The sequence below is a fragment of the Nocardioides marmoraquaticus genome, assembly GCF_054777915.1.
In genome coordinates this window covers 1-54960 of the sequence record NZ_BAAHAA010000001.1, presented here as the reverse complement: position 1 = coordinate 54960, position 54960 = coordinate 1, and the positions used below count along the sequence as shown (strand labels likewise).

The window sequence follows — 54960 nt, the reverse complement described above, 5'->3', positions numbered from 1 at the left end:
GGGTCGAGGTCGTCGCCATCCCCGCGCGGCTGACCTCGCTCGGTGCCTGCATGGGTGCGGCGAGCGACCTGCACGAGGTGGCCAAGGAGGAGGCCGCCGCGCAGACCTCCGCCCACGACGCCCGGGAGAAGACCGAGCTCGACCGCGCCTACGGCGTGGTCGAGCGGGGCCGGCGGCCGCGCGAGTACGCCCCCGCCCTGCGCGCGATGGAGGCCTCGCAGAAGACCCGCGCCAAGCGGCGGGTGCTCGACGTGGTCGACCGCAGCCTGATGGACCTCGTCTCGGTCTACCGCGACGTGCTCACCCTCCAGCTCGGCACCTCGACCGAGCTGGTCAACGCCGAGATCCGGCCCGACCTCGACGCGGTCGTCCGGGTCTCCACGCCCGAGCAGACCCTGCGGCGCATCGACGCGGTGTTCGAGGCGCGCGAGCAGATGCTGGAGTTCAACGTGCCGCCGCTGCTGGCGCTGGAGTCGATGGTGGTCGCGCTGCGCCTGCGCGACTGAGCCCATGTCCCGTCGGCCCGGGCGAGCAAGGTCGGACCTCTGCGCCGCGCAGGTGCTCGACACCATGGTGCTCGACGCCGCCGTCGACACCGGAGGCACCATCGAGCCCGGCCTGTCGCCCCGGGCGTGGGCTGAGCAAGCCCGCCTGTGGAGCATCGGCTCCTCAGGTGGGGTCCGCTCCGTACCCTCGGGGCATGTCGACCGCCCCGCCCCCCGGCCCCCCGCCGCAGGACCCACCCGCCGGCGCCGGTGGCCCCGGACCGTGGGGCCCGCCGCCCGGTCAGAGCGGCTGGGGTGCTCCCGGCGGTCCGTCCGGTCCCGGCTGGGGTGCGCCCGGCTCGTGGCAGCCGCCGCCCCCGCCGCCCCGGCGCAGCCGCACCGGCCTGTACGTCGGCATCGCGGTCGTCGTCGTCCTCGCCCTGGTGCTCGCCGCCGCCCTCGGCACGAGGACGTTGCTCGCCAGGGGCGAGCAGAGCGAGGCCGGTCCGGCGTCGCAGGCGCCCAGCCCGCCCGAGCCGACCGGGTCGCTGCCGGCCGCGCCCGACGGGCTCGAGGCGTTCTACGACCAGGAGCTCGACTGGAGCGACTGCGCCGGCGGTGAGTGCGCCACGCTCACCGCGCCGCTCGACTACGCCGAGCCCGACGGCGAGACCATCGACGTCGCCGTCATCCGGGTGCCGGCACGCGACCGGGAGAACCGCATCGGCCAGCTGGTGCTCAACCCTGGCGGTCCGGGCGCCTCCGGCATCGACTACGCGCGCGCCGGTGCGCTCGCCACCGGGCCCGACATCGCTCGCGTCTACGACCTGGTCGGCTTCGACCCCCGCGGCGTCGGCTCCAGCACCGCCGTCACCTGCGGTCCGACCGAGCTGCTCGACGCCTACATCGCGGCCGATCCCGACCCGGAGTCCGACGCGGAGGAGGCCGAGGTCGACGCGGTCGGCAAGCGCTTCGCCGACTCCTGCGCCCGCGAGTCGGGCGCCCTGCTCGAGCACGTGTCGACGGCCGAGGCCGCGCGCGACATGGACGTGCTGCGCGCCGCCCTCGGCGAGCCCGAGCTCGACTACCTCGGCACCTCCTACGGCACCACCCTGGGGGCGACGTACGCCGAGTTGTTCCCGACGAACGTCGGCCGCATGGTGCTGGACGCCGCGGTGACGCCCGACCCCGATCCGGTGGCCAACGCGCGTGACCAGCTCGGGGGCTTCCAGATCGCCCTCACGGCCTACCTCGAGAGCTGCGTGGAGCAGGGTGACTGCCCGGTCGGCGACAGCGTCGACGACGCCGAGCAGGGGATCGCCGACCTGCTCGACGAGCTCGACGCGGAGCCGCTCCCGACGGCCGACGGCCGCGACCTCACCGAGGGGCGGGCGGTCTACGGCATGTTCCTCCCGCTCTACGTGCCGTCGCTGTGGCCGACGCTGACCCAGGCGCTGACCGCCGCGCAGCAGGGTGACGGCAGCGCGCTCGGCATTCTCTCCGACCAGTACGTCAGCCGCGGGCCCGACGGTTACCAGGGCAACCTGTACGAGGCGCTCCCGGCGGTCAACTGCCTCGACGTCGACCCCGACGCGCCCGAGCCCGACCTCGCGGACTACCGCGACGAGTTCGAGCAGATCAGCCCCGCCTTCGGCAGCATCTTCTCCGCCGGCAGCGGCTGCGAGGACTGGCCGGCGAAGCCGACGCAGGCCCCGCCGACCATCGAGGCGGAGGGTGCGGCGCCGATCGTCGTCGTCGGCACCACCCGCGACCCGGCCACGCCGTACAAGTGGGCCCAGGCGCTCGCCGACGCCCTCGTCTCCGGCGTGCTCGTCAGCCGCGACGGCGACGGCCACGCCGGCTTCCAGCAGGGCAACGCCTGCGTCGACGACGCCGTCAACGGCTTCATGATCGACGGCACCGTGCCGGACGACGGGCTGCGCTGCTGAGCCACTGCCCGGTTTGGTGGGGCACCCCGACCGGCCGCTATGCTCGCCCACGCGTGTCCGGCTGACCGGCCGGTCACTGCGCCGCCTTAGCTCAGTCGGCAGAGCGTCTCACTCGTAATGAGAAGGTCGTCGGTTCGATTCCGACAGGCGGCTCCACGACACCGCAGGTCAGCGACCTGCAGCAGCACCAGACCCCCTCTGCCGGAGCCTCAGAAGGGCGGTGTGGTTGCAATTGCGCGCAGCGCGGTGCAGTTACGACGAGTCCGGTGTACGACAAGCTCGATCTACCTGGGGACGTGCGCTCTGGGCTCTGGGCTGCGGTCGCGGTCCAAGGGCCGGCTGAGCGGTATCGAGATCGTTAAGTGAGCGCGCGGTGTCATGCAGTCGCGCCGGGCTCCTATCGTTGAGATGGGATGCCGGTTGGCAATCGATGCCCGGCCCCGGGCTGCCCCGAGTGGTTGTGACGGGCGGTCTTGGAATGGTCAAGGATGAGACGAAACCGCCAGTGGTGAGACAACGGGCGCGGCCAATCGCGCGGGATGGCCGCGTGACGCCGACTCGCGCGCTCCGAGCATGTACGTTGCGTCTTCAGCTTGGCTGAGGTTGTCATGGCCCCACTTGGCGAGCGCGGAACCGAAATGCGCGAGCCGAGCGGCGCGCACGGCAAGGCACTTCTGGGTTGACCAAGAGCGAGGGGCTGACTCCGAAGGAGCCGTCGAGTGGTCCGGCACCACGCCCTCAACGCGTGAGGCACCCAGAAGCCCCGAGTGGATTGGACTCCTTGACAGCCCCGGTGCCCGGGCGCACGCTCGTTTGTGAATCGGGCGGCCTTGGATGCACCCGACCGCCCACTGGAGTACCTATGCCGGACCCTAACCTCGAACCCGCTCGGCAAGCGCCCGAGGCTCCGCTCGAGCCCGGGACCTTGCGAGGCGGAGCACCGTTTGCGCCGTCGCCGGTCGATGCAGCGGCAACCGACCCGAGCGACCCCTCGCCGGCAAGTTCCTCGACGACCCCGGCACCGCCGTCGGCAGCCGAGGACACCTCAGGCCGGGGAGCCCGGCTGGTTCGTCGCGTCAAGGCACGCAGTGCCGAATTCCTGCTCGACGAGCGCACTCGCAAGGTGGCCCAGCAGGGCGTGCAGCTCGCCGCACTCGCGACGGCCGCAGTCGTTACCCACAGGAGGCAAGCAAGTAGCCAACGCGCAGCACGAGAGGCGATACCGGACACGCCCGCTTGGGCCGCCGAGTGGGCAGCGGCTGAGGCCGCACTCAGGTCCCCGAAGCCTCCAGAGACTTCAGGGAGGCACGGCAACGCGCGGACAGCACCGCCGGCAGCCGCCGCACGACAGAAGCCGTGGCTCGATGCGCTCGACAACGTCGCCGCCCCCGAGGCAGATGAGGACACCGCCGACCAGCCGGACGACGCGTGGCGCGCTCTCACCCCGTCACCGCAAGCTGTACGAAGAGAACTGGCTGCGACCAAGCAGCGCAGCGACGCGGTCATGAACAACCTGCGCGCCTAACCGGTTCCCTGAGAACGGGTTTCTGGGAGGGGGCGTGGGGCGCGACGAAGACGACCGCCTGGCGAGGGAGCGGCTTGACCGGAGCCTCGAGGACGCCCGCTGGCGTCGGAACTTGTGCCCGTGCGGCCTCATGCAGTCGCAGGGTGGGATATGCCCGATGCGGTGCGGGAAGTCCCAAGACACCGGTGCCGACGCCGCCTCAGGAACCCCGGGGGACTACGGCGACACGGCAAGTGCCGGCGCGTGGGGCAACCCTAGCTCCGGGGCTTTTGGCGAGCAGGCGACGGCCCGGTATGAGCCTCCACCCGACCCGCAGGACTGGGCGGATGACATCGCCACCGCGCGCGACTTGCTCTCGGAGTCATCGGCGCTCGAGGTGCTGTGGGAGCGCGCGGTCGCCGGCGTCGAGGACGAGCAGCAGCAGCAACGGCGCTACTGGATGCTCATCAACGAAGACCAAAGCGCCACCGCTGCTGCGGCCCGCGAGCTGCTGGTGCGAGCCGGCTACGAACTGGGGCGGAGCAGCGAACCCGGCCGAATGCGTGACGATCTGCCCGAACCCGACGGTCGCCCCGATCCCACCGAGGCAGCGAACCCGGATCTCGAGTTCCAGCCAGGCTGTGTCTGCGGCGTCTACCTCACCATCGTCGGAGGCCTCTGCCTGACCTGTGCCCGCCTAGCTGCCGCGGGCTTTGAGCCCAACGCCGACCGCACCGCTGGGCGCGCCGCCGAAGACGCCACCGAGCGTTTCGAAACCCAACGCCTGGCTACCGAGGTGGAGGACAACCGGCTCCGAGCTCGAGAGGCCAGCAACCTCTGCATGAACCTCGACGGACCCTCCGTGGTCGGCAGGCTCTGTTCGAACTGCGCCGCCCAGCTGCGCAACGAGGAACGCCAATTGGAGCGTTACCAACGAGCCTTCACCGAGCCCCTTGCGGCGACCGAGGAACTGGCGAGCCTGTGGCGGCGGGCTACCCAGAGCGCGGGGCCGACACCGACCTACGACTCAGCCCGCGACGAGTTCTGGCGCCTTGCCAGCACCGCGCCCGAATCAGAAGCACGGTTCGTCCGTGGCATGCTCCAGGCAGCTGGGTTCGACATGTCCCCAGGCCATTCGCCAGTCCTGCGTCTCGACACCGAAGATCGCAGGGAAGGGCGCAACCGAGCCGACCGGCTGCTGACACTGGAACACATGAGCCCGCAGTCAGCGGACAAGGCGCGCGTCGAGGCAGGGCTAGCCCCACTCGCACTAGACCCGGGCAACCTCCGCTACATGCTGGGCTGGGACAACTCGGTGCGCGGGGACGGATGGACGGTAACGGACGAGCCGGTCAGCGGGTGGCCCGCCTTCTGGCAGCGCCAGTCGCGGCGGCGCCGGCGCCGCGGTAAGCGCTGAACAACTGGAGCTTCTCGCTCCGGGCACGACGGCCAAGCCAGGGACACAGCCGTGGGGGCTGCTGCACGAGCGGGTCGAGGCTCACGGCCCCCGCAGCAGCTCGGCCACCGCGGCCGGGCGCTCCAGGGCGGTGAGGTGACCGGTCGCCGGCAGCACGTTCAGGTGGGTCGGTGCCGGGTTGCCGGCTCGCACCGCTCGCATCTGCTCGCCACGGGCCGGCGGGGTCGCCTCGTCCTCGGCCCCGAAGAGCAGGCGCACCGGCCCGGGGAACCCGGCCAGGGTCTCCTCGCGGTCGGAGCGGGCGGCGATGGCCTCGGCCATCCAGGTCACGCCGTCGGGGTCGGTACGTGCGATGAGGTCGCGCAACGCGGCTTCGAGCTCGGACTGCTCGCGGCGCGCCGTCGCCCCGAGACCTTCCCGGGCGCTGTCGGCCACCGGCTCGGTCGAGCGCTGCGCGCGCACCGACCCGGCGGTGCGGCGGCGCTCGGCCGGTTCGTCCGGGGCGACCAGCCACGGTGTGGTGCTGCCCAGGACCAGCGCAGCGGTGCGGGCGGGGTGGCGGTGGGCGAGCTCGAGCGCGGCGTACCCGCCGGTCGAGATGCCGAAGGGCTCGCACTGCTCGAGCCCGTGGTGGTCCATCACCTCGACGACGGCGTCGGCCACCGCGGACATCCTCACGGGTGTGTCGGACCCAGGGACCGGGCTCGCGCCCAGGCCGGGCAGGTCGACGGTCAGCGCCGGTCGCTCGAGGAGCGGCACGAGCCGGTGCCACATCCACGACGACAGCGGGAAGGCGTGCAGCAGCAGGAGCGGCAGGCCGGCTCGGTCCTGGCCGTGCAGCCGGTGGGCCAGCACCGTCAGAGGGTGGCGACCGAACCGGAGTCGACCCGGTACTCGGCGCCGTTGACGAAGCTGGCGCGCTCGGAGCACAGGAAGGTGACCACCGAGGCGACCTCCTCCGGCTCGCCGCGCCGCTTGAGCTCCATGAAGGGGCGCTCCTCGTCGAGGAAGCCCTCGATCGCCTCGTCGAAGGAGACGCCGAGCTCCTCGGACCGCTTCTCCATCATCGCGTCGGTCATGGGGGTGTGGATGAAGGCCGGGGACACGCAGTTGACCAGCAGGCCCTCGGTGGCATAGCTGCGGGAGAGACCCTTGGCGAACGACAGCACGCCCGCCTTGGCCGCGCAGTAGGGCAGCTCGTCGTCGTAGGGCTGGGTGGCGTCCTCGGAGGTGAGGAAGACCAGGCGACCCCAGCCACGGCGCAGGTCGTCGATGAACGTGCGCGTCAACCGGACCGGGCCCAGCAGGTCGATCTCCAGCGTGTCGACCCACCCCTGGTCGTCGATCTCGTGGAAGAGCCCCTGGGCGCCGGTCACGCCGGAGGCCTGCACCAGGATGTCGATCGGACCGGCCAGCTCGTGCAACCGCTCGCGCAACGTCTCGAGGTCGCTGAGGGAGGTCACGTCGGCGGCGACGTGGTGCAGTCGCCCCTCGGGCGCCGCCAGTCGCTGTGCGGCCCGCTCCAGCTCGTCGGCGTCCTTGTCGGAGATGACGACCGTCGCGCCCTCGGCGAGCAGCATCCGTGCCGTCTCCCAGCCGATCCCGGAGTCACCCCCGGTGACCAGTGCCGTCCTGCCCTCGATGCCCAGATCCACGTTCGTCTCCTGTCGTCGTCGGCCGACCCGCCGTCCCGTCGGGTGCGCCGGCCGGTCCTGCAGCCGTACCCCTGCCGGGGACGGCCAGTCGAGGGGCGACGGCACGGCCGAGGTCAGGTCGACAGACCCGAGGCGGCGAGGACACTCTGGACGAGCGGCGTGTCCTCGTCGAGGTCGTAGCGGTGCCGCAGCACCGCGACGACGACCGCGCGGAGGTCCCGGTCACCGAGCGCCTCGGTCTGCTCCGCACGGAGGTCGGCGACCATGAGTCGCATCGGCAGGGGACCGCCGTGGTGGGGAGGGGCGTACTCCCGGACCGGGGTCAGGGCGACTCCGAGCCGCTCGTAGAAGACGATCCGGCGCTCCCGGACCGTCCGTTCGGCGTCCTCGATCCCGGGCTCGTCGGGGTCGTCGACGTCGAGCACGATCCGGGTGTGGTCGGGGTGCGCGGCACGGAGGAGCTGCCAGAACCGCTGTCCGAGACCGTGTCCGCGCACGCCGACCGCGAAGTAGCGGAGGAAGGTCCAACCGGTGTCCGCCAGGTCGCGCAGCACCGCGAGGCCCACGGGGACGCGCCCGTCGACCAGGACGAGGACGCGGTCGGCCAGCAGCTCCTGGAAGTCGGAGCGCGACGCCGGCGGGAAGGCGTCCTCGTAGAGGTCTCGCACGGTCGCGAGCTGCTCGGGCCCGAGCCGGTCGGGCCGCTCGAGCCTCACCGGAACTCACCGCCGACCATCGTGCGGAGCACCTCGATGTCCGCGATCGTGGTGGGGTCGACGCTCGCGGGGCTGGCCGAGAGCACGACGAGGTCGGCCAGCTTGCCGACGCTGAGCGTGCCGAGCCGGTCCTCGCGGTGGGAGGCGTGCGCCGAGCCGACGGTGAACGCACGAAGGGCGTCGAGACCGGAGACCGCCTCGTCGGGGTTGAAGGCGTGACCGGCAGACGTGCGCTGGTTGACCAGCGCGTGCATGCCCAGCAGCGGGGCACCCTGCACGACCGGTCGGTCGGAGCTGCCGGGCACCACGATGCCGGCGTCGAGCAGCGAGCGGTGCCGGTAGGCCCACGGCACCCGCTCGGGGCCGAGGGCGCGCAGCATGCCGTCGCCGATCTCCTCGACGAAGCGCCCCTGCGGCACCGGGACGACCCCGAGGGCGGCCGCGCGCGCGACCTGGTCGGGACGGGCGACGCCGAAGTGCTCGATCCGGTGCCGCGGGTCGGGACGCGGGTGGTCGCGCTGCGCCCGCTCGTAGGCGTCGAGGACCAGGTCGATCGCCGCGTCGCCGATGGCGTGGGTCGCGACCCGCCACCCGCCCTGGTGGGCGCGGAGGATCGTCTCGGTGAGGGCCTCCGCCGAGCCCTGGAGGTAGCCGCGCTCGCCCGGCCGGTCGGCGAAGTCGTGACACATCGCAGCCGTGTGACCGATCAGCGAGCCGTCCGAGAACACCTTGACCGGTCCGATGCGGAGCCAGTCGTCACCGAAGCCGGTCCGCAGCCCCAGATCGAGCCCCAGGCCGAGCTCGTGGACCTCGCGCAGGGCGTCGGCGGCCACCATCAGCTCGACCCGGACGTGGAGCCGGCCCTGCTCGCGGGCGCGCTGGTAGGCCTCCAGCTCGACCGGGCTCTTGCCGATCCACCCACCCGCGATGCCGGCCTCGGTGCAGCTCGTGACGCCCTCGCGCAGGTAGTGCAGCCCGGCCCGGTCGATCGCATCGACGAGGGTGTCGACGGGGTAGGGGAGCACGAGAGGAGCCACCAGCTGCTGCGCCTGCTCCTGCAGCAGCCCGGTCGGACGGCCGTCGGCGTCGGTGGCGACCCGCCCACCGTCGACGTCGACCGCCCGGTGGGAGAGGCCGAGCTCGTCGAGCACGGCGCTGCTCACCACGCACATGTGCCCCGAGGTGTGCTTGATCCAGACCTTGCGCCCGCCGGAGGCGCGGTCGAGCCCGTCCCGGTCGGGGTGCCCGCCGCACTTGTTGTCGTCGTAGCCGGAGCCGACGACCCACTCGCCGTCGGGTGCCGCGGCGACAGCGGCGTACAGCGCGTCGAGGCTGTCGACCCGGCAGTCGACCTCGGTCAGGGAGAGCCCGAACCAGGCCATGTGGTTGTGGGCGTCGTGGAAGCCGGGGACGACGACCGCTCCGCCGAGGTCGACGACCTCGCGGGCGGGGACCTCCTCGAGGGCGACGATCCTGTCGCCGAGCACGGCGAGCGCGGTGGCCGGGCGGTCGAGGGTGACGAACTCGGCGTTCGTGAGCAGCAGGTCGGCGGTGATCACGACTGCGACCCCTGCAGCTCGGAGAACGCCTGGCGGTACCACTCGCTCCACGGCGCCGGGCGGCCGGTGGAGGGATCGACCTTGACGATGACGCGGTGACCCGTCGCGTGGTCCCCGCAGCGGAAGCCGTAGCGGGCGCTCGTGGTGCCGAGGTGCTCGGCGAGGATGGTCACCGGGAGCAGGCCCGGTGCCGTGAGCGGCCGGAGGAACTCGACGTGCAGCTCCTTGACGACGTAGTGCAGGTCGGGGTCGCGCTCGGCGTACGTCGCCCAGCCCCGGCCGAGCTCCTCGAAGAGCGCCGACTGGGCGCGCTCGACGTGCACGGCGAACCGGGCGTTGTGCAGCGTGCCGTTGAGGTCGAGCTCGTCGAAGAACACGGGAGACTGCCAGGTGAAGCTCACCGCAGGCCCGCCTTGACGACGCGCTCGGAGGCGGTGCGGGGCAGGTCGTCGCGGAACTCCCAGAACCGCGGGACCTTGAACGAGGCGAGCCGCTCCGCGCACCACGTCGCGAGCTCGGCCTCGCCGACGTCGCCCACGACGAAAGCCTTGACCTCCTCGCCGCGGATCTCGTCGGGCACCCCCACGACGGCCGCCAGGCGTACGCCGGGGTGGCTGGTCAGCACGTCCTCGACCTCGTGCGCCGCGATGTTCTCACCGCTGCGCCGGATCATGTCCTTGGTGCGGCCGCGGTGGTAGAACCGGCCCTCGGCGTCGACCTCGGCGAGGTCGCCGGTCGCGAACCACCCGTCGACGAACGGGTCGGGCTCGCCGAGGTAGCCGTCCATCATGCCGGGACCACGCAGCAACAGCTGGCCGTCGACGACCTTCGCCTCGCGGTGCCCGGCCGGGCGGCCCAGGCAGCCCGTGCCGACGAGCGCGTCGTGGTCGGCCTCGGTCACCCGCAGGTCGGCGCCGGTCTCGGTCATCCCGAACGCCTCGTACCACCCGACGCCCCACCGCTCCTCGAGCTGGGCGTGCAGGGCCGGCGGGATGGCGGAGGCCTGCACGACGCGGACCCGGTGGGTGCGGTCGCCGGGGTCGGCGGGCATCCGCAGCAGCAGGGTGGGCATGGCACCGAGGCAGTAGAAGTAGGTGACGTCGTGGTGGCGGACCTGCTGCCAGAAGGTCGAGGGGTGGAAGCCGTCGAGCACGACGAGCCGGGCGCCCGCGAGCAGCGCAGCGACGACGTTCCACTGGGGGTCGATGTAGTGGAACGGCTGGGCGGTGAGCATCACGTCGTCGGCGGAGAGGCGAGGGAACTCGTCGACCAGGCTCCGGCCCAGCCTCAGCCAGTACTCCTGCGAGAGCACGCACCCCTTGGGGCGACCGGTCGTGCCCGAGGTGAACTGGATGTTGGCGGGGGCGGTCGGCGTGCTGACGCGCGGCGCAGCCGTCGGGTCGGGCTCGAGCTCCTCCACGAGGAGGACGCCGGGAGCGCCGGCCAGCAGCTCGGTGAACTCTCCGGTGCTGACGACCGCCGCCACGGAGGCGGTCTCGAGGACGTGAGCGAGGTCGACCGACCGGTACTTCACGTTCAACGGCACCATCGTGGCGCCGAGCCTCATCAGGGCGAACCACACGAGCGGGAACTCGGGCTGGTTGCGGAGCAGCACGCCGACCCGGTCGCCGGGCCGGACGCCCCGTCGGTGCAGTGCCCCGGCGAAGCCGACGGTCAGCTCGTCGACCTCGGCGAAGGTGAACGACCGGCCGGGGTCGAACACCCAGGCCGTGCGGTCGGGCCATCGGTGGGCCGCGGTCTCGAGCGCGGCGACCAGGCCTGCGGCGTGCTCACTCACCGGCGAAGGCCTCCCGGGGCGCGTCGCCCTCGCCGGACAGGCTGGTGCGCACGGCCTGCTCACGCTCGAGCACCAGCGCGGTCTCCATGTCGGTGCCGAGGCCCGCGTCGACGACCTGCTTGGCGATCGCGGCCGCGACCGTCGGGCGCCCGGCGACGCGGGCGGCGAGCTCTGCCGCCACTGCCTCGTGCTCGCCGGGGGGTACGACGCGGTTGACCAGCCCCAGCTCGAGTGCGCGTGCGGCAGTGACGTGCTCGCCCAGCAGCAGCAGCTCCTTGGCGCGCGCTGGGCCGACGATCCGGGGCAGCAGGTGGGAGATCCCCCCGGTCACGCTGAGACCGACGCCGACCTCGGGGAAACCGAACCGTGCCGTCTGGTCGGCCACGACGAGGTCGCAGGACAGGGCGATCTCGCAGCCGGCGCCGAGTGCGTGCCCCTGCACGGCGGCGACCACGATCCCGGGAAAGGCCCGCACCCGGCGGGTGATCTCCTGGAGCCGGTCGACGCGGGCCGCGGTCTGCTCCGGCGTCTCGACCGGCACCGGCACCTTCAGGTCGTGACCGGCACAGAACGACCGTCCGCGGCCGGCGAGCACGATGCACCGCGCCTGGTCCGCGGTCGCGCGGTCGAGAGCTGCGAGCAGGTCCTCGACGAGCGTGGTCGTCACGGCGTTGAGCCGCTGCGGGCGGTCGAGGTGGATCCGGGCGGTCCGGTCGTCAAGGGCGTAGGTGACGGTCACCACGCCATCCTCTCGCACGGTCGGCGCGGCGAGATCCGCTCGGTACAGCGTGCCGCCCCCGCCGCGCAGCATGCGGCGGGGGCGGCGTGTCGCGAGAGGTCAGCTGGCAGCGACGGCGATCTCGTTGGGCGTCACGTCGAGCTCGGCCGAGGTGACGATGCTGCCGTCGTTCAGGTCGACCGCGTGCACGGTGTCGGCCGCCGGCTCGGTGACGTAGGCGATGTCGCCCTCGACCTTGATGGCCGGGTGCGGGTCCTGCCACTCGGCCGGGCCCTCCCACGCGTCGACGACCGGTAAGCTGTCGGTGAACTCGCGGGTCTCGGGGTCGAGCACGTGGATGGCGCCGTCGTCGGCCAGGACGTAGGCGTTGCCGTCGGGGCCGCGGGCGATGTCGCGGAAGGTGTAGCCGGCGCCACCAGGGGTGTCGACGACGTCGTAGGTGCGCTCCTCGGTGTCCACGACGGCGACCTGGTCGAGCAGGTAGCCCTCGGCGTCCTGGTCGGTGTTGTAGTCGCCGACCACGAGGGGGCTGCCCTCGGAGACGAACATGTTGCCGGAGCGGGCGTAGCCGTCGTCGGGTGCGGCGACCTTGACGAACTCGCCGCCCTCGTAGAGCAGCGCGCCGTCCTCGCAGCCGAAGATGACCGTCTCGTCGGAGAGGGTCGCCTCGCCGTGGATGCCGGGGCACTCGTCGGTGGACGCGATCTCAGAGCCGCCCTCGTCCGTCGCCACCGCGCCGCTGCGCGTCTCGCTGTCGCCGACGGTGGTGATGAAGGTGCCGTCCTCCAGGACGATCGAGACACCGTGGTGGGCCTCGGTGCCCTCGACGACCTCGGTCTCGGGCAGCTCGTCGCCGGCATTGGCGAGGTCAGCGGTCGAGATGATGGTGGTGTCGCTGGTGCCGTCGGCGTAGAGCACGGTCTTGCCGGCGTGGGACACGACGTGGCCGGCAGTGTCGGCCTCGAAGACCATGTCGGTCAGCTCGGGCTCGGCGTCGGAACCCGCCGCCGTGTCGAGCACCTGGAAGCCCTCGGTGGTGGTGAGCATGACGTGGCGGCCGTCGCCGGCCGGGTTGACGCGGGTGAACTCCTCGGTGTCGAAGTCGGAGACCGGCTCCAGGGTCTCGGCGTCGAGGACCATCACGCCGCCCTCGTAGGTGACGGCGAGGCGGGGGCCAGCGTTGGCGGCCGTGGTCTCCTCGCCCGAGTCGCCGGCGCTGCCGGTGCTCCCGGAGTCGCTCGAGCCGCAGGCGGCCAGGCTGAGCAGGGTGGTGGCAGCCGCGGCGGCCAGCATCCCGCGTCGGCGGTGGGGGGTGCGCATCGGGTTCTTTCCTCTCGGTGGGGGTGGTGCTCGGTGGGTGCGACGGACCGGCTCAGGCCAGTCCGTCCGCGATGCGCTCGGTGTTGACGCGCATCATCGTCAGGTAGTCGTCGGCGCCGCCGCCGGGCTCGGTGAGCGACTCGCTGTAGAGCTCGACGACGTCGACGTCGACGTCGAGGTCGGTCTCGGCGGCCAGCGCCTGCACGAGCCGGTCGGGCGAGGACGACTCGGCGAAGACGGCGCGGACCCCGGTCTCCACGATGGCGCCGACGAGGTCGGCGAGGTCGGAGGCGCTCGGTGAGGCGAGCGTCGTGCCGCCGGGGATGACCGCGCCGACGATCTCGAAGTCGAAGCGGTCGGCGAGGTAGCCGAAGACGTGGTGGTTGGTGACCAGCGCTCGTCGGTCGTCGGGGATCGCGGCGAAGGCCTCGCTCATCTCGGTCTCGAGCGTCTCGAGGTCGCCGAGGTAGGCGTCGGCCTGTCGCCGCAGCACGGTCTCGTCGACCCCCGGCAGCTCGGCGGCCTGCACGGCGAGGGCCTCGACGACGTCGGTCGTGCGGCCGGGGTCGGTCCACCAGTGCGGGTCGGCCGAGCCGGCGGCGTCGCCCTCGGCGTAGTCGAGGACGTCGAGCTCGTCGCCGGCGACGAAGGAGTCGACGCCGTCGGCGACCGCGGCGTCGACCTGCCGCTGCAGGCCCTCCTCGAGACCGAGCCCGTTGGAGACGAGCAGGTCGGCCGACCGCATCCGGCCCGCCTCCTGCGCGGAGATCTCGAAGGAGTGCGGGTCGGCGTTCGGCTTCATCAGCGTCACGACCTGCGCCTGTTCGCCGAGCACCTCCTGCACGACGTCGCCGAGGATGTTGGTGGTGACGACCACGGTCGGGCGGTCGTCACCGCTCGCGGTGCACCCCGTCGTGCCGAGCAGCGCGAGCGCGAGCCCGGCCGCGACCCGGCGGCGTACGGCGCTCATCGGCCGGTCCCCGCGGTGAACGCCGGCTCGCTGTCGGTGGTGAAGGTGCGCGAGACGCGGGCGTCGTCGGCGAAGTCGATCTCGAACAAGCGCTGCTCGGCCGGCCCGCTCAGGTAGGCGCGCTGCTGGTCGAGCACCAGGGTCGGCCGGCCGACGCGCTCGCGCACCGACTGGCGCACGAGCGGCCTCGTCGTGGCCAGCAGGTCGCCGCTCGCGCCGTCGAGCACGGCGACCGCACCGTCGGGGGTCAGGCCCAGCACGTGCTCCTCGTCGTCGTCCACGGCCGAGACCTGCACCAGGGGGACGGGGGAGCGTCGCAGCTGCCACGACTGCTCGCGGGTGTCGAGCAGCCAGTAGCGGCGGGGTCCGGCGAGCGCTGCCACCGTCGGTCGACCCTCGCGGTTCGCGAAGGCGGTCGCCGGGGGAGCGTCGGTGCCGTCGGGGTAGGGGATCCGCGTGACGGTCGGGCCGTCGTCGCCGGAGGTGGCGAGCAGCGCGCCGTCGGCGCACCCGATGACGGCGCCGACGCGGGTCGTGATGGTGCCCCGCGCGTCCGGGCAGTCGTACGACGCCCCGTCGAGCGGCTCGCCCCCGGCGTCGACGGCCACGACCTCGTCGGCCCGGTTCGCGTCGTCCGCGCGGGTCACGAGCGCGTGGTCGCCGATCGGCACGACCATGCCGTCGTGGGGCTCGCCCGCGACCCGGAAGCGCTCGCTGACCTCGCCGTCGGCCAGGGCGCCGGTGTCGAGGAGCACGGCGTCGCCGGACCCGGCGAAGAAGACGCCGGTGCTGCCCGCGTGGGAGAGGTTGGTGGTCGCCACCGTGGCGGGGCCGTCGCCCTCGACGGTGCCGACCGCCCGGGGCTCGCCGCGGTAGTAGTGGAAGTGGTCGACGTGGTCCCAGGTCCAGACCGCGCTGTCGAGCACCTGCACGCCGTCGTCGGTGGTGGCGAAGAGGTAGCGCCCGTCGGTGTGCAGGGCGGAGGGGGCGTCGAGGACCGACAGCTCCTGCACGCTCTCGTCGGCGAGGTCGAGGTGCTGGACGCGGCCTTCTGCATCGACCGTGGTCAGGCCGAGCGCGGGCTCGGCGAGCTCCTGGGCGCCCTCCATCTCGCCGTGGTCGTCGTCGGTCGCGGCGCTGTCGTCCGACGAGGTGGACGCGGCGGGCTCCTCGCCCGCGGCGCCGCCGCAGCCCGTGAGCAGGAGCAGCAGGGCGAGGGTGCTCGCGGCGACCGGGACGGCCGGTGTGCGGCGGGGCATGGAGGGTCCTTCCGAGGGTGGGGTCGAGGTCAGCCGGCGAGCGCGACGGGCACGGGCTCGGGCGCGTCGGAGTCGGCGGGAGGAGCCGACCGGGTCCGGGTCGGGCGGGTGGCGTCGACGACGGCACGCAGCAGCCAGGAGGTCGCGGCGAGCGCGATCGCGGCCATGGCCATCGACGACCCCGCGGCCGTCGCGGCGTACCAGGAGACGAAGAGGCCGGCGGTCACGGCGACGACGCCGAGCACGGCGGCCAGCGCCATGGTCGTGGGGATGCGTCGGGTCCACTGCGAGGCGGCGACCGCGGGTGCGAGCAGCAGGCCGAGCACGAGCAGGGAGCCGACGGCGCGGTAGGAGACGACCACGGTCACCGTGACCAGCCCGACGAGCACGGCCTGGGCCAGCTGGGGACGCAGGCCGAGCACGGCTGCGACCCGCTGGTCCATGGCCAGCGCGACGAGCGAGCGGTGCGCCAGCCAGGCGACCACGACGCCGACGACGGCCGCCGCCGCCAGGGTGACGAGCTCGGCGGTGGTGATGGCCAGCACGTCGCCGAACAGGATCGCCGTGGCGTCGGTGGCGAAGCTGCCGGAGTAGGAGATGACGATGATCCCGAGCGCCAGCATCGCGACGAAGAGCAGCCCGATGCTGGTGTCGTAGCCCAGCCGCCCCCGGCGCTGCAGCAGGCTCAGGCCGACGGTCATCGCGGTGGCGCTCACGGCCGCGCCGAGGAGCACGGGCAGGCCGAGCACGGTGGCGAACGCGACCCCCGGCAGCATGCCGTGGCCCAGGGCCTCGCCGAGGAACGCCATGCCCCGGACGACGACCCAGGTGCCGACGACCCCGCACAGGACCGCGACCAGTGCGCCGCCGAGCAGGGCGCGCCGGAAGAAGTCGAGCGCGAGGGGATCGGTCAGCCAGGTCACGCGCCGAGACGGTAGACAAGAATGAGAATGATTACCAATCGCGAAACGGCTAGGGTGGCGACGTGACTCCCACAGCCGCCCGTGCACGCGACGTCGTGGTCTCCTACCCCGGCCGCACCGCCCTCGACGGCGTCAGCCTCGACGTGCGACGCGGACGGATGCTCGCGCTGACCGGTCACAACGGCGCGGGGAAGTCGACGCTCGTGGAGGTGCTCGCGGGCGTGCGCGACCCGACCTCGGGCGCGGTCCACCGCAGCACCGACGCCGTCGCCTTCGTGCCGCAACGGGCCGACGTGGCGCCGCGGCTCCCGGTGACGGTGCGCGACGTGGTCACGACCGGCCTCCACGGCCGCACCGGCCCGTGGCGACGCCTGGGTCGCGACGGCCGGCGTCGACGGGACGAGGCCATCGAGCTCGTGGACCTGGCCGAGCACGCCGACCGGCCGTTGTCGGAGCTGTCGGGCGGCCAGCGCCAGCGCGCGCTGCTGGCCATGGGACTGGCCGCGGGAGCCGACCTGCTGCTGCTCGACGAGCCGACGACGGGCCTCGACGCGGCGACGACCGAGCGGATCCTCGCCGTCCTCGCCCGGGTCGTCGACGGTGGGGGAGCCGTGGTCTGCGCCAGTCACGACCCGACGCTGGTCGAGCGAGCCGACGAGGTCGCGCTTCTCGAGGACGGGCGGCTCGTCGACCCGGCGTAACCGGTCGACGCTCCTCGCGTACGGGTCGACCTGCGACGCCTGATGTGCGACCTCTGACGAGCCGTGCAGCTCAGGTCGTCAGGCCCCGCACCACCGGTGCGCCCGAGGTCGGCGTCCCGGGCAGGACGACGTAGACGGCGGAGCCGATGGTGGTGACCCAGGCGTTGAGCCGGTCGAGGTCGGCGAGGCGCTGCTGCACGGGTACGAACTGGCGCTGGGCGTCAGCGGCGTACGCGATGAAGACGAGGCCGGAGTCCTCGCCGAGCGGCTGGCCGGTGTCGGGGACGGTGTAGTTGTAGGCGCGGCGCAGGAACCGCTCGGTCGGGTCGTCGCTGCGAGCGCGACGGATGTGGCTGGCGGCGTCGATGACGGGGAAGCCGAGGTCGTCCTCGGCCTCGAAGTCGGGCTCGGTCTTCTCGCTGCCGCCGGTGAGCGGGGCGCCGTCGGCGAGCCGGCGGCCGACGGCGAGCTCCTTGCCGGCCCGGTCGACCTTGTCCCACCCGGCCATGTCGGCGCGGATGCGGCGCACGACCATGGTCGTCGAGTGCGCGCCCAGGGGGCCGTCCCAGACGAGGGGCTCGAGATCGGCGCGTTCGCGCACGTTGACGGTGCCGTCGACCTGGCCCATGACGTTGCGCATCGTCGCCCCGACGGCCTCGCTGCCGCGGGCGCGGCGGTAGCCGTCCTGCACCCACCTCGTCGTGGTGTACGCCGCCGCGTCCTTGAGCAGGACGCGTCGGGTGTGGGCGAGGGTGAGCGGGTCCTCGGCGCAGACTTGCACCACGAGGTCGGTCTGGCCCCAGGCGGGGTCGAGCCGGTCGCCGGGGAAGTCGGGCAGCGGCTCGAGGGTGGCGCCCGCCCACGCTGCCGCCCGCGGACCGAGGCCGAAGGTGACCGTGAGCCGGGACGGCACGGTGGCGAGCTCGGGCTCGGTGTCGGCGAGGGCCGGCTCCCCGGCGCTCAGCCGGGCGGCGTCGTCGCCGAGAAGTCCGAGCAGCAACGCCAGCTCCTGCGCGCCGGCTCCGTCACGCAGGTCGAGTCCGACCAGGGAGAGGTGGGCCTGGGGCGGAGTCTCGACCCCGGCCTGCCGCTGCCCGTGGAACGGCTCGACGAGCCCGCCGTGCAGCCGTTCGACGTCGGAGCCGGGCCCGCTGGGGCGGGACAGGTGCGCGCCGGCGAGGCCCGCACCCGTCCCGACCCCGACCCCGGCTGTCACGAGGGCGCCGTTGCGCAGCACCGACCGGCGTGACCAGCCGGGGGCGGTCACGAGCCGTGCCCGGGGGCGTACTTCTCGTCGGCGCCGGAGAAGTCCTTCACGACGGCGGAGAACTCCTGGGTGCCGCCGCCCTCGAGGTCGAGCGTGAAGGTGACCTCCTCGCCGGGGCGCAGGGGCTGGCTGACGTCCATGAGCATGAGGTGGTTGCCGCCGGGGGTGAGCTCGAGCTCGCCGCCCGCGGGGACGGTGAAGCCGCCCTGCTTCTCCTGCATCTGCATGGCTCCACCGTCGCCGGCGACGGTCTCGTGCAGCTCCATGGTGGGGGAGGCCTCGCTGGTGACGCCGGTGACGACGACGTCCTGGTCACCGTCGTTGGTGAGGGTGCCGAACGCGGCGGTCATGCCGGAGTCGGCCGACTTGACCCAGGGGTCGCTGACCCCGAGCGCGGTGGTGTCGGCGGAGGCAGGCGCGGCGTCCGAACCGGTGTCCGAGCCGGTGTCCGACGTGGATCCGCAGGCGGACAGGGACAGCGCGAGCGCCGCGCTGATCGCGGCGACGGTGCCCACCCGGCGGAGACGGGCGGGGCGCGCCGGAGCGCGCAGGGGTGTGGTGTGCATGCAGGTTCCTTCGCAGCAGTGAGGGACGCGTGGGCGTGTGCCCGGGCGCGTGAGAGCTGCTCGGCGGAGGTGCGGCGTGGGACGCGTGCAGGTCAGCCGAGCGCGGCTGCGAAGGGCGGGGCGCGCAGCGGACGCGCGGGGTCGTGGACGTCGTCGTCAGGCACCCGGGCCAGGGCGGCGTACGCCGGCGCGGCACGGTGGGGTGTCGGCGGCCGCAGCGCGGTGACGGGTCGGGGCAGCAGGATGCCGGCCAGCCAGTCGGCGGCCCGGGCGAAGCAGCGTTCGTAGCCGACAGCCACGACGGTGCCGAGGCCTGCGGCCAGCAGGTGGTGCGCGGCCATCGTGGTGGTGTCGACGTGGTGCGACATGTGGGCCATCGCGGCGGGGGCGCTCAGCACGAACCCGGCGTGCCAGACGACCTGGGCGACGAGGCACAGCGCGAGGGTGCGCGCGGGGTCGATGGCGCGGTCGAGCAGCAGCGGTGCCAGGCCGACCGAGGTCAGCAGCGTCAGTGCCGCGGCGACCGTCGTGACCTCGCCACCGGCCGTGACGTGGGCTGCGACGGCGGCCGTCGCGCAGACGGCGCCGGCGAGGCCGGCGCGCACGCGGGGCTGCCCGGTCGTCGCCACCTCGCCATCGTACGGAGGCCCCGCGGGGCGTTGGTCCGGACGGGCTCTGGTCGAAGCACGGAGGTGGGAGTACCTTGCTCGCAGCCAGCCTTCGTCCGAGGAACCCGGTGAGAGTCCGGGGCGGTCGCGCCACTGTGAGCGGGTCATCCGCGAGCCAGGAACTCGGGGCTGGAGCAGATCGGGACGCGTCATCCCGGGAAGGTGCGGTGCTGTGCACATCGCTGAAGGATTTCTGCCGCCTGTCCATGCAGCGGCCTGGACGGTCGTCGCCGCCCCGTTCGTGGTCCACGGTGCCCGCGAGATCAGGAAGACGGTGCGCGACCACCCGCAGGCCAAGCTGCTGCTGAGCGCGGTCGGCGCCTACACCTTCGTGCTGTCGGCCATCAAGCTGCCGTCGGTCACGGGCAGCTCGAGCCACCCCACGGGCACCGGGGAGGGGGCGGTGATCTTCAAACCGCCCGTGATGGCCGTGCTGGGCACGATCGTGCTGATCTTCCAGGCCCTGCTGCTCGCTCACGGTGGCATCACCACCCTCGGCGCCAACGTCGTGTCGATGGCGGTGGTCGGGCCGTGGGCGGCGTACGCCGTCTACAAGCTGCTCGGCTTCGCTCCCTTCAGCTTCGCCGTGTTCGCCGCGGTCTTCACCGCCGACCTGGCGACCTACGTCACCACCGCCACCCAGCTCGCGCTGGCGTTCCCGGACCCCTCCGTCGGCTTCCTCGGCGCGTGGGGCCGGTTCCTCGGCCTCTTCGCCGTCACCCAGGTGCCGCTGGCCGTCGTCGAGGGTCTCATCGGCGTGGTGCTGATGAACGCCCTGCGGGCCTGGGCCGGACCCGAGCTCGCCCGCCTCGGCCTGCGGACCGACCGCAAGCGTTCAAGCGCCGCCGCGACCACCGACGAGACGACCGACGCTATCGACGAGCAGACCGGAGCCAACCGTGCGTAGGACCTGGACCAACGTGCTGCTGGTCGCAGCCGCCGTCGCGATCTTCGCGCTGACCCTGGCCATCGGCGGCTCGCGCGGCGACTTCACCGGGACCGACGCCGCGGCGACCGACGAGATCACCGCGGTGGACCCGGACTACGAGCCGTGGTTCACCCCGTTGTGGACGCAGCCGGGCGGCGAGGTCGAGTCCGGGCTCTTCGCCCTCCAGGCGGCTCTCGGTGCCGGGGTGCTCGGGTTCGCGCTCGGCTCCCTGCGCGAGCGTCGTCGTGCGCGGCTGACCTCTGGCGCCGATGTCGTGGCCAGGGCCGACGTGCCGCCGACCTCCTGACGGGTGGCGCGCTTCCAGCTCGACGACGCCGCCTGGGCGAGTCGGTGGCGCCACCGGCCGGTGGTCGAGAAGGCGGTCCTGTCGCTCGGGCTGCTCGCGGTGGGTCTCACGTCGGCCGGGCCTCTCGTGTCGGTCCTGGTGCTGGTCGCCGCGGCGGGGGTCGCCGTCGGCCCGGCCGGGGTGGGCGCCCGCACCTACCTGAGGGCACTGCTCGCTCCGGCGGTCTTCGTGGCGGTCGGCCTGGTCGGCATCGTGGTCACCTTCGACGCCACCGCCCCGTGGTCGTGGGGGCCGCTCGGCGTCTCGCCGGCGTCGCTGCGGCTGGCGGCCGAGGTCGGGGCGCGCTCGCTCGCGTGCGCTGCAGCCGTGATGCTGCTCGCGACCACGACACCCATGAGCGACCTGCTCCAGGCGTCGCGGGCGGCGGGGGTGCCGGCGGTCCTGGTCGAGGTCGGGGGCCTGGTCTACCGCATGGTCTTCTCGCTGCTGGACGCCCAGGCCGAGATGCGTGAGGCGCAGGCAGCCCGCCTCGGCTACGCCGACAGGCGTACGGCGCTGCGCAGCCTGGGCAGTCTCGCGGCCGCGACCTTCGCGCGGGCCTGGACGACCGCCTCCCAGCTCGAGGAGGGCCTCGCCGGTCGCGGCTACACCGGTGTCCTGCCGCACCTTCCCCGCGAGCGGCAGGCGTCGGTGACGTTCGTCGGGCTGAGCCTCGTCCTGCTCGGCTGTCTCGCCGGCGCGTCGGTGGCGGTGCACCTCTCGTGAGCGAGCCGCCCGTGCTGCGCGCGGAGGGGATCGCGGCGGGTCACGCCGACGGGCCCGACGTGCTGGTGGGGGCGCACATCGAGGTCGCCCGCGGCGAGCGGCTGGCCCTGCTCGGGGCCAACGGCTCGGGGAAGACGACGCTGCTGCGGGTGCTCTCGGGCTCGATGCGTCCGCGAGCCGGCACCGTGAGCGTCTGCGACGTCGCCCTGGCCCACTCGCGACGCGGTCTCGACGCGCACCGGCGCCGGGTGCAGCTGGTCCTGCAGGACCCTGCCGCCCAGCTCTTCTCGGCCGACGTGCGGCAGGACGTCGCCTTCGGGCCGCTCAACCTCGGGCTCCCGCTCGACGAGGTCCGCGAGCGGGTGGACGAGACGCTCGCGATGCTGTCGATCACCGACCTCGCGGAGCGGCCGGTGCACCAGCTCTCGCTGGGCCAGCAGAAGCGGGTCGCCCTCGCGGGCGCTGTCGCCATGCGACCCGAGGTGCTGCTCCTCGACGAGCCCACCGCGGGGCTCGACCCGGCAGGCACCGCCGAGCTGCTCGCGAGCCTCGACGTGCTCGAACGCACCGGCACGACCGTGGTGGTGGCGACCCACGACGTCGCCCTGGCGTGGTCCTGGGCCGACGTGGTGGCCGTGGTCGACCGAGGCGCCGTACGACAGGAGCCGACGTCGGTGATGCTGACCGACACGCCAGCACTGCGGGCGGCCCGGCTCGAGCCCCCCTGGCAGGTGGCGCTGCTCCGAGACCTCGACCTCGCTCCAGGAACCGAGCCCCGGGCCCGCACGGCGGGCGAGGTGGCGCAGGTGGTCAGGCGGTCGCGGGGAAGCGATCCGGGCGGGGGCTGAGACGACGCTGTCGGCACGGACCCCGTGCGAGGCGGCTGGTCGGGGGACGGCTCAGCGCGGGAGACGGTTCAGCGTGCGGATCCGGGCGTCGAGGACCGACGCCGGCGCGAGCCTCCGGGCGAGAGCGACCTGGCCGGCGAGACGTCCAGCGGTGTAGCGGACCCGGGGGTTGCTCGCTCGGGCGGCGCGGACGACGACCCTCGCCACCACGGCGGGGTGGTCGCCCTGGGCGAGGTTCCCGGCCATCACCTCGTCGGCCACGCGACGGCGCGCGGCGTACGCCGGGAGGGGGTTCTCGGGGCGGGCCTGGTTCTGCTCGAAGCCGGTGAGGGTGTAGGCCGGCTCGACCAGGACCACGCGGACGCCGTGCTCGCGCACCTCGTGGTCGAGCGACTCCGACCAGCCCTCGACGGCTTGCTTGGCAGCGGCGTACGTCGCCGAGAACGGCGCCGGCAGGAAGCCGAGCACGGACGAGAGGTTGACGATGCGGCCCCGGCCCTGAGCCCTCATGTGGGGCAGCGCGGCCTTGGTGGTGCGGACCACCCCCCACACGTTGACGTCGAAGACCCGCTGCGCCTCTATCACGGTCAGCTCCTCGACCGCCCCCAGGGTGCCGCTCCCGGCGTTGTTGACGAGCAGGTCGAGGTGGCCGCGGCTGTCCACGACGCCATCGACCACGGACCGCACGGCCTCGTCGTCGAGGACGTCGAGGTCGACCAGGCGCACCCCACGCGGAGGCGTCAGGCCGGAGGTCCGGCGGCCGGTGCCGACGACGTCGTAGCCGGCGTCGACGAGGGCCGTGGAGGTGGCGGCGCCGATGCCACTGGTGGCACCGGTGACGAGCGCGACGGGCTTGGTCATGGGGTCTCCTGGGTCGGGGATGGATCAGTGCTGGAGGGTCGGGCGGGAGTCGAGCCAGCGGCGCACGGCGTGGTCGACGACGACGCCGGAGGGCTCCTCGGAGAAGTTGTGGGCGACGGGGAGCTCCTCGTGGTCGGCGCCGAGCCGCGCGGCGAGACGCCTCACCGTGGTCGACGGCACGAGCCCGTCGTCGCGGCCGCCGATGACCAGCGTGGGCGCCCCGGTCGGGCGCACCGGGCGCCGCGACCCGACGACGAGCTGGGCGAGCACGGTGAGGGACTCGTCGGCACGGTGTCGAGAGGCCGCGCGCAGGACCTCCGGCGTGACGTCGGCGGCGTACAACCCGCGCGGCGCCGAGCGCAGCCACCCGGAGCGCACGGGGAGCGTCGAGACCGCCAACGCCGCGAAGGTCAAGGCGGTCCGGGGATCGCGCACGAGGAGCCTGGCGACGTCGGCGCCCAGGCCCTCGGGGGTGCGGGCATCAGCAGGACCAGGGCGTCGAGCGGGTGCCGCCGGCTCGCACGCAGGGCGAGCAGCCCTCCCATCGAGTGGCCCACCAGGACGAGAGGTGACTGGCGGTCTGCCTCGGTGACGCGCTCGACGGCCTGGTCGAGGGCGCGGTCGGCGGCTCCGAGGCCGCCGAGGTCCAGCTGCGCGAGTCGACGGTCGCGCCACGGCATGTCGATCAGCTCGCCGTCGAGCGCCTCGGCCAGGCGGTCGAAGGAGGAGGCGCGGGTGAAGGCCCCGGGCACGATCAGGGTGGGCACGTCACGTGTCCGTCCGGCTGCGGGCGGTCGCGCTCATGCGTGGAGTGCTCCTGGATGGTGGACCCCCGATCTTGACGTTGACAACATTGGTGGATGATCGCGATGTTGTCAACGTCTACTTGCTGGCTGTCGGGAGTGACCGCCTCGCCCCACCGTCACCGACCTGGTCTAGATCCCACGACCACCGGTGTCCTGTGGCCGGGCCTCGGCTTCGTCATCATGGTGAGGACGACACCGGGTCGTCCCGTCACCGGAGGAGCCGGACATGCCGATGTACGCCGCGATCATCTACACCAACGACCTCGACTGGACCGCGCCGGAGCAGGGGGAGCTGATGGGCGAGTACGGCGCCTTCTCGGCCTCGGTCGCCGAGATCATGCGCGGTGGGGCCGCGCTGTTCCCGACCGCCACCGCCACCACGGTCCGGGTGCAGGGCAAGGGCGGCGACGTGGTGGTCGCCGACGGGCCGTACGCCGAGACCAAGGAGGTGCTCACCGGGTTCTTCCTGCTCGAGTGCACCGACCTGGACCACGCGGTCCGGGTCGCGGCGACCATCCCCGCGGCCTGGGACGGCGCGGTCGAGGTCCGGCCCGTCATCCCCATGATGGGCTGAGCCGGCCGCGATGCCTGCACCTGACGCGCCCGGCCCGGCTCCTGGCGCCGCCCTCGAGGCGGTCCTGCGGGAGTCGGGCCGGGACGTCCTGGCGACCCTCGCTCGCCAGGTCGGCGACCTGGTGCTCGCCGAGGACGCCGTGCAAGACGCCGTCGAGCGCGCGCTGCTCACCTGGCCGCGCGACGGCGTACCACCCAACCCCGTGGCGTGGCTGCGCCTGACCGCGCGACGCCGGGCGATCGACCTGCTGCGGCAGGGCAGCAGCCGCCTGGCCCGCGAGGAGCGCGTGGTGACCGATGACCCCGAGCTGCGTCCGGGCTGGACCGCCGACGTCGAGCCGAGCGTGCTGGAGGACGACCTGCTGCGGCTGCTGTTCACCTGCTGCCACCCCAGCCTCGCGCCTGCCAGTCGCGTCGCTCTCGCGCTGCGCACGATCTGTGGGCTCACCGAGCCCGAGATCGCCCGCGCCCTGCTCTCCACCCCCGACGCGGTCGCGCGGCGGCTGGTCCGCGCGCGCCAGAAGATCCGCGCCGCAGCGATCCCGTACGCGGTCCCGCCCGACCACGAGCTGCCCGACCGCTGGGAGGGCGTGCTGACGACGGTGCACCTGGTGCTCAACGAGGGGTACGTCGCGACCTCGGGGGCCGACCTGACCCGCCCCGAGCTGCTCGAGGAGGCGCTGCGGCTGGCGCGGCTGCTCGCGCGGCTCCAGCCCGACGACGCCGGGGCGCTCGGGCTGCTCTCGCTCGCCCTGCTCCAGCACTCTCGGCGACGGGCCAGGCTGGACGACCGCGGGCGCCCGGTCCTGCTGCCGGAGCAGGACCGGGGTCGGTGGGACGCCCGGGCGATCCACGAGGGCATCACCGTCCTCGGCGAGGCGCTGCGCCGCTCGCCCGACCCGCCGCACCGGTTCGTCGCGCAGGCCGGTGTCGCGGCCTGTCACGCCCTGGCGCCTCGCTGGGAGGAGACCGACTGGGCGGCCATCGTGTCCTGGTACGACGTGCTGCTCGTCGTCGACCCCTCGCCCGTCGTCTCGCTCAACCGCGCCGTCGCGGTCGGCGAGCTCCGGGGGCCCGCCGCGGCGCTGGCGCTCCTCGACGACATCCACGGCCTCCGGGCCTATCCCTACTGGCACGCTGCGCGAGCGGTCCAGCTGCGGCGGCTGGGCCGTGATGCGGAGGGGGTCGAGGCGGACCGCAGCGCGGCAGCTCTCCCGCTGAGCGAGCCGACGCGCTCGCTGCTCGACAGGTCCGGGTGACGGCTGTCGCCGAGGGGTTCGCTCAGCCCCCGCGCGACGGGCTCGGCGACACCACCGCGAGGGCTGATCGCAGCTCCTGGCTCAGGTGGGGGCCCAGCTCGGCTGCGAGTGCGGCGTCGACGCGCGCGATGGCGTCCCGCGCAGCGTCGAGCACGCGTCGTCCCTCGCCGGTGATCGTCAGCCGCGCCGGGCGGCCGCGTCCCACGTCGGTCGTCTCGAGCGCGCCACGCAGGGTCAGGCCCTGCACCGTGGCGTGCATCGACTGGGCGGTGACGCCCGACCGGCGAGCGAGGTCGCTGATGGACAGCCCGGGGTCTCGCGCCAGGTGTCCGAGCGCTCCGAGGTGCCGCATCGTCAGGTCCAGCTGCGTCAGCTCGGCATCGAGCATCCGCTGAGCTCGCCTGCCGGCACCGATGACCAGGAGTCCGAGCGACTCCGCCAGGCCCGACGAACCCGGCGCTGGTGACCGAGCGTCGTCGGGGCGTGGTGTCGGCTGCACGCGCACAGCCTGCCCCACGTCCCTGTTACAGTCCAACTTGCAGTCAACCTGAAAGAGGCGTCATGACCAAGGTCCTCCTGATCGTCCACGTCATCGCCGGCATCGTGTTCGTCGGGCCGGTCACGGTCGCGGTGTCGCTCTTCCCCCGCTACGCCCGGCTGACGACGTCGCCCGACGGCCTCACCGGCGCGCTGCCGGTGCTCGTCCTGCTGCGGCGGATCAGCGTCGTCTACGCCGTGCTGGGGATCTCCGTACCGGTCTTCGGCATCGGTGTCGCGCTGCGGCTCGGGGTGCTGACCGACGCGTGGCTCGTCGCAGCCATGCTGCTCACCCTCGTCGCCGCGGCGCTGCTCGCCGTCGTGATCCTCCCCGAGCAGGGGAGGGTCCTGGAGCGGGTGCGCGGGGAGGACGGCGTGGGGCCAGCGCTCGCGAGACCCCTGGTCCGGCTCGGCATGGCTTCCGGCGCCTTCTCGCTGCTGTGGGCCGTCGTCGTCGCGCTGATGATCGTCCGGCCCGGCTCCACCACGAGCGTCTGATGGACGCCGAGACCGGTCGCACCGCGCTGACGTGGCTGCCCCGACTTGCCGTCGTCGAGACCCTGACGGTGCTGGTCCTGCTCGGCAACCGGGCGACGGCGCAGGTCGACGGCGTCGCGTCCCTCGTCGGCCCCGTCCACGGCCTCGCCTACCTCGTGACGATCGCGTGCGCGTGGCTCGCGCCGATCCCGAAGCGCGCGCGCTGGGCGGCCGTCCTACCCGTCGTGGGCGGGTTGCTCGCCCTGGCCCAGATCCGTCGCAGCCCACGCCCGGCGGACGGTGCCGCCCACCGCTAGGCCGGACTGCAGGAGCGCCTGCCCGGCCGCCGTCGTCACCGAGCGGCACGCTGTCGCAGCGCGAGCAGCGGCCGGTACCGTCGTACCGTCCAGCAGAGGGGGTGCCCGGTGGTCTCGTGGCCGATCTCCGGCGACCTGGGGTGGGTCGAGTGGAACGCCCCGCTCGAGCTGCTGGCATGGGGCCGCAACACCTACGCCGTCCTGTACCTCGACGAGCTGCTCGAGGATGCCGTGGTGCGGGCGAGGACCCGACGCGTCGAGGGGACCCTGGAGGGCTCCGACGTCAACCTGGGCGTCAACCGAGCCGACGTCGTCGCACGGCCCTTCGTCTACGTCGGTGCCGCCCTCCAGCGTCGGATCGGTGCCGCCCCCGGCGACTGCGTGACAGCACGACTGCGACCGGCGGACCCCGACCACGTCCCGGTGCCGCAGGACGTCGTCGCGGCGCTGGAGGACGCCCGGATGTGGGCGGCGTTCCTGCAGCGGCGGCCCTCCGAGCGTCGGCGCCTGCTCCAGCCGGTCGACAACGCCGCCACCGACGTCACCCGCCGGCGCCGCATCGAGGCCTTGGTCCCGGAGCTGCCGCCCGGCTGAGGGAGTCCGGCTGCCGAAGCCGGGCGCAGCAGGATCGTCAGGTGTTGGCGCGCTCGTCGACCGGCACCTCGGCGATCTCGCCGCTGCGCAGTCCGGCGCGGAAGCTCTTGAGCTCTTCCTTGACCTTGGGCAGCAGCAGGTAGCAGGCGAACAGGTTGACGATGGCGCAGAGGAAGAGCATGGCGTCGGCGAAGTCGATGACCGAGGTGAAGGTGATGACCGAGCCGACGACGGTGAAGAGGCAGAAGACGATCTTGAAGACGCCCTCGCTGCGGCGCGAGCGGCCGAAGAGCGTCGTCCAGGCCTTCTGCGTGTAGTAGGCCCAGGTGATGAGGGTCGAGAACGCGAACAGCGCCACCGCGATGGCCAGGACGACCGGGAAGCTCGGCAGGAAGGTCTCGAACGCCCGAGAGGTGACGACGACACCGTCGGGGGTCGGGCCGCCCGACGCCACGATCTCGCGCTGCTCGCCGTAGTAGGCGGTGTCGGCGATGACGATGGTCAGGGCGGTCATGGTGCAGATGACGACGGTGTCGATGAAGGGCTCGAGCAGGGCGACGAAGCCCTCGCTGACGGGGTGCTTGGTCTTGACCGCGGAGTGCGCGATGGGCGCCGATCCCACGCCTGCCTCGTTGCTGAAGGCCGCGCGCTGGAAGCCGACGATCAGGACGCCGACGGCGCCGCCTGCGACGCCCTCGGGGGCGAAGGCGCCGGAGATGATCGTGGCGAGGGCGTCGGGGACGTTGGCGATGTTGCCGGCGATCACGAGCAGGCAGGCCACGACGTAGATCAACGCCATCATCGGCACCAGCCGGGAGGTGACGGCGCCGATGGACTTGATGCCGCCGATGATGACGGCGGCGACGAGCAGCGCCAGCACGATGCCGAAGATCAGCGAGGCGCCGGCGGAGTCGAGCAGCCCACCGTCGCCGCCGGTGACCTCGCGGGCCTGGGCGAAGGTCTGGTTGGCCTGGAACATGTTGCCGCCGACGGCGCCGAAGAGGAACAGCGCGATCGCGAACACCACCGTCAACACCTTGGACACCCCGCCACCGAAGCGCTCGAAGGCCACGGGCAGGTAGGTGAACGGACCGCCGGTGACCGTGCCGTCCTCGTGGACGGTGCGGTACTTCACGCCGAGCGTGCACTCGACGAACTTCGTGCACATGCCCAGCAGGCCGGCGAGGATCATCCAGAAGATCGCACCCGGACCGCCGAGGGTGACCGCGGCGCCGACGCCGGCGATGTTGCCGAGCCCGACGGTGCCGGACACGGCCGAGCTGAGGGCCTGGAAGTGGGTGACCTCGCCGGGGTCGCTGGCGCGGGAGTACTTGCCCCGCACCAGGGCGAGCGAGGTCTTCCACCCGGTGAGCTGGATGCCCTTGAAGTAGATGGTGAACACCGTGGCCGCGACCACCAGCCACAGCACGATCAGCGGGAACGTGACACCGCCGATGCTGGGGGCGTAGAAGATGAACCCCGCGACAGCGGCGGCGACGGGTTCGAAGGCGCTGTTGATGGCCTCCTCGATCGCGGACAGCCACCCCCAGTCCTGGGAGGTCGGCTCGGCGGCGAGGGGGACCGGGATCGGCAGTGACGTGGGCAGGGTCGCGGTCGGCATCCGTCGAGGCAACCCGATGCCCCGACGGATGTCACGCGATCCGGACGGATCGTTGGGCGAGCGTTACCTGGCGGGAGGGAGCGGATCGGTGCCGAGGTCTCCTGAACACCATCCGCTCGGGTCTTGCTCAGCCCGCTCCGGTGGCCTCCCACGACCGCGGCGTGGTGGCCTGCAGGACGGCCTCGACGAGCGCGTCGCTGCGGTGGTGGGTGACCTGCTGGTACTCGGGGTCGGCGACCATCCGGCTGAATGCCTCCCGGGAGGGGTAGCGGACGAGCAGGACGGTGTCCCAGGCCTGACCCTCCTCCGCGACCAGCGCGGTCGACCCGTCGCCGACGTAGAGCACCTCGCCGCCGTGACGCGGCAGGAAGGTCGAGACGAGGGCGTCGGCGTACCTCTCGTACTCCTCGCGGCCGCCGTCGGCGTAGCGCAGCAGGTTGAGCATCACGACGGGCCCACCGGGGTCGTCCTCGAGGAGGCGCTTGAGGTCACGTCCGCGCGGGTCGACTGCCACGGCGGCACCGTAGCGGCCTCGCGCGGGGGAGGGCCAGGGCGCACCTCGGCGGCGCTCGCGGGCTCGTCGGTCGTGGGTGGGAAGACCCAGCGTGCGTAGGCCCAGAAGCGGAAGAGCGTGCCCAGCCCCAGACCGACGACGTTGCTCGAGACGTTCTCGGCGACCACCGAGTCGAGGCCGAGCACGTAGGTGGAGAGCCCGAGGCAGGCGAGGCTGATCAGCAGGGCGACGCCGTTGGCGGCGAAGAAGAGCACGTACGCCGTCCGCAGCCGCCGGCCGGCTCCCCGATCGCCGAAGGTCCACGAGCGGTTGCCCACGAAGGCCACGGAGGTGGCCAGCACCACGGCGACCGTCTTCGACGTCAGCGGGCCGAGCTCGACGAGCTGGCGCAGCAGGTTGAAGACCCCGACGTCGACGACGAAGGCGAGCGCGCCGATGGTGCCGAAGCGCGAGACGAGCCGCGCGCCGGAGCCGAGGAGCCTGGTCGGGTCGAGCCGGTCGAACCGGTCCCGGGGGCTCATCGCCCGACCACCGTGGCGAAGACGACCAGGTTGTCCTGGTAGCCCCCCGCGCCGCTGACGTAGGGACCGTCACAGGTGATCAGCCGCAGCTGCGCGTCGGGGGTCGGGCCGTAGACCTCGGCGGTGGGGAAGGCGCCCTTGTCGACGACCTCGGTGCGGTCGACCGCGAAGGTGACGCTGCTGCCGTCGGCGCGGTCGACGACCACCTCGTCGCCGGGACGCAGGGCGTCGAGGCCGGTGAAGGCCGCGGGGCCGGTGGGGGAGTCGACGTGCCCGGCGACGACGGCCGGACCGACGTCACCCGGCGCGGCTCCGGTCGTGAACCAGCCCGCGCGCTGCCAGTCGCGCGGCGACCCGAGCCGGCCGCGGGCGTCGGTGCGGAGGTCCTCGACGCCGACGTCGATGCCCGCCCGGGGCACGCGCACCCGCTCCGGTGCAGCGCCCGCGGCCGTCTCGCCCTGCACCTCGAGGGGAGACGGCGAGGAGGTCGGGCCCGAGGTCGCCGCGGGCGACTGCGGAGCAGGGGCCGGGGTGGCCACGGGGGCGGCCTGCGACCGGCCCACGGCCCAGGCTGCGGTCGCCAGCAGCAGCGCGAGGCCGAGCAGGAGCACCGGCAGGCGCCTCACCGGTCGCCACCCAGCAGCGGGCACCCGCCGAGGTCAGGGTCCTCCAGCAGCGCCGGACCGAGCACGGTCCAGGCGTCGCCGTAGTACGTCGGGGCCTCCTGCTGCTGCTCCCCGCCGCGGACGACGAGCTCGCGTGCCCCCGTCCCGTCACCTGCGGCCGCGAGCCCCGCGGCCTGCGCGACGGTCGCCAACGGACTGGCCACGTCGGTCTGCGGTGACCCGGCGAGGTCGTGCGCGGCGACGGGGGCACGGCCGTCACGCCCGATGGTGCGGGCGGCACCAGCCGCGATCGCCCGGTCGGCCGGCACGCACGACTCGGCGTGGCGCAGCAGGGTGCGTGCGGCGTCGTAGCCGTACTGCGGGGCGGTGCCGTCGGGGCTCGGCACCGCCCGCACCGAGCCGTCCTCGTCGACCTCGGCCCAGTTCGGCGGCAGCGAGCCGTCGGCGACGAGGGCCTGCACAGCGGCGCGCGAGCCCCGCTCGAGCTCCGCCCAGCGCGGGTCGCCGGACGCCTCGCCGAGCAGCGTCGTGGTGGCCGGCGAGACGTAGCTGGGGTTGAAGCGGTACGGCGCCTGGGTCGCCCACTGCCCGGCCACGAGGAGTCGTCCGTCGGGGACCTCGACCGTCTCGTGGTCAAGCAGCGCGTCGCCCACCTCGATGCCCTGCTGGCGGTAGGCGGCGTCACCGAAGACGTCGGCCGCGACGACCAGGGCGCGTGCGACGTCGACCTCGGCGTCCGACGCCGACGACGGGTCGACGACCTGGCCGTCCTGCCAGCGCCACGAGAAGAGACCGTCGTCGCGTCGGAGGTTGTCCTGCGTCCAGCGCCAGACCCTGTCGAAGCGCTCCTGGTCGCGGGCGACCAGCGCGACGAGCATGGCGTAGGCCTGGCCCTCGCTCACGGTGTCACCTCCCTGGTCGCGGCGCACGACCCGGCCGTCGTCGTCGACGTAGGCGTCGAGGAAGTCGGTCGCGTCGATCGCCGTCGTCGAGCTCGGCAGCGGCGTCGACCCCGGCTGCCCGGCCGGGGACGGGCCCGGGTCGCGGGTGACCAGCACCGCGAGGGTGCCGGCGACCAGCACGGAGGCGACGAGCACCGCGCCGACCAGGAAGGCCGGTCGCGGCGCCCTCACGCAGCCGCCCGGCGGCGTACGGCGACCAGGCCCGCGGCGGCGACGAGCAGCAACGCGCCCGCGCCGAGCGCCGCAGGGACGGCCGGCCCGGCGCCCTGGTCGGCCAGGCCACCGGCTCCGGCGTCGACACCGCCGGTCGGCATGGCGCCGGAGCCGCCGGTGGAGCCCGCGCTGTCCATGACCGCACGCAGCTCGAGGCCGCCCCCGGGCGCGTCGAGCGCGACGAGCGTGTAGACGCCGCCGGCCCGCACGCCGACGGTGCTCGCGGCACCCTCGTCGGCGCGGTCGCCGGCGGCGCTCAGGGTCACGTCCCAGTCCTGGGCGGCGACCTCGGCGTACCCGGTCGCCGTGCCCGTGCCGAGCCCTGCGGCCAGCCGCGGTCCGTCGACGACAGTGGCGTCGACCGCGTCGACGCCGCTGGCCGCGGAGACCAGCCGGACCTTGGCCTGCCCGGCCGCGGGCGGGGTGAGGTCGTCGTCGAGCACCGTCGCCCGGACGTCGTCGCCCTCGCCCGTCGCGATGACGGTCCGGGCGCTGCCCTCGGTGACCTCGACGCTGCGGCTCAGCATCGGCGGGGCGTCGGCGTCGTCCGCCGGCACCAGCGCGACGGTGTAGGTGCCGACGGGGATCCGCTCGTAGTCGGAGAGGTCGCCGAAGGACGCCTCCGTCAGCGTCGTCGGTCGGCCACCGGCGAAGGGCGTCAGTCGCACCTCCGCCTTGGGGGTGTCGGGCGACAGGTGGCCGACGCGCAGCCACCCGGTCGGGTCGTCCTCGGGCCCGGTGGCGGCGCCCGCGGCGCTCGTCAGGGTGCCGGCGAGCGCCAGCAGCAACGAGGTCACGAGGGTGGCGACGGCCGTGGTGGTGACGGTGGTCGTAGTGCGGATCTTCACGAGGGTCTCCAGGGGTCTGCGGGAGCGGTGGTCAGGAGGGCGGGGCGGGCAGCAGGTCGGTGGGCAGCGCGACCGGGTACTCCACCCGGACCTGGTCGCCCTCGACCGTGACCGACGAGGCGGCGAAGCTGCCGCGCTGGGCCTCGATGCGGCCGGCGAGGACCTCGGGGTCGGCGACGTCGTCGAGGACCACGCTGCGCCGCGGCAGCTGGCCGTCCTCCCCGAAGACGACCGGGAGGTCGACGACGCTCAGCGACCGCTGACCGGCCGCGGCCGCCAGCAGCGACAGCACGCGCGAGTCGACCTGGCCGGTCCGCAGCAGGTCCGCCACGTCGTCGGTGAGGTCCAGCGCGGGGTTGCCGACCAGCTCGGTGCCCGCGGCCGCGCGTGCTCGCTGGTCACGGTCGGTCGCGGCGGCGAGCTCGTCGGCCCCCCGCGGGTCGACCCGGAAGACCTCGACGCTGCTCTCGCCGGAGCCGAACACGGCGGTGCGGGTGGCGTTCTCGAGTGCCTGGTCCACGGTCGGCGCCGACCCGGCCGAGCGGCGCAGTGCCTGGGTCACCAGCACGTAGTCGTAGTCCTGCCACCCGTTGGGGGCCAGCGAGACGACGTCGGAGTCGGTGTCGGCCTTGTAGTACCAGACGACGTTCTGCCGGGGCAGCCCGTCGCGCACCAGGTCGACCCAGACGGCGTCGTCGACCAGGATCCGCTCGCTGGGCCGCACGTTGTCGGTGACCCACGACTGCGCCTCGCGCATGGGGCGGTCGAGGTCGGCGAGGAAGAGCCCTCGCAGCTGCACGGCCCACAACGGCACGGCGACCGCGCCGGCGACGAGGGCGGCGGCGACGCCGAGCGCGGTGGTCGCACGACCGCCGCGACGCAGTGCGAGGTCGAGCACCGCAGCCACCAGCAGGGCGGCGAACGGGATCAGCACGATCACGTACATCACGGGCAGGTAGCCCGGCTTGAGCACGACGGCCGACAGCGCCAGGAAGGCGACGGCGAACGGGCGCAGCCGACGCGAGAAGAGGGTCCCGAGGGCGGCGAGCCCGGCGAGCACCGGCAGCACCGGGTCGAGGGTGAACCACACCGCGACGGCCTGGCCGGACTGGGTGGTGGTGTCGAGCACGCTGCCGCTCTCGGCGCGCGTGAGGAGCTGGAAGGTGACGCCCTCCCACAGCGACACCCGGTCGTCGCCGGGGAGGACCTCGCCCTTCACCAGCGCGAAGAGGGCGTACGACGCCAGCACCAGCGTCAGCAGCGAGGCGGCCACCGACAGCGTGTAGCGGCGGGTCTCGCGGTCGGCGCTGCGCCACACGACCCAGGCCAGGAAGGGCAGCGCCAGCAGGAAGGTCTCCTTGCTCAGCACGGCGACGCCGAAGCAGGCGGCGGCCCCCGCGAAGGCGAGCAGCTGCTTGCGCCGGCTCAGGGCCAGCACGAAGGCGGCCAGCAGCCACGGCAGTGCGACGTTGTCGAGGTAGACCGTGCGGGAGAACTGCACCGACAGCGGCGAGAGCGCGAAGACCAGCACGGCGACCGTGGCGGCCGCCCGCCCGAGGTCGAGCCGGCGGGCCAGCAGCCACAGCAGGCCGGCAGCCACCACGTGGTGGACGACCATGGCCTCGCGGCCGGCCATCACGGCCACGTCGTAGCGGTCGAAGGCGTCGGTGAGCCAGGTCCAGCCGGCGATCTGGATCCAGCCGAGCGGCGGGTGGTCGTACCAGTAGGTGTAGTGGGCGAGCTCGCCGAACCGTTCGACGGCGTACGCCTGCGCGGTGTAGGTGCCCTCGTCGTCGATGCGCTGGGGCGAGCCGAACATGCCGACGCGGCTGACGATCGCCGTGAGGACGAGCAGCGGCACGACGTGCAGCAGGCTGCGACGGTGCCGGCCCAGTGCCCCGCGGAGGCGCTGGCGCCGGGTCGGACGGACGACGGGGGTCTGCGGGTCGTGCCGGGTGATCGGGGCGGGCAGGGTGGCGGTCATCGGGTCACCTCCAGCTCGGGAGTCGGGTGCGGTGCGGCCTCGGTCGGCGTGACGTGGGCGCCGGTGTGCTCCGTCTTCTCCCACGACGAGTCGCCGGTGGCCTCGCGGTAGGCCGCCCTGATGGCCGCCGCGGCCAGGAAGACCTGGTAGGGGAAGGTCCCGAGCACGAGCCTGACGTGGTCGCGCAGCCGGATCCTCACGCCGTAGCTGCGGCCGAACTCACCGAGTCCGGCCGCCTCGACGACGATCGTGACCAACGTCGGCACGACCGGCAGGAAGGTGATCATGGCGACCACGACGGGCACCTCGGCGAAGAGCACGAGGAGCACGGCGACCGGGATCATCACCCCCGTGAAGGCCTGGAGGAACGGCATGGCCAGCGTGTAGCGGGCCAGCATGCGCTGCCGCCGGGTCGGCAGCTGCTTCCACGCGCCCTTGCGCAGCACCTGCAGGAACCCCTGGCTCCAGCGCGTGCGCTGCTTGAACAGGCTCGTCAGCGACCCGGGGGTCTCCTCGCGGGTGACGACCTCGGGGTCGTAGGCCACCGCCACCCGGGCGCCTGCCGTGGACAGCCGCACGCCGAGCTCGCAGTCCTCCGCCAGGCAGTCGCCGTCCCAGCCGCCGGCCTCGCGCAGCAGGTCGGTACGCACGAAGACCGTGTTGCCGCCGAGGGGGATGAAGCGCGCCTCGGCGTGGAAGTGCAGCCGGGAGCGGAACCAGAAGTAGTACTCCAGGCAGTTGCGCAGCGACCACCACGAGCTGCGCACGTTCATCAGCTGCACGCCGCCCTGCACGAGGTCGGCGCCGGTCTCGGTGAACCGGGAGTCGACCAGGCTGAGCAGGCGCGGGTGCACCTCGTCCTCGGCGTCGAAGACCCCGACGACGTCCTTGGTGGCGTGCGGGAGCGCGGTGTTCATGGCGCGCGGCTTGTTCTTCGGGACGCTGTGGTCGATGACCACCTTGACGATCCCGGGGTGACGCCGCTCGGCGTCGCGGGCCACGGCCTCCGTGCCGGGGTCGTCGTGACCGATGAGCACGAGGATCTCGAAGTCGGGGTGGTCGGACTCCACCAGGCGGTCGATGGTGTGGGCGAGCACGGCCTCCTCGTGCCGCGCAGGCAGCATCAGCGTGAAGGAGCGCTGCGGCGGGAGCGGCGTCGTCGCGAACCGGGTGGCCGCGAGCGACGAGGTGTCACGCCACGCGTGCAGCATCCACCACAGCGTCGTCAGCGCGACGACGGTGAGTGCTCCCGAGACCAGCAGGAGCAGCACCGTGCCGAGCACGCCGAGCCACGAGGTCGGGTCGGGCGTCGCGGTCGGCTGCTGGTCGGGCAGCGCGCGCTCCTGCGGGTCCGGCGCCGGCTGCTGCCCGGGGGGCAGCAGCTGCTCGCCGGTGTCGTCGCCCGGCGAGCCGGGGTCGACGGAGGCCGAGGCGGCGGCGACGTACGACGGGGCGTGAGTCGGGGCGGCCGCGGCGGGCGCCGACACGAGACCGACGAGCAGGCCGGTCAGGAGGAGGGCGGGCAGGGCGAGGAGAGGGCGCGCGACAGCGCGGTGCAGGTGCAGGTGCACGGAGGTGGCTCCAGGTGGACGGCAACCCCGGTGGGGGCCGTGGACGCGCGCCCGGGGTCTCGAGCGACGTGGGGACGGAGAGGGACGCGCCTCAGGCGGCGCGTCGGTGCTGGTCCTGCGCGGGCGGTGCGACGGAAGCAGGCGTGGTGCCGGTGCGGCCGGAGACCCGGTCGCGGATCCCCCAGGCGGTGACGCGCCACAGCGCCTCGCGCACGATCGAGCCGGTCATCTTGGAGACGCCGAGCTCGCGCTCGGTGAAGTCGATCGGGACCTCGCTGACCACCATGCCAGCGCGGACCACACGGCGGGCGAGGTCGACCTGGAAGCAGTAGCCGGTCGAGTCGACGTCGTCGAGGGCGAGCCGGCGCAGCGTGTCGGCCCGGAAGACGCGGAAGCCGCCGGTGGCGTCGCGCAGCGGCAGCCGAAGCGCCCGCCGGACGTACCAGTTGCCGCCGCGCGAGAGCACCTCGCGCCGCCGCGGCCAGTTCTCCACGCCGCCGCCGGGCACCCACCGCGAGCCGAGCACCAGGTCGGCGCCGGCGCCGAGGGCGGCGTACAGGCGAGGGAGCTGCTCGGGGCGGTGGGACCCGTCGGCGTCCATCTCCACGACCGTGTCGTAGTCGCGCTCGAGGGCCCAGCCGAAGGCGGCGAGGTACGCCGCGCCGAGGCCCTCCTTGCCGAAGCGGTGCAGCACGTGCACCCGGGGCGAGCGCATCGCCAGGGCGTCGGCCAGCTGCCCCGTGCCGTCGGGGGACGCGTCGTCGACGACGAGCACGTCGAGCCGGTCGTCGACGGCCAGGGTGCGCTCGACGATGATCGGCAGGTTCTCGAGCTCGTTGTAGGTGGGGATGACCACGAGGTTGCGTGCCGGGATCTCCGGCATGGCCTCGCTGGTCGGGGCGGGGAAGTTCGCGGGCATGTGTCGAGGTTCGCCGACACCGGGGTGGGCGGATGGGGTCGCGAGGCGGTGACACGATGCACACGCGAGGCGGGAACACGCACCCTGCAAGCCGTGGAGCAGCGCGGACACGTGTCCTACTCGTGGGTCGGGGTGTCGGAAAAAGATCCGTGCCGGTCCCGTCGTGTCGGATGGTGAGACCGATTCTGCCCACCACCCGGACTGCAGGCGCCGGCACGGGGTCCGGCGCGGCCAGGTGCGCGGGCGATGGCCCGATCTTGACGGCATCAACATGGTCTGCGACGGTGATGTGGACATCAACAACATGAGGAGTGTCGTGGATCGGAAGTACGCGACCCTGGTGACTGTCTGCCTGGCGGCACTGACGATCAACGCGAACACGACCATCGTGAACATCGCCCTGCCGACCCTGGCGGAGGAGCTCGACGCGGGGACGCGATCCCTGCTGTGGATCGTCGACGGCTACAACCTCGCCTTCGCCGCGCTGGTGCTGGCCATGGGCAGCCTCTCGGACCGCTTCGGGCGCCGGCCCGCCCTGATCCTCGGGCTGGTGGGGTTCGCGCTCACCAGCGCGGCGTCGGGCCTGGTCGACAGCAGCGACGCCCTGGTGGCGCTGCGGTTCACGACCGGGGTGACGGCCGCGATCATCTTCCCGACCACCTTGTCGATCATCGCCAATGTTTTTCCCGACCGACGCGATCGCGCCACGGCGCTGGGCGTGTGGGGAGCCTCCGTCGGGGTGGGCGTCGCGGTGGGGCCGGTCGCGGGCGGCTACCTGCTCGAGCACTTCTCGTGGCAGAGCATCTTCTGGGCCCAGGTGCCGCTCGCGCTGCTGACCGCCGCGATGGCAGCAGTGCTCGTCCCCGAGTCGCGCGACCCGAGCGTGCCGCGCATCGACAAGCCCGGCTTCGCCATCTCGGTCGCGGCACTGGGCCTGCTGACCTGGTCCATCATCGAGGGCCCCGAGCACGGCTGGAGCAGCGGGGAGTCCCTCACAGGCTTCGGGGCCGCGGCGGTCCTCCTCGTCGTGTTCGTGCTCGTCGAGCGGGCCGTCGAGCACCCCATGATCGACGTGACCCTCTTCCTCGACCGCCGGTTCAGCGCAGCCTGCGCCGCGGTGACGATCGCGTTCTTCGCGATGTTCGGCTTCATCTTCCTGGTCACTCAGTACTTCCAGTTCGTCCAGGCCTACTCCCCGCTCGGGACCGGTCTGCGGTTCCTTCCGGTGGCGGGCTCGATCGCCGCCGCGTCGATCGTGGGCGGTCTGCTCGCGCCGCGCCTGGGCACCAAGCTCGTGGTCACCCCGGGCCTCGTCGCCCTCGGGGCGGCGTTCCTGTGGATCTCGACGATGGACGCCGGCGCGCCGTACGGGAGCGTGATCGTTCCGCAGATGCTGCTGCTCGGCGTCGGCATCGGGCTCATCTCCACGCCGGCCACGGAGTCCATCCTCAGGGTGCTGCCGCCCTCGCGTGCCGGGGTGGGCTCGGCCGTCAACGACGCCACCCGAGAGCTCGGCGGCACCCTCGGCGTCGCGGTCGTCGGGTCGCTGTTCGCCTCGCAGTACGCCGACCGGCTGGTCTCCCTCGCCCGGGGTCGACTCCCGGAGGACCTCCTCGCCGAAGCCTCCGACTCGGTCGGCGTCGCGTTCCAGGTCGCCCAGCAGGCTCCGCCGTTCCGTGCGGCCCTCGACACGGCCTTCATGGACGGCATGGCCTTCGGCTGCACGGTCGTCGGCGTGCTGTGCCTCGTGGGGGCCGTCGGCGCCGCGATCGCGCTGCCGGGCGACCGCTACGACCCCTCCGGGCCTCCGGCCGACGACCCGGCGGAGAACGCGGGGGTCGAGACCTCGTTACGGTGACGGACATGGCGCGTTCCAGCTACCACCACGGCAACCTGCGGGCGGCGCTCGTGGACGAAGCCGTGCTGGTGGTGCGCGACCGTGGACCCGAGGACCTCTCCCTGCGCGAGCTCGCCCGTCGCATCGGTGTCTCCCACAACGCCGCCTACCGCCACTTCGCGCACCGCGACGACCTCGTCGCCGCGGTCGGCGACCACGCCATGTCCGAGCTCGATGCCGCGATGAGACGCGAGATCGGTGCTGTCGACGTCGACGACCCCGTCCTGGCCGCACGGTTGCGGCTCCTCGGTGTCGGTCGGGCGTACGTCACCTTCGCGCTCGCCGAGCCGGGCCTGTTCCGCGTCGCGTTCACCGCGCGCGCAGGTGACGGCTCGCGCCACGTCTCGACGGAGACGCCCTACCTCATGCTCGAGTCCGCGCTCGACGACCTCGTCGAGGTCGGCTACCTCGACCCCGCTGCGCGGCTCGGTGCCGAAGAGCTGTGCTGGTCGGCGATGCACGGCTTCGCCCTGCTCGTCATGGCCGACCACGTGCGCGTCGACGAGGTGGACGACCACCTCGCCCGGCTCCTGGTCGCGGTCGACCGCTCTCTCGGCGCCCCGGCCTCGCCCGCGCTGCCCCGTTGAGCCCTGCGGGCGGCAGCGGCAGCGCGGGCGCGGCGAGCGCCGAGGATCGTCAGTACGGCGGGCGCTGGTCGCGCTCGCGGTCGAACGGCTCCTCGACGGCACGGCGACGACGACGATGACGATCGCGACGACGATGCTGGGCAGGAAGGCGATGACCTGCGTCAGGAGGTCGCTGATGGGGCTGGGCCCGAACACGCCGAAGGCGAGCTGCAGCACGAAGAGCATCAGCGTGTAGTGCACGACCTTGGCGACGATGTAGCCGGCTTGCGGCGTGAGCGATGCCCGCGCCTCGGACGAGCGCGGCAGCAGGCTCACCGGGCAGGACACGAGCGCGTCTTCCTGGCGGGAGCATGTTGCCCCGACGTATCGGGCACAGGGTGAGCACGACGCCACCGTCAGACAAGAGGCGGTCGTCGAGGCGGTCGTGGTTCAACTCGCGTGCCGCGGTCGCCGCCTCGACCTGAGAGGGTCACTGCGACGCGCGACGACCCCGCTGGTCGCGCGGACCGGGCACCGGCGGCGTGCGCTCAGCCGTGACCGATCGGTCGAACCGCTTCTGTGCCTCGCGCTCGCGGTCGTGCCGCGTCACCAGCTCGCCGGCGATCGTGACGACCTTGCGGTTCTGGTGGCTGGAGAGCCGGGTCAGGAGCTGGAAGGCGTCGTGGCTCGACAGCTGGTGGTCGCGCATGACGAGGCCGACTGCCTGGCCGATCACCGTCCGGCTGTCGAGCGCGGTCTGCAGGTGCTCGAGCTGGACGGCCTGCGCCACGGCGACAGCGGAGTGCGCGGCCAGCGCGAGGGCGGTGTCGACCGCCTCGGTGTTGAAGGCCTCGGGTTCCTGCGCGTACAGCGTCAGAGCACCGAGGTGGTCGGAGTGGGTGAAGAGCCGCACGCACAGCAGGCTGCGCACACCGAGGTCGTCCACCATGCGCCGCGACCACGCGCGCCACCTGTCGTCATGGGCCAGGTCGCGGCTCGTGACGACGGCGTCGGCCCAGGCGGCGTCGTAGCAGGGCCCCTCGCCGCACTCGACCTGGAGCTCGTCGGCCCGGGTCGCGACGGGATCGGTGGCGGCGGCGGTGGTGGGTGGCTGCTGGCGGCGCGCGACGGAGATGCCCGCGGACGAGGCGGCGGGCACGAGCACCTGCGCACAGTCGACCACCCGGTCGATCGCCTCGCCCGAGGACGCGTCGTCCTGCAGGTCGCGGGCGAGGCTGGCGAGCAGCTCCTGCGGCTCGTCGTCGGGGTCCATCCGTGTGCTCCCGGGCTGGTGTCGTGCTGACGTTCCGAGGAGGAGCATAGGCACGGGCAGGGGCAGGCGAGCCGGGACAGCCGGGTGCTGGTCGACCTAGGCCGGGTCGGTGTCGGCCCTGGCCTGGGTGTCGCCGTCGTACGTCGTGCCCTCGCTGGAGTCCTTCAGCGACCGGGTGAGCGCCTCCCGGACCGGGACCCACCGGTGGTCGTCGGGCAGCAGCGGGCCGGGGTAGCGGTCGCGGTCGCAGACCATGTCCTTCTTGAGGCTCCGCATCAACGAGACGACCTCGGTGCGGTCGAGCCCGCTGATGGCGGCGCTCGCCCGGCTGGCGACGGCGACCGGCACGCCCGGGACGAGGACCCGGGTACGTCGCAGGCCGGCCACGTCGGCGTACGCGGCCAGGAGCGCGGGATAGCCCAGCACGTCGTCCCCGCCGACGTCGTACGACGCGTCCGCGGCCTCGCCGGCGAGGGCGTGGACGACCAGGGTCGCGACGTCGTCGATGGCGACGGGCTGGATGTCCCGGTCCATCCAGCGTGGGACGGGGGTGAGCCGGGGGATGCGGTCGCTGAGCCGTCGCAGCAGCTCGAAGGACGTGGAGCCCGCCCCGATGATCATCGAGGCCCGCAGCGTGATCGTCGGCACCGCGCCCTGGGTGAGCACCTGCTCGACCTCCGCCCGGGAGCGCAGGTGGTCGGACAGCGGACCTGGGGGGACGAGGCCCGACACGTAGACGATCCGCCCCACGCCGGCTCGGGCGCAGGCCCCGGCGATGCGTCGCGCGGCTTCGCGGTCCTTGCGGACGAAGTCGGCGGAGCCCATCGAGTGCACGAGGTAGACGACGGCGTCGATCCCCTGGACGGCCTGGTCGACCAGGCCGTCGTCCTCGACGTCGAACTTCCGGACTCGCACGTCGTCGGCCCAGGGGTAGCGGTCGACGCCCGCCTCGCTGCGCGAGGCCGCGACCACGTCGTGACCGGCTCGCACCAGGTGGGGCACCAGCCGCGAACCCACGTAGCCGGTCGCGCCCGTCACCAGGACCTTCACCTTCGACCTCGCCTCGTGTCGTCGTCTGGGGCGTCCGAGCGACGACCACGTCGCGCCGCTCGTGCCACCCAGTACCCGGTGGCCGCCCGGCGTCCCTGTGACCACGCGCACCGTGGTGGGCGCGAGGCGGCGCGGTGCCACGGCCGGCGGCTCAGGCGGCGGCTCAGGCGGCGGGGGCCTCGAGCTTCTCGCGCATCGTGCCGAGGATGCGTGACAGGAGCCGGGACACCTGCATCTGGGTCACGCCGATCTGCTCGGCGATCTCACGCTGGGTCAGGCCCTGGTAGTAGCGCAGCCCGATGATGCGCTGGTCGCGCTCGCCGAGGTCTCTGAGCAGGGGCTCGACCTCGACTCGTGCCTCGGCCGCGAGCAGGTCGCGGTCGTCGGAGCCGAGCAGCGAGCCCAGGGTGGAGGAGCCTTCGTCTGTGTCGGCGCCACCCGCGGGGGCGTCGAGGGAGCTCGGGGTGAAGCAGCCGTCGGCAGCGGAGGCCTCGAGCACGCCGTCGACCTCCTCGCCCAGGCGCTCGGCGACCTCCGTGACGGAGGGCTCGCGCTGGAGCTCGGTGACGAGCAGGGCGCGGGTCTTGTTGACCTTGGCCTGCATCTCCTGGACGCGCCGGGTGGGGCGCACCATCCAGCCGTGGTCACGGAAGTGCTTGCGCACCTCGCCCTGCATGGTCGGCACGGCGTAGGACAGGAAGCTGGAGCCCGCGCGGGACACGTCGTAGTTCTGCGCTGCTCGCGTCAGCGCGAGATAGGCCACCTGGCGCAGGTCGTCCTCGGCGATGCCGCGACGGGCGAATCGTCGAGCCACCCGGTCGGCGACCGGCATGTTCAGCTCGATGACCTCGGCGAGGGCGGCCTCGCGCTCGGCGGGGTCCATCCGGGGCAGGCCCTCGAAGACCTCGGCCGTGCGCAGTCTCCGGGCGTCCTCGCCGGGCGGAGAGACGGTGGTCGAGGTCGAGGGGGACGTCGTGTGTCGTGTCATCAGGATTGCCGCCTGGTCGGTTGCGAAGCAGGTCCCAGCCAGGGGGTTGCAGCGGGGATGACGCCTCGACCATAACAGTTGGGCGCGATCATGTGGGGCGCACTGCTTCACGCGGCCGACCGGGGTCAGCCGACGACGGCCAGTCCGAGCAGCGCGCGCAGCTCGTCGAGGGGCAGGTCGGCCCCGAACGCCGGCGTGCCGGGCTGCAGGCTGACCCCGTCGGCGAGACCGCCGACGGGCAGCGGGTCGAAGCCGAGGTCGTCGACGAGCCGCTGCACGACCGCGACCGCCTCGACGTCGTCGCCCGCGACCGCGATCGCCTTGCGGCCCACGGCCCCGGCGGGCCGCGCCTCGGCCTCGACGTCGTGGTAGCCCATGTGGTTGAAGGCCTTGACGACCCGGGCACCCGCGAGGTGCTCCTGCACCAGCAGGCTCGTGGAGCGGTCGGGGTCGGAGAGCTCCTCGCGTGCGCCGTCGACCTCCCACCAGTAGTTCATGGCGTCCACCACCACCGTGCCCTGCAGCTGCTCGGCCGGGAGCTCGCGGTGGCGGCCCAGGGGCAGTGCCAGCACCACCACGTCGGCCGAGGCGACCGCGTCGGCGACGGTCGCGACGCGCGCCCCGGGCACGAGCACCTCGACGGTCAGGGCGATGCGGGCGGGGTCGCCGGACGTCGCGACCACCACGTCGTAGCCGGCCGCCACGGCGAGGCGCGACAGCACGGTGCCGAGCTTGCCGGCCCCGAGGACCGCCAGGTGCGGAGCAGCGTCAGTCATGTCGGTCCCAACGGTGCGCAGGGCCGCTCGATTCCCCGCGGGCTCACGCCCCGTCTCGCACACTGTTCAAGGTCTGGTACGTCGACCACACTGGTCTGCGGCTGCTGGCCCGGAGCCCCGACGGCCGACCCGCCCCTCCCAGGAGAGCTGACATGACCCATCACGACGTGATCGTCGTCGGCGCCGGCGTCACCGGCCTGACGACCGCTCTCCGGCTGCACCAGGCGGGCCGCGACGTGCTCGTGCTCGAGGCCCGCGACCGGGTCGGCGGTCGGCTCGAGACGCAGGCCCACGGCCCGGCCGACGCCCGCTCCGACTTCGAGGTCGGCGGGCAGTGGGTCTCGCCCGACCAGACGGCGCTGCTCGGTCTGCTCGACGAGCTCGGCCTGGCGACGTACCCCCGGTGGCGCGAGGGCGACTCCGTCCTCGTCGACGCCGACGGCACCCGTCACCGCTTCGTCGACGACCTCCCGCTGCCGGACCCGACTGCCGGTGCCGTCACCGAGCTGGTCAAGGTCGTCGACGCGCTCGCGGCCGAGATCGACCCCGCCCGCCCGTGGGAGCACCCCGACGCCGAGGCCCTCGACGCGGTCTCCTTCCGGGCCTGGCTGGAGGCGCGGTCCGACGACCCCGCCGCCGTCACGGTGGTCGCGATGTTCGTCGGCCCGGCCATGCTCACCAAGCCGGCCCACGCCTTCTCCGCGCTGCAGGCGGGCCTGATGGCGGCCAGCGCCGGGTCCTTCAGCACCCTGGTCGACGCCGACGTCATCCTCGACCGCCGGGTCGCGGGCGGGCTGGCCTCGGTGCCGGCCGCCCTGGCCGAGCGGCTGGGCGACCGGGTGCGTGTCGGCGTCGACGTGACGAAGGTGGACTGGCACGACGAGGAGGCGGTCGTGCACGCCGACGGCGAGCGGCTGCGCGCCCGCCACGTCGTGCTGGCGGTGCCGCCGACCCACGTCGCCCGGGTCCGGTTCGACCCGGCCCTGCCCGCCGAGCACCGCGCCGCCCGCCAGCACCAGTCCTTCGGCTCGGTGCTGAAGGTGCAGGCCGAGTACGCCGCCCCCTTCTGGCGCGCCGACGGCCTCAGCGGCACCGGCTTCGGTCCCCACGAGCTGGTCCACGAGGTCTACGACAACACCCCCGACGTCGCCGAGCGCGGCGTCCTGGTCGGCTTCGTCTCCGACCTGCGGGCCGACGCCGCGCTGCGCTGGTCGCCCGAGGAGCGTCGTGAGCAGGTGCTGCGCTCGTTCGCGGCGTACGTCGGCGACGCCGCGCTCGCCCCGCTGACCTACGTCGAGAGCGACTGGCACGACCAGGAGCTGACCGGCGGGGCTTACGGCACCAGCTTCGACCTCGGCGGTCTCTCGCGCTGGGGTGCCGTGCTCCGGCAGCCGGTCGGGCCGCTGCGCTTCGGCAGCAGCGACGTCGCCGGGCTGGGCTTCCAGCACGTCGACGGCGCCGTGCGCGTGGGCGAGGAGCTGGCCGCCGAGCTGCTCGGGGGCTGAGGCGCCGGCGGTCCTTGCGCGACCGCCCCACCCGTGCGACCGTTGTTCCCGACCGATCGGTCGGTAATCGCGGGAGGCGACATGACGGTGTCCGGGGCCAGCACCGACGAGCTCGAGCGGCGCTTCGACGAGGTCGTCGCGCGCCACGACCGGATCGAGCCGCGCGACTGGATGCCGGAGAAGTACCGCGCGACCGTCGTGCGCCAGGTCGCCCAGCACGCGCACTCGGAGATCATCGGCATGCAGCCCGAGGGCAGCTGGATCGGCCGGGCGCCCTCCCTGCGCCGCAAGGCGACGCTGCTGGCCAAGGTGCAGGACGAGGCGGGCCACGGTCTCTACCTGTACTCGGCCTGCGAGACGCTCGGCGTCTCGCGCACCGAGCTGACCGAGAAGCTGCTCTCGGGGCAGCAGAAGTACTCCTCGATCTTCAACTACCCGACGCTGTCGTACGCCGACGTGGGCACGATCGGCTGGCTCGTCGACGGTGCCGCGATCTGCAACCAGGTGCCGCTGTGCCGCACGTCGTACGGCCCCTACGGCCGCGCGATGATCCGGGTCTGCAAGGAGGAGTCCTTCCACCAGCGGCAGGGCTACGAGCTGTTGATGACGATGATGTCGGGCACCGACGAGCAGCGCGCCATGGTGCAGGAGTCGGTCGACCGGTTCTGGTGGCCGGCGCTGATGATGTTCGGCCCGCCCGACGCCGACTCGCCCAACACGGCGCAGTCGATGGCGTGGGGCATCAAGCGCGACACCAACGACGACCTGCGCCAGAAGTTCGTCGACATGTCGGTGCCGCAGGCCGAGCGCCTCGGCGTGACCCTGCCCGACCCCGAGCTGCGGTGGAACGCCGAGCGCGGCCACCACGACTTCGGCCAGCCCGACTGGGAGGAGTTCGCCCGGGTCGTGCGGGGCGAGGGGCCGTGCAACGCCCAGCGCCTGGCGCACCGCCGGGCCGCCTGGGACGACGGCGCCTGGGTCCGCGAGGCGGCGGTCGCGGCGGCCGCGAAGCAGGGGGCCGCGAAGCAGGGGGCCGCGAAGCAGGAGGCCGGGCGGTGAGCGAGGAGGTTCGCGGCGAGTGGCCGCTCTACGAGGTCTTCGTGCGCGGCAAGCGCGGGCTCAACCACGTGCACGTCGGGTCGCTGCACGCCGCCGACGACCGGTCGGCCGTGCGCAACGCCCGCGACGTCTACACCCGGCGCAACGAGGGCGTCTCGATCTGGGTGGTGCGTGCCGACGCGATCACGGCGTCCAGCCCCGACGAGAAGGACCCGCTCTTCGCTCCCTCGGGCGACAAGGTCTACCGCCACCCCACCTTCTACGACGTCCCCGCCGACGTCCCGCACATGTGAGGGGCGACGACGTGGCACACGACTCGGTCTACGACGGCCTCCTCGGTGGCGACGACTCGCAGTGGGCGTTCGGCACCTCCTTCGAGGACCCCCTCGCCGGCGTCGACACCACCGTGCCCGACGGTGTCGACCACGCCGCGCTGGCGGCGTACTGCCTGATGCTCGGCGACGACGCGCTCGTCGCCTCGCACCGGCTCTCCGAGTGGTGCAGCCGCGCGCCCGACCTGGAGGACGACATCGCGCTGGCCAACATCGCGCTCGACCTGCTCGGCCAGGCGCGGCTGCTGCTGGCCCGGGCGGCGGCGGCCGATCCGCGGGTGGTGCCGGTGCTGCCGGAGGGCTCGCCGGTGCCGCCGGAGGACGCCCTGGCGTTCTTTCGCTCGCAGGGCGACTTCCGCAACGTGCGGCTGGTCGAGCAGCCCAACGGCGACTTCGCGGTCACCGTGTCGCGGCTGCTGCTGCTCTCGACGTGGCGCCTGGCCCTGGCGCAGCGGCTGGTCGGCAGCCGCGACCCCGTGGTGGCGGCGATCGCGGACAAGGCGGTCAAGGAGCTCGCCTACCACCGCGACTACGCGGCCCGGTGGGTGGTGACGCTGGCCCAGGGCACCGAGGAGTCGCGCCGTCGCCTGGTCGCCGGCCTGGCGACCGTCTGGCCGCTGCGCTGGGAGCTCGACCTCGACCACCCGACCGAGACCGTGCTCGCTGCCGACGGCGTCGCGGCGCTGCCCAGCGAGGTCGCGGCCGAGGTCGACGTGCTCCTCGACCAGGTCCTCGGCGTCGCCGAGGTCGACCGTCCCGAGGTCAGGGTCGTCGGGTCGCACGGCGGCCTGACGGGCCGCGACGGCCGGCACACCGAGCACCTCGGCCGGATGCTGGCCGAGATGCAGGTGGTCGCCCGCGAGCACCCCCTGGGTCGCTGGTGAGCCGGCTGGCGCGGGCCCGCGAGGTCGCCGCCGGCGTGCGCGACCCCGAGATGCCGATGCTCACGCTGCTCGACCTCGGCGTGCTGCGCTCCGTCGAGCCGGCTGACGACGGGCGCGTGCGGGTGACGATCACCCCGACCTACTCCGGCTGCCCCGCGATGGCGACGATGCGCGACGACCTGGTGCACGCCCTGGCCGACGAGGGGGTCGACGCCGACGTCGTCGTCAGCCTTCGGCCGGCATGGTCGTCGGACTGGATCAGCGACGCAGGCCGGAGGGCCCTGCAGGAGCACGGGATCTCGCCCCCGGGGGCCGCGCCGGCCGACGGCCCCGTGCCGCTGCGGCTGCTGCCGCGCCGCCGGTCGCTGCGCTGCCCGAGGTGCGGCTCCGGGCAGACCGAGCTGACCTCCGAGTTCGGCGCGACCGCCTGCAAGGCGCTCTACCGGTGCGCCGAGTGCCTGGAGCCCTTCGAGCACGTGAAGGAGATCTGAGGTGACCACGACCGCCGTCCCGTCCCGCACGGCGTTCCACCCCCTGCGCGTCGCGCGGGTCGACCGGCTGTGCGACGACGCGGCCGCCGTCACCTTCGAGGTGCCCGACCACCTGCGCGAGGCGTTCGACTTCGCTGCGGGCCAGACGCTGACGCTGCAACGCGACGTCCACGGTCGGGAGGAGCGGCGGTCCTACTCGATCTGCTCCCCCGCCGGGGCCCCGCCGCGCATCGGCGTGCGCGAGATCCCCGACGGCCTGTTCTCGTCCTGGCTGGTGCGCGAGGTCCGGCCCGGGGACACCGTCGAGGTGCAGCCTCCGTCGGGCAGCTTCAGGGCCGACCCCGCGACCGGTGGTCGCCACCTGTGCGTCGCCGCCGGCTCCGGCATCACCCCGATGCTGTCGATCGCCGCGACCGTGCTGCAGCACCCCGAGGCCAGGGTGACCCTGCTCTACGGCAACCGGTCGACGGACTCGGTGATGTTCGCCGAGGAGCTCGCCGACCTGAAGGACCGCTTCCCCTCCCGCTTCGAGCTCGTCCACGTGCTCTCGCGCGAGCCGCGCGCGGTCGACCTCTTCTCGGGCCGCATCGACTCCGACCGCCTGCGCCGGCTGCTGGGGGCGCTCGTGCCGGTCCACGCGCTCGACCACGTCTGGCTGTGCGGTCCCTTCGGGCTGGTCACCGAGGCGCGCGAGGTGCTCCACGAGGCGGGTGTCGACCGAAGCCGCGTCCACGCCGAGCTCTTCTTCGTCGACGAGCCGCCGCCGGAGCTCGATCGTCCGGCGCCGGGCCCCGGTGCCGGCGACGACAGCGTGCAGGTCACCGTCAGCCTCGACGGGCGCACGACGACGTCGCCCGTGCCTCGCACCACGACCCTGCTCGACGGCGCGGCCGCCACCCGCAGCGACCTCCCCTTCGCCTGCAAGGGCGGGGTGTGCGGGACCTGCCGGGCCCACGTCACCTCGGGCGAGGTCGACATGCGCCGCAACTACGCCCTCGACGACGACGAGGTCGCGCGCGGCTTCGTGCTGACCTGCCAGACCGTCCCCGTCAGCGACCGGGTCACCGTCGACTTCGATGCCTGACCCCGCTCAGCGCGGGGCCAGGCCCTCGAAGGTCAGTCGCACGACGGCCGTCGCGAGGTCGTCGGGCGACACGGCGCCCCCGGGCCGGTACCACTCGACCAGGGAGTTGACGGTGCCGAAGACCAGCCGGCTCACCAGCTCCGGCTCGACGTCGTCGCGGATGTCGCCGTCGGCCGCGGCCTCGCGGACCAGCTGCGCCAGCCGCTCGTCGATGTCGCGCCGCCGTCGCAACGCCTGCTGCTCCACCTCGCTGTTGCCCCGCACCCGCAGCAGCAGCGTGACGGCGGGCAGGTGCGCGGCCAGGATGCGCACCGACTCGGCGACGGTGGCCCGCAGCCGCTCGTACGCCGTGCCGGTCGACGCGGAGCCGGCGGCGTCGGTCGCTGCGGACAGGCCCGTCAGCGCCTCGTCGAGCGCCGCGGCCAGCAGGTCCTCCTTGCTGGCGACGTGGTGGAAGATCGCCGACTTCGACAGGCCCAGGTCTCGCGCGAGGTCGGCGACGCTCGTCGCGTCGTAGCCGCGCTCGTTGAACAGCTCGATGGCCCGGCGCAGCACGGTCTGCTGGTCGTAGCCGGGCCGCCCGCGGCGGGCGCCGGGGGAGGACGGGCTCACCGCGCCACCCTCCCACGGCAGTGCCCCGGCAGCGCCCGACCGGGCGTGGCGCTCAGAGCACCTGCTGGCCGTACATCTCGCCGAGCGGGTCGGCGATCAGCTCGATCCGGGCACCGTCGGGGTCGCGGAAGTAGACCGAGACCCCGCTGTGCACCTCGTGCTCCACGCCGGCGGCGGCGAGCCGGGCGACCAGGTCGTCCCAGCCGGCGGGGTCGACGGAGATGGCGCAGTGGTGGAGCCCACCGAGCACCTCGGCGTACGGGCCCAGGTCGAGCCCGGGGAAGTCGAAGAACGCGAGCAGGTTGCCGTGGCCGATGTCGAAGAAGAAGTGGGAGGAGCCGGGGTAGTCGCGGTTCTCGACCAGCTCGGTCAGCGGGAAGCCCAGCACGCTCTGGTAGAACCCGATGGTCCGCTCGACGTCGCTGCTGACCAGCGCGGTGTGGTGCATCCCGCGGGCCGTGGACGCGGGGCGTCGGTCGCGCGGTTGCAGGTGACGCCGCCGGATCTCCTCGCGGCGCGTGGCCTGCTCGGCGTGGACGTCGGGGACGTCGGGGGCGTCGGTCATGGTTCCTCCGCGGTCGGTGGGCGGTGCTGGGGTGGGCTCAGGCCGCGATGCCGGCGTGCATCTCCCAGACGAGGATCTCGGCGGGCTCGGTGGCGGTGACGCGCTGGCCGCCGGTGGCGGTGAAGCGCACGGCGTCGCCGGTCGCGAGGGGCCCGGCGCCCTCCAGGGCGACCGCGCCGACCGGCACGAACAGGTGCAGGTACGGCGCCTCGGGCAGCTGCACCGACTGGCCCGGTCGGAGCCGGGCGGCGTGCAGGGCGGCGTACCGGTTGTGGATGCGGATGGCGGTGTCGTCGGCGTGGTGGGCCATGCCGGAGGCGACCGGGTGGAGCCGACCGTCGAGCAGGTCGTGGGGCAGCTCGAGCTGCTCGTAGCCCGGCGTCACGCTGCGCTCGTCGGGCACGACCCACATCTGCACGAAGTGCACGGGGTCCTGCGGGGCGCCGGCGTGGGTGTCGGCGTGGGTGCGCCAGGAGTCGTTCTTCTCGGAGTGCAGGATGCCGGTGCCGGCGCTCATCCGCTGGGCGAGGCCGGGGTAGATCACGCCGTTGTGCCCGGTGGAGTCCTGGTGCACCAGCGAACCCCGCAGCACCCACGTCACGATCTCCATGTCGCGGTGCGGGTGGGTGTCGAAGCCCGTGCCGGGGTCGACGGCGTCGTCGTTGTTGACCAGCAGCAGCCCGTGGTGGGTGTTGCGGTGGTCGTGGTGGTGGCCGAAGGAGAACGAGTGCTTCGAGTCCAGCCACCCGACGTCCGTCCGGTAGCGGTCCTCGGCTCGCCGGACGTCGACCTCGGGGGTGATCTGCACGGTGCTCATGGCGCTCCCTGGCACGCGTAGTTGAGAGTTCATCTACATGATGGCACGGACCTCCCCGTTGCTCAACCGGTTCTGGGCCCGGTTCTGCCCGCGGGGTAGCGTGGACGCTTTCCACCTGCTGCCCCGGGGGCTCGCGCCGAGTCCCGTCCACCACCCGGGGCCGTCCTCGATCTCGGACCGGACGGGAGCGGGGGACCCGACGCACCACGACAGCCCTCGGGTTGTCTCGGGGTGAAGCGCGCACGCCGCGCCGGGCACGCACGACCTCTCTGCCCGAACCCGACAGCTGACCTCGCAGGCGCCGGAGAGGGACACACCCATGCGACACCACGCACCTGCACGCCTCCGCCGGGCTCTCGGGACCCTGGTCGCCTCCGCGGCCGTCGTCGCCGCGCCCGCGCTCGTCGCGTCGCCGGCCGAGGCCGCCTCGGGCGACACCTGGGACCGGCTGGCCCAGTGCGAGTCGAGCGGCAACTGGCGGATCAACACCGGCAACGGCTACTACGGCGGCCTGCAGTTCCACCAGCCCACGTGGGTCGGGTACGGCGGCAAGCAGTACGCGCCGCGCGCCGACCTGGCCACGCGCGCCCAGCAGATCGCCGTCGCCGAGCGCGTGCTCGACGGCCAGGGCTGGGGCGCCTGGCCGGCCTGCTCGGCGAGGCTCGGCCTCGGGCAGTCCGACGCCGCCGGGTCGCCCGGGCAGGCGCGCGAGAGCCGTCCGTCGCGGTCCGGCGCCGAGCGGTCGGCGCCGGCGTCGGCGTCGGGGGGCAGCTACGTCGTCCGCAGCGGCGACACCCTGGCGCGCATCGCCGGCAGCCAGGGGGTCGACGGAGGCTGGCTAGCCCTGTTCGCCGCCAACCGCGGCACCCTGGTCGACCCCGACGTCATCCAGGTGGGTCAGCGCCTGCGGCTGCCCTGAGCACGGGCGTGACCGGACCTCGCAGACCTAGGGAGAGGTCCGGTCACGCCGGCCCGCTCGGGGCGGTGGCGTCGGTGCCCCACTGGCACGATGGGGAGGTGACGAGCCTCCCGTCTGACCTCCTCGACCTGCTGCGCGGTCGCGCGCGCTGCTTCCTCACCACACTGATGCCCGACGGCTCGCCGCAGGTGACGGAGACCTGGTGCGACACCGACGGCGAGCACGTGGTCGTCAACACCGTGACCACGCACCAGAAGGCGCGCAACGTCGCCCGCGACCCGCGCGTGGCCGTCGCGCTCGCCGACCCCGATGCGCCGGGCCGGTACTGGGCCGTGCGCGGCCGTGTGGTCGCGACGACGACCGAGGGGGCCGCCGAGCACATCGACGCGTTGTCGCAGCGCTACCTCGGTCGGCCCTATCCCGGCTTCGGCGGCGGCGCCGGCGAGCGCCTGGTGCTCACCATCGCCGCCGACTCGGTCCACGCGCCCTGGGGCTGAGCGTCAGGTCGGTCCGCGGCCCACGTGACGTTGGTGCAGCGCGGCGTCCCGGGAGACGGCCACCTCGACCTGCTGCTCGATCGGTGCGCGGGCGTCATCTGATGCGGGAGCGGAGCTGAGACGGCTCGACGCGCTGGGTGGGCACCGGGACGCCCGGCTCGTCTGCGCCTGGTCGGCCGGGCTCAGGCCCCGGTCGGGGTGAGGCGCAGCAGGCGGCCGGAGCCGGCGTCCTCGAGCAGCCAGACCGAGCCGTCAGGGCTCTGCTCGACGGCCCGGACGCGCTCGCCCATCGGCCAGGCCTCGATCTCGCCCGCCCGGTCGCCGTCGAGGTCGACGCGCACCAGCGCCTCGCCCGACAGCGCGCCCAGGAAGGCGTCGCCCTGCCACTCGGGGAACGCGTCGCCGTCGTAGATCATGAGGCTGCCGGGGGAGATGCTCGGGTCCCACCAGGCCACGGGGGCGACGAAGCCGTCGCCGTCGGCGTGGTCGGGGATGTCGCTGCCGCCGTAGTTGCTGCCGTTGGAGGCCTCGGGCCAGCCGTAGTTGCTGCCGGCCTCGACGAGGTTGAGCTCGTCGCCGCCCTCGGGCCCCATCTCGGAGACCCAGAGGTTGCCGTCGGGGGCGAGCTCGAGGCCCAGGGCGTTGCGGTGGCCCCAGCTCCACAGCTCGGCCGAGACGCCCCCCTCGTCCTCGAGCGGGTTGCCCGGCGCCGGGTCGCCGTCGAGGGTGAGCCGCACGACGCTGCCGAGGTTGTTGCTCGTGTCCTGGGCGGGCGTGAACTTCTGCCGGTCGCCGGAGCTGACGTACAGGTGCTCGCCCTCCGGGTCGAGCGCGAGCCGGTGCGAGAAGTGCCCGTTGCCCTCGACCTTCGGCGACTGCTCCCAGACCGTCTCGAGCCCCTCGAGGCGGGGCTCGCCGTCGGTGACGAGCCGGGCCCGGCCGACGACCGCACCGGAGGTGCCGTCGTCGCCCGCCTCGACCCAGCTGAGGTAGACGGTGCCGTCGTCGGCGTACGACGGGCCCGGCAGCACGTCGCCGAGCCCGCCCTGCCCCTCGGCCACGACCTCGGGCGTGCCGACCACCTCGACCCGGTCGCCGGTCTCCTGGTCGCGCAGGTGGAGCGTGCCGCTGCGCTCGGTCACGAGCAGGTCGCCCGAGCCGGGCAGGAACGCCATCGCCCACGGCTCCGCGAGCTCGTCGACCTCCTCGACCTCGAAAGGCCGCTCGCCCTCGGACGCCTCGTCCTGGGCTCCGGCCGCGGTGCGGCCGCCGCCGAGCGCGTCGCCGTCACCCCCCGCCTCCGACCCGCACCCGGCGAAGACCACGGCACCCGCAGCGAGCGACGCGAGAAGGGCGGACCGGCGGCGACGTCGTGGCTTCACCCCTCCACCCTCCCCGCCCGCACAACCCGCCGGCCCTCCCTGGGGAGGTCGCACGCGCCGCCTTGCTCCCTGGGAGGTCGCGCAGCGACCGTCTCGAAGGGCCTCGCCAGCCGTCTCGCCGGGTCTCGAGGCTCGTCGCTTGCGCTCCTCGCACCTCGACCACCAGAGGAGTTGCTGGGCGAGGAGCCTCGAGACCCCGGACGCCCTCCTTGCTCCCTGAGGAGGTCGCGCAGCGACCGTCTCGAAGGGCCGCGCCAGTCGTCTCGCCGGGTTTCGAGGCTCGTCGCTGGCGCTCCTCGCACCTCGACCACCAGAGGACTTGCTGGTCGAGGTGCGACGAGCCCCTGGGCGAGGAGCCTCGAGACCCCGCAACCCGCATGCGACCCTGTGCACAACCTGAATTTTGTCGGCGGTGATAGCTAGAATCGAACATATGATCGACACCCTCACCGACGCCGCCACCACCCTGGTGACGCGCCTCGGCACCGAGGACGTCGACCACCTCCCACCCGAGGCACTTGTCGACCTGCTCGCCGCCTGCGAACGCCTCAAGGGCGCAGCCGCAGCCTGCCAGGCCAGGGCGACAATCGCGTTCGCCGACCACGAACGCGCAGCCGGCCGGGGTGACGGGGTCGCCGCGCAGGTGGGGCTCGCCACGAGACAGTCGCCGTTCAAGGCACGCCGGTTCGTGGGGTTCGCCCACGCGCTGGCCGAGC

Annotated in this window: 59 protein-coding genes, 1 tRNA gene, 1 pseudogene and 2 riboswitches (1 of these 63 only partly in view); of the genes and pseudogenes, 25 read left to right on the top strand and 36 right to left on the bottom strand. The window is 73.5% G+C overall.

Translation table 11 applies throughout. The annotated features are described in order from the left end of the window. The 4 genes from ACYU8I_RS00305 to ACYU8I_RS00290 form a co-directional block, all read left to right on the top strand. On the top strand, positions 1-506 hold the end of the coding sequence (locus tag ACYU8I_RS00305; protein WP_460836286.1) for a DNA polymerase III subunit delta'. It extends 646 nt beyond the left edge of the window; 506 of the gene's 1152 nt are visible here — the last part of the coding sequence; the start codon falls outside the window, past its left edge; its stop codon occupies positions 504-506. Positions 507-700: 194 nt separating this feature from the next. After that, positions 701-2434 (top strand): alpha/beta hydrolase, encoded by a 1734-nt coding sequence (locus ACYU8I_RS00300; RefSeq protein ID WP_460836285.1) that lies wholly within the window; start codon positions 701-703, stop codon positions 2432-2434. Between the two features lie 80 nt (positions 2435-2514). Continuing rightward, a tRNA-Thr gene (locus ACYU8I_RS00295) sits at positions 2515-2590 on the top strand. A 1526-nt stretch (positions 2591-4116) separates the two neighbouring features. Next, positions 4117-5355, top strand: coding sequence for a hypothetical protein (locus ACYU8I_RS00290; protein WP_460836282.1), 1239 nt, complete (start codon positions 4117-4119; stop codon positions 5353-5355). A gap of 81 nt (positions 5356-5436) precedes the next feature. Here ACYU8I_RS00290 and ACYU8I_RS00285 read toward each other — a convergent pair whose 3' ends face one another. The 11 genes from ACYU8I_RS00285 to aztB form a co-directional block, all read right to left on the bottom strand. Beyond that, positions 5437-6210 carry an alpha/beta fold hydrolase gene (locus ACYU8I_RS00285; RefSeq protein WP_460836281.1) on the bottom strand — a complete coding sequence of 258 codons (774 nt, stop codon included), beginning with the start codon at positions 6208-6210 and terminating at the stop codon, positions 5437-5439. Between the two features lie 2 nt (positions 6211-6212). After that, complete coding sequence (locus tag ACYU8I_RS00280; protein ID WP_460836279.1) at positions 6213-7010, bottom strand: SDR family NAD(P)-dependent oxidoreductase; 798 nt, start codon at positions 7008-7010, stop codon at positions 6213-6215. A gap of 113 nt (positions 7011-7123) precedes the next feature. Beyond that, positions 7124-7726 (bottom strand): GNAT family N-acetyltransferase, encoded by a 603-nt coding sequence (locus ACYU8I_RS00275; protein WP_460836277.1) that lies wholly within the window; start codon positions 7724-7726, stop codon positions 7124-7126. Next, positions 7723-9285: an amidohydrolase gene (locus tag ACYU8I_RS00270; RefSeq protein WP_460836275.1), complete on the bottom strand. Its 1563-nt coding sequence runs from the start codon at positions 9283-9285 to the stop codon at positions 7723-7725. Before ACYU8I_RS00270 ends, ACYU8I_RS00275 begins: the two co-directional genes overlap by 4 nt. Beyond that, positions 9282-9686, bottom strand: a complete 405-nt coding sequence (locus tag ACYU8I_RS00265; protein ID WP_460836273.1) for an acyl-CoA thioesterase — start codon at positions 9684-9686, stop codon at positions 9282-9284. The genes ACYU8I_RS00270 and ACYU8I_RS00265 overlap by 4 nt, the downstream gene beginning before the upstream one ends. Then, on the bottom strand, positions 9683-11083 hold the full coding sequence (locus tag ACYU8I_RS00260) for an AMP-binding protein (RefSeq protein WP_460836272.1): 1401 nt from the start codon (positions 11081-11083) through the stop codon (positions 9683-9685). Before ACYU8I_RS00260 ends, ACYU8I_RS00265 begins: the two co-directional genes overlap by 4 nt. Then, a complete protein-coding gene (locus ACYU8I_RS00255; RefSeq protein WP_460836269.1) occupies positions 11076-11822 on the bottom strand; it encodes an enoyl-CoA hydratase/isomerase family protein in 747 nt (248 codons plus the stop codon). Before ACYU8I_RS00255 ends, ACYU8I_RS00260 begins: the two co-directional genes overlap by 8 nt. Positions 11823-11921: 99 nt before the next feature. Next, a complete protein-coding gene (gene aztD, locus ACYU8I_RS00250) occupies positions 11922-13142 on the bottom strand; it encodes a zinc metallochaperone AztD (protein WP_460836268.1) in 1221 nt (406 codons plus the stop codon). A 52-nt stretch (positions 13143-13194) separates the two neighbouring features. Then, positions 13195-14112, bottom strand: a complete 918-nt coding sequence (aztC, locus tag ACYU8I_RS00245) for a zinc ABC transporter substrate-binding protein AztC (RefSeq protein ID WP_460836267.1) — start codon at positions 14110-14112, stop codon at positions 13195-13197. Next, positions 14109-15371: an ABC transporter gene (locus tag ACYU8I_RS00240; RefSeq protein WP_460836265.1), complete on the bottom strand. Its 1263-nt coding sequence runs from the start codon at positions 15369-15371 to the stop codon at positions 14109-14111. The genes aztC and ACYU8I_RS00240 overlap by 4 nt, the downstream gene beginning before the upstream one ends. Positions 15372-15400: 29 nt before the next feature. Continuing rightward, positions 15401-16294: a zinc ABC transporter permease AztB gene (gene aztB, locus ACYU8I_RS00235; RefSeq protein WP_460836263.1), complete on the bottom strand. Its 894-nt coding sequence runs from the start codon at positions 16292-16294 to the stop codon at positions 15401-15403. 62 nt (positions 16295-16356) lie between these two features. Between aztB and aztA the strand changes: the two genes are divergently transcribed. After that, positions 16357-16995 carry a zinc ABC transporter ATP-binding protein AztA gene (gene aztA / locus ACYU8I_RS00230; RefSeq protein ID WP_460836261.1) on the top strand — a complete coding sequence of 213 codons (639 nt, stop codon included), beginning with the start codon at positions 16357-16359 and terminating at the stop codon, positions 16993-16995. Positions 16996-17065: 70 nt separating this feature from the next. On the opposite strand, the gene ACYU8I_RS00225 is transcribed toward aztA, so the two are convergent. The 3 genes from ACYU8I_RS00225 to ACYU8I_RS00215 all read right to left on the bottom strand — a co-directional run bounded on the left by ACYU8I_RS00225 (position 17066) and on the right by ACYU8I_RS00215 (position 19457). Further along, positions 17066-18262 (bottom strand): Dyp-type peroxidase, encoded by a 1197-nt coding sequence (locus ACYU8I_RS00225; RefSeq protein WP_460836260.1) that lies wholly within the window; start codon positions 18260-18262, stop codon positions 17066-17068. Beyond that, positions 18259-18828, bottom strand: a complete 570-nt coding sequence (locus ACYU8I_RS00220) for a copper chaperone PCu(A)C (RefSeq protein WP_460836259.1) — start codon at positions 18826-18828, stop codon at positions 18259-18261. The genes ACYU8I_RS00225 and ACYU8I_RS00220 overlap by 4 nt, the downstream gene beginning before the upstream one ends. A 92-nt stretch (positions 18829-18920) precedes the next feature. Continuing rightward, positions 18921-19457 (bottom strand): hypothetical protein, encoded by a 537-nt coding sequence (locus tag ACYU8I_RS00215; RefSeq protein ID WP_460836258.1) that lies wholly within the window; start codon positions 19455-19457, stop codon positions 18921-18923. A 71-nt stretch (positions 19458-19528) separates the two neighbouring features. Further along, positions 19529-19641, top strand: a riboswitch (cobalamin riboswitch). 27 nt (positions 19642-19668) lie between these two features. On the opposite strand from ACYU8I_RS00215, the gene ACYU8I_RS00210 reads away from it, so the two are divergent. Genes ACYU8I_RS00210 through ACYU8I_RS00195 form a run of 4 tightly spaced genes read left to right on the top strand, consistent with a single transcriptional unit; the run spans position 19669 to position 22344 of the window. Beyond that, entirely contained in the window at positions 19669-20403 is a 735-nt protein-coding gene (locus tag ACYU8I_RS00210; RefSeq protein WP_460836257.1) for an energy-coupling factor ABC transporter permease, read from the top strand. Beyond that, on the top strand, positions 20396-20731 hold the full coding sequence (locus ACYU8I_RS00205; RefSeq protein WP_460836254.1) for an energy-coupling factor ABC transporter substrate-binding protein: 336 nt from the start codon (positions 20396-20398) through the stop codon (positions 20729-20731). The genes ACYU8I_RS00210 and ACYU8I_RS00205 overlap by 8 nt, the downstream gene beginning before the upstream one ends. Positions 20732-20734: 3 nt before the next feature. Then, a complete protein-coding gene (gene cbiQ, locus ACYU8I_RS00200; protein WP_460836251.1) occupies positions 20735-21496 on the top strand; it encodes a cobalt ECF transporter T component CbiQ in 762 nt (253 codons plus the stop codon). After that, positions 21493-22344 (top strand): energy-coupling factor ABC transporter ATP-binding protein, encoded by an 852-nt coding sequence (locus ACYU8I_RS00195; RefSeq protein ID WP_460836249.1) that lies wholly within the window; start codon positions 21493-21495, stop codon positions 22342-22344. Before cbiQ ends, ACYU8I_RS00195 begins: the two co-directional genes overlap by 4 nt. A 51-nt stretch (positions 22345-22395) precedes the next feature. On the opposite strand, the gene ACYU8I_RS00190 is transcribed toward ACYU8I_RS00195, so the two are convergent. From ACYU8I_RS00190 to ACYU8I_RS00180, 3 genes are read right to left on the bottom strand one after another with little or no spacing between them, the layout of a single operon-like run. Next, positions 22396-23205, bottom strand: coding sequence for an oxidoreductase (locus ACYU8I_RS00190; RefSeq protein ID WP_460836248.1), 810 nt, complete (start codon positions 23203-23205; stop codon positions 22396-22398). Positions 23206-23229: 24 nt separating this feature from the next. Continuing rightward, positions 23230-23640, bottom strand: coding sequence for an alpha/beta fold hydrolase (locus ACYU8I_RS00185; RefSeq protein WP_460836246.1), 411 nt, complete (start codon positions 23638-23640; stop codon positions 23230-23232). Beyond that, entirely contained in the window at positions 23616-23972 is a 357-nt protein-coding gene (locus tag ACYU8I_RS00180) for an esterase/lipase family protein (protein WP_460836245.1), read from the bottom strand. Before ACYU8I_RS00180 ends, ACYU8I_RS00185 begins: the two co-directional genes overlap by 25 nt. Before the next feature lie 265 nt (positions 23973-24237). Between ACYU8I_RS00180 and ACYU8I_RS00175 the strand changes: the two genes are divergently transcribed. Further along, positions 24238-24585 carry a YciI family protein gene (locus ACYU8I_RS00175; protein ID WP_460836244.1) on the top strand — a complete coding sequence of 116 codons (348 nt, stop codon included), beginning with the start codon at positions 24238-24240 and terminating at the stop codon, positions 24583-24585. A gap of 10 nt (positions 24586-24595) precedes the next feature. Further along, positions 24596-25843 (top strand): RNA polymerase sigma factor, encoded by a 1248-nt coding sequence (locus ACYU8I_RS00170; protein WP_460836243.1) that lies wholly within the window; start codon positions 24596-24598, stop codon positions 25841-25843. Between the two features lie 22 nt (positions 25844-25865). Here the strand turns inward: ACYU8I_RS00170 and ACYU8I_RS00165 are convergent, their stop codons facing one another. Next, entirely contained in the window at positions 25866-26231 is a 366-nt protein-coding gene (locus ACYU8I_RS00165) for a MarR family winged helix-turn-helix transcriptional regulator (protein ID WP_460836242.1), read from the bottom strand. A 173-nt stretch (positions 26232-26404) separates the two neighbouring features. Between ACYU8I_RS00165 and ACYU8I_RS00160 the strand changes: the two genes are divergently transcribed. From ACYU8I_RS00160 to ACYU8I_RS00150, 3 genes are all read left to right on the top strand, one after another. After that, positions 26405-26878, top strand: coding sequence for a hypothetical protein (locus tag ACYU8I_RS00160; RefSeq protein ID WP_460836240.1), 474 nt, complete (start codon positions 26405-26407; stop codon positions 26876-26878). Continuing rightward, positions 26878-27174 (top strand): hypothetical protein, encoded by a 297-nt coding sequence (locus ACYU8I_RS00155; protein WP_460836238.1) that lies wholly within the window; start codon positions 26878-26880, stop codon positions 27172-27174. Before ACYU8I_RS00160 ends, ACYU8I_RS00155 begins: the two co-directional genes overlap by 1 nt. A 108-nt stretch (positions 27175-27282) precedes the next feature. Continuing rightward, complete coding sequence (locus tag ACYU8I_RS00150) at positions 27283-27768, top strand: YdeI/OmpD-associated family protein (RefSeq protein ID WP_460836237.1); 486 nt, start codon at positions 27283-27285, stop codon at positions 27766-27768. Between the two features lie 37 nt (positions 27769-27805). On the opposite strand, the gene ACYU8I_RS00145 is transcribed toward ACYU8I_RS00150, so the two are convergent. The 9 genes from ACYU8I_RS00145 to ACYU8I_RS00105 all read right to left on the bottom strand — a co-directional run bounded on the left by ACYU8I_RS00145 (position 27806) and on the right by ACYU8I_RS00105 (position 37547). Beyond that, positions 27806-29389 carry an alanine/glycine:cation symporter family protein gene (locus ACYU8I_RS00145; protein ID WP_460836236.1) on the bottom strand — a complete coding sequence of 528 codons (1584 nt, stop codon included), beginning with the start codon at positions 29387-29389 and terminating at the stop codon, positions 27806-27808. Between the two features lie 127 nt (positions 29390-29516). Further along, positions 29517-29903 (bottom strand): DUF1330 domain-containing protein, encoded by a 387-nt coding sequence (locus ACYU8I_RS00140; RefSeq protein ID WP_460836235.1) that lies wholly within the window; start codon positions 29901-29903, stop codon positions 29517-29519. Further along, positions 29834-30424 (bottom strand): GtrA family protein, encoded by a 591-nt coding sequence (locus ACYU8I_RS00135; protein WP_460836234.1) that lies wholly within the window; start codon positions 30422-30424, stop codon positions 29834-29836. Before ACYU8I_RS00135 ends, ACYU8I_RS00140 begins: the two co-directional genes overlap by 70 nt. Then, positions 30421-31050, bottom strand: coding sequence for a class F sortase (locus ACYU8I_RS00130; protein WP_460836233.1), 630 nt, complete (start codon positions 31048-31050; stop codon positions 30421-30423). The genes ACYU8I_RS00135 and ACYU8I_RS00130 overlap by 4 nt, the downstream gene beginning before the upstream one ends. Further along, positions 31047-32183 (bottom strand): glycosyl hydrolase family 8, encoded by a 1137-nt coding sequence (locus ACYU8I_RS00125; RefSeq protein WP_460836231.1) that lies wholly within the window; start codon positions 32181-32183, stop codon positions 31047-31049. The genes ACYU8I_RS00130 and ACYU8I_RS00125 overlap by 4 nt, the downstream gene beginning before the upstream one ends. Further along, on the bottom strand, positions 32180-33073 hold the full coding sequence (locus tag ACYU8I_RS00120; protein WP_460836229.1) for a DUF4397 domain-containing protein: 894 nt from the start codon (positions 33071-33073) through the stop codon (positions 32180-32182). The genes ACYU8I_RS00125 and ACYU8I_RS00120 overlap by 4 nt, the downstream gene beginning before the upstream one ends. Positions 33074-33104: 31 nt before the next feature. Beyond that, positions 33105-35057, bottom strand: a complete 1953-nt coding sequence (locus ACYU8I_RS00115) for an ArnT family glycosyltransferase (RefSeq protein WP_460836227.1) — start codon at positions 35055-35057, stop codon at positions 33105-33107. Continuing rightward, positions 35054-36628, bottom strand: coding sequence for a glycosyltransferase family 2 protein (locus tag ACYU8I_RS00110; protein WP_460836225.1), 1575 nt, complete (start codon positions 36626-36628; stop codon positions 35054-35056). Before ACYU8I_RS00110 ends, ACYU8I_RS00115 begins: the two co-directional genes overlap by 4 nt. A 91-nt stretch (positions 36629-36719) precedes the next feature. After that, positions 36720-37547, bottom strand: coding sequence for a polyprenol monophosphomannose synthase (locus ACYU8I_RS00105; RefSeq protein WP_460836224.1), 828 nt, complete (start codon positions 37545-37547; stop codon positions 36720-36722). A gap of 316 nt (positions 37548-37863) precedes the next feature. On the opposite strand from ACYU8I_RS00105, the gene ACYU8I_RS00100 reads away from it, so the two are divergent. Together ACYU8I_RS00100 and ACYU8I_RS00095 are read left to right on the top strand one after the other, a co-directional pair. After that, the gene (locus tag ACYU8I_RS00100) at positions 37864-39405 is read left to right on the top strand and encodes an MFS transporter (protein WP_460836223.1); all 1542 of its coding nucleotides are present in this window, start codon (positions 37864-37866) and stop codon (positions 39403-39405) included. Between the two features lie 5 nt (positions 39406-39410). Next, a complete protein-coding gene (locus ACYU8I_RS00095; RefSeq protein ID WP_460836222.1) occupies positions 39411-40031 on the top strand; it encodes a TetR/AcrR family transcriptional regulator in 621 nt (206 codons plus the stop codon). A gap of 114 nt (positions 40032-40145) precedes the next feature. On the opposite strand, the pseudogene ACYU8I_RS00090 reads toward ACYU8I_RS00095, so the two are convergent. From ACYU8I_RS00090 to ACYU8I_RS00070, 5 genes and pseudogenes are all read right to left on the bottom strand, one after another. Continuing rightward, positions 40146-40256 (bottom strand): annotated as a pseudogene (locus ACYU8I_RS00090) (mechanosensitive ion channel family protein); the annotation flags it as partial. Between the two features lie 244 nt (positions 40257-40500). After that, positions 40501-41283, bottom strand: a complete 783-nt coding sequence (locus ACYU8I_RS00085; RefSeq protein ID WP_460836220.1) for a GAF and ANTAR domain-containing protein — start codon at positions 41281-41283, stop codon at positions 40501-40503. 96 nt (positions 41284-41379) lie between these two features. Then, a complete protein-coding gene (locus tag ACYU8I_RS00080; RefSeq protein ID WP_460836219.1) occupies positions 41380-42333 on the bottom strand; it encodes an NAD(P)H-binding protein in 954 nt (317 codons plus the stop codon). Positions 42334-42496: 163 nt separating this feature from the next. Further along, entirely contained in the window at positions 42497-43321 is an 825-nt protein-coding gene (locus ACYU8I_RS00075) for a sigma-70 family RNA polymerase sigma factor (RefSeq protein WP_460836218.1), read from the bottom strand. Positions 43322-43446: 125 nt separating this feature from the next. Then, the gene (locus ACYU8I_RS00070) at positions 43447-44097 is read right to left on the bottom strand and encodes an NADPH-dependent F420 reductase (RefSeq protein ID WP_460836217.1); all 651 of its coding nucleotides are present in this window, start codon (positions 44095-44097) and stop codon (positions 43447-43449) included. Positions 44098-44249: 152 nt separating this feature from the next. Between ACYU8I_RS00070 and ACYU8I_RS00065 the strand changes: the two genes are divergently transcribed. The 6 genes from ACYU8I_RS00065 to paaE all read left to right on the top strand — a co-directional run bounded on the left by ACYU8I_RS00065 (position 44250) and on the right by paaE (position 49452). Further along, on the top strand, positions 44250-45602 hold the full coding sequence (locus tag ACYU8I_RS00065; protein ID WP_460836216.1) for a flavin monoamine oxidase family protein: 1353 nt from the start codon (positions 44250-44252) through the stop codon (positions 45600-45602). An 81-nt stretch (positions 45603-45683) separates the two neighbouring features. Then, positions 45684-46661: a 1,2-phenylacetyl-CoA epoxidase subunit PaaA gene (gene paaA / locus ACYU8I_RS00060; RefSeq protein WP_460836215.1), complete on the top strand. Its 978-nt coding sequence runs from the start codon at positions 45684-45686 to the stop codon at positions 46659-46661. Then, positions 46658-46954, top strand: a complete 297-nt coding sequence (paaB, locus tag ACYU8I_RS00055) for a 1,2-phenylacetyl-CoA epoxidase subunit PaaB (protein WP_460836214.1) — start codon at positions 46658-46660, stop codon at positions 46952-46954. Before paaA ends, paaB begins: the two co-directional genes overlap by 4 nt. Positions 46955-46965: 11 nt before the next feature. Continuing rightward, positions 46966-47877 (top strand): 1,2-phenylacetyl-CoA epoxidase subunit PaaC, encoded by a 912-nt coding sequence (gene paaC, locus ACYU8I_RS00050; protein ID WP_460836213.1) that lies wholly within the window; start codon positions 46966-46968, stop codon positions 47875-47877. Further along, a complete protein-coding gene (paaD, locus tag ACYU8I_RS00045) occupies positions 47874-48368 on the top strand; it encodes a 1,2-phenylacetyl-CoA epoxidase subunit PaaD (RefSeq protein ID WP_460836211.1) in 495 nt (164 codons plus the stop codon). Before paaC ends, paaD begins: the two co-directional genes overlap by 4 nt. A gap of 1 nt (position 48369) precedes the next feature. Further along, entirely contained in the window at positions 48370-49452 is a 1083-nt protein-coding gene (gene paaE, locus ACYU8I_RS00040) for a 1,2-phenylacetyl-CoA epoxidase subunit PaaE (RefSeq protein WP_460836208.1), read from the top strand. Positions 49453-49458: 6 nt separating this feature from the next. Here the strand turns inward: paaE and ACYU8I_RS00035 are convergent, their stop codons facing one another. Genes ACYU8I_RS00035 through ACYU8I_RS00025 form a run of 3 tightly spaced genes read right to left on the bottom strand, consistent with a single transcriptional unit; the run spans position 49459 to position 51446 of the window. Continuing rightward, entirely contained in the window at positions 49459-50064 is a 606-nt protein-coding gene (locus ACYU8I_RS00035; RefSeq protein WP_460836207.1) for a TetR/AcrR family transcriptional regulator, read from the bottom strand. A 52-nt stretch (positions 50065-50116) separates the two neighbouring features. Then, positions 50117-50629 (bottom strand): VOC family protein, encoded by a 513-nt coding sequence (locus ACYU8I_RS00030; protein WP_460836206.1) that lies wholly within the window; start codon positions 50627-50629, stop codon positions 50117-50119. A gap of 37 nt (positions 50630-50666) precedes the next feature. Beyond that, positions 50667-51446, bottom strand: a complete 780-nt coding sequence (locus ACYU8I_RS00025) for a pirin family protein (RefSeq protein ID WP_460836204.1) — start codon at positions 51444-51446, stop codon at positions 50667-50669. A 163-nt stretch (positions 51447-51609) separates the two neighbouring features. After that, positions 51610-51762: riboswitch (cyclic di-AMP (ydaO/yuaA leader) on the top strand. Between the two features lie 3 nt (positions 51763-51765). Between ACYU8I_RS00025 and ACYU8I_RS00020 the strand changes: the two genes are divergently transcribed. Both ACYU8I_RS00020 and ACYU8I_RS00015 read left to right on the top strand, forming a co-directional pair. Continuing rightward, positions 51766-52365, top strand: a complete 600-nt coding sequence (locus tag ACYU8I_RS00020) for a transglycosylase family protein (protein WP_460836203.1) — start codon at positions 51766-51768, stop codon at positions 52363-52365. Between the two features lie 98 nt (positions 52366-52463). After that, on the top strand, positions 52464-52862 hold the full coding sequence (locus ACYU8I_RS00015; RefSeq protein WP_460836202.1) for a PPOX class F420-dependent oxidoreductase: 399 nt from the start codon (positions 52464-52466) through the stop codon (positions 52860-52862). A 182-nt stretch (positions 52863-53044) separates the two neighbouring features. Here the strand turns inward: ACYU8I_RS00015 and ACYU8I_RS00010 are convergent, their stop codons facing one another. Further along, a complete protein-coding gene (locus ACYU8I_RS00010) occupies positions 53045-54244 on the bottom strand; it encodes a PQQ-dependent sugar dehydrogenase (protein WP_460836200.1) in 1200 nt (399 codons plus the stop codon). Positions 54245-54677: 433 nt separating this feature from the next. On the opposite strand from ACYU8I_RS00010, the gene ACYU8I_RS00005 reads away from it, so the two are divergent. Beyond that, positions 54678-54960 (top strand): hypothetical protein (locus ACYU8I_RS00005; protein ID WP_460836199.1); only part of this gene is annotated, 283 nt, incomplete at its 3' end.

Bases quoted from the DNA above. Each gene is read 5' to 3' on its own strand.
- ACYU8I_RS00095 (WP_460836222.1), top strand. From the start codon at position 39,411: ATGGCGCGTTCCAGCTACCACCACGGCAACCTGCGGGCGGCGCTCGTG.
- ACYU8I_RS00160 (WP_460836240.1), top strand. From the start codon at position 26,405: ATGACCAAGGTCCTCCTGATCGTCCACGTCATCGCCGGCATCGTGTTC.
- ACYU8I_RS00105 (WP_460836224.1), bottom strand. From the start codon at position 37,547: ATGCCCGCGAACTTCCCCGCCCCGACCAGCGAGGCCATGCCGGAGATC.
- ACYU8I_RS00115 (WP_460836227.1), bottom strand. From the start codon at position 35,057: ATGACCGCCACCCTGCCCGCCCCGATCACCCGGCACGACCCGCAGACC.
- ACYU8I_RS00240 (WP_460836265.1), bottom strand. From the start codon at position 15,371: ATGCCCCGCCGCACACCGGCCGTCCCGGTCGCCGCGAGCACCCTCGCC.
- aztD (WP_460836268.1), bottom strand. From the start codon at position 13,142: ATGCGCACCCCCCACCGCCGACGCGGGATGCTGGCCGCCGCGGCTGCC.
- paaA (WP_460836215.1), top strand. From the start codon at position 45,684: ATGACGGTGTCCGGGGCCAGCACCGACGAGCTCGAGCGGCGCTTCGAC.
- ACYU8I_RS00135 (WP_460836234.1), bottom strand. From the start codon at position 30,424: ATGAGCCCCCGGGACCGGTTCGACCGGCTCGACCCGACCAGGCTCCTC.
- ACYU8I_RS00190 (WP_460836248.1), bottom strand. From the start codon at position 23,205: ATGACCAAGCCCGTCGCGCTCGTCACCGGTGCCACCAGTGGCATCGGC.
- ACYU8I_RS00145 (WP_460836236.1), bottom strand. From the start codon at position 29,389: ATGCCGACCGCGACCCTGCCCACGTCACTGCCGATCCCGGTCCCCCTC.
- ACYU8I_RS00075 (WP_460836218.1), bottom strand. From the start codon at position 43,321: ATGACACGACACACGACGTCCCCCTCGACCTCGACCACCGTCTCTCCG.
- ACYU8I_RS00025 (WP_460836204.1), bottom strand. From the start codon at position 51,446: ATGAGCACCGTGCAGATCACCCCCGAGGTCGACGTCCGGCGAGCCGAG.
- ACYU8I_RS00030 (WP_460836206.1), bottom strand. From the start codon at position 50,629: ATGACCGACGCCCCCGACGTCCCCGACGTCCACGCCGAGCAGGCCACG.
- ACYU8I_RS00165 (WP_460836242.1), bottom strand. From the start codon at position 26,231: ATGCTCGATGCCGAGCTGACGCAGCTGGACCTGACGATGCGGCACCTC.
- ACYU8I_RS00085 (WP_460836220.1), bottom strand. From the start codon at position 41,283: ATGGACCCCGACGACGAGCCGCAGGAGCTGCTCGCCAGCCTCGCCCGC.
- ACYU8I_RS00175 (WP_460836244.1), top strand. From the start codon at position 24,238: ATGCCGATGTACGCCGCGATCATCTACACCAACGACCTCGACTGGACC.
- ACYU8I_RS00020 (WP_460836203.1), top strand. From the start codon at position 51,766: ATGCGACACCACGCACCTGCACGCCTCCGCCGGGCTCTCGGGACCCTG.
- ACYU8I_RS00300 (WP_460836285.1), top strand. From the start codon at position 701: ATGTCGACCGCCCCGCCCCCCGGCCCCCCGCCGCAGGACCCACCCGCC.
- ACYU8I_RS00290 (WP_460836282.1), top strand. From the start codon at position 4,117: ATGCGGTGCGGGAAGTCCCAAGACACCGGTGCCGACGCCGCCTCAGGA.
- ACYU8I_RS00155 (WP_460836238.1), top strand. From the start codon at position 26,878: ATGGACGCCGAGACCGGTCGCACCGCGCTGACGTGGCTGCCCCGACTT.
- ACYU8I_RS00070 (WP_460836217.1), bottom strand. From the start codon at position 44,097: ATGACTGACGCTGCTCCGCACCTGGCGGTCCTCGGGGCCGGCAAGCTC.
- aztC (WP_460836267.1), bottom strand. From the start codon at position 14,112: ATGAGCGCCGTACGCCGCCGGGTCGCGGCCGGGCTCGCGCTCGCGCTG.
- ACYU8I_RS00065 (WP_460836216.1), top strand. From the start codon at position 44,250: ATGACCCATCACGACGTGATCGTCGTCGGCGCCGGCGTCACCGGCCTG.
- ACYU8I_RS00220 (WP_460836259.1), bottom strand. From the start codon at position 18,828: ATGCACACCACACCCCTGCGCGCTCCGGCGCGCCCCGCCCGTCTCCGC.
- ACYU8I_RS00170 (WP_460836243.1), top strand. From the start codon at position 24,596: ATGCCTGCACCTGACGCGCCCGGCCCGGCTCCTGGCGCCGCCCTCGAG.